Consider the following 55,365-nt stretch of genomic DNA (forward strand, 5'->3'; position numbering starts at 1 on the left):
CCGCCCGCCTCCTGCGCCGCCGCCTCCGCCACCGCCGCCGCCACGGCCTCGGACTGGCGGCGCCACATCTGCGCGTAGAGGCCATCGGCCGCCATCAGCGCCGTGTGGTTGCCGCGCTCGGCGATCTGCCCGTCCTGCAGCACGATGATCTCGTCCGCCTCCACCACGGTGGAGAGGCGGTGGGCGATGACCAGCGTGGTGCGCCCCGCCGAGACGCCGCGCAGCGCCGCCTGGATCTCCTGCTCGGTGCGCGTGTCGAGCGCGCTCGTCGCCTCGTCCAGGATCAGCACGCGCGGGTCCTTCAGGATGGTGCGGGCGATCGCCACGCGCTGCTTCTCGCCGCCCGAGAGCTTCAGGCCGCGCTCGCCCACGCGGGTGTCGTAGCCATCCGGCAGGCGGAGGACGAAGTCATGCACCTGGGCGAGCTTCGCGGCCGCCACCACCTCCTCCTCCGAGGCGCCGGGGCGGCCATAGGCGATGTTGTAGCGGATGGTGTCGTTGAACAGCACCGTGTCCTGCGGCACCACGCCGACGGCGGCGCGCAGGCTCTCCTGCGTCACGCTCCGGATATCCTGGCCATCGAGCAGGATCTCGCCGCTCTGGGCGTCGTAGAAGCGGAACAGCAGGCGCGAGATGGTGGACTTGCCGGCGCCGGTGGGGCCGACGATGGCCAGCGTCCGCCCCGCCGGGACGCTCAGCGAGACGCCCTTGAGGATGGTGCGGTCCGGCCGGTAGCCGAAGCGGATGTCGCGGAACTCCAGCGCGCCGGGGCCGGCGGCGAGCGGCGGCGCGCCGGGGGCGTCGGCCACCTCCTGCTTCTCGCGCATCAGGGTGAACATGGCCTCCATGTCCACCAGCCCCTGCTTCAGCTCGCGATAGACGAAGCCCAGGAAGTTCAGCGGCAGGTAGAGCTGGATCAGGTAGGTGTTCACCAGCACGAAATCGCCCACCGACATGCTGCCATTGGCGACGCCGCGCGCGGCCATCAGCATCACCGCCGTCAGGCCGATGGCGATGATCGCCGCCTGGCCCATGTTCAGGTAGTTCAGCGTCACCTCGGAGCGGGTGTAGGCGGCCTCGTAGCGCGCGAGGGAGGAATCGTAGCGCCGCTCCTCGTGCTTCTCGTTGCCGAAATACTTCACCGTCTCGTAGTTCAGTAGGCTGTCGATGGCCTTGGTGTTGGCCTCCTGGTCCATCTCGTTCATGGCGCGGCGGAAGCGCAGCCGCCAGTCGGTAAAGACCAGGGTGAAGGCGATGTAGAGCCCGATCGTCAGCAGCGTGACGAGGGCGAAGCTGGCGTCGAACAACCCCCACAGGATGCCCGCGACGAGCAGGATCTCGATCAGCGTGGGGATGATGTTGAACAGCATGAAGTCGAGGACGAAGTTGATGCCCCGCGTGCCGCGCTCGATGACGCGGCTCATGCCGCCCGTCTGCCGGTCCAGGTGGAAGCGGAGCGACAGGGCGTGCAGGTGGCGGAACACGTTGAGCGCGATGACCCGCCCCGCCCGCGCCTGCACGCGGGTGAAGACGGCGTCGCGCAGCTCCGCCATCCAGGAGGAGGTGATGCGCAGCAGGCCATAGGCCAGCACGAGGGCCACGGGCACGGTGGCGATGGCGGCGGCGGTGCCGGCCTGCGGCCCCAGCGCGTCCACCGCGCGGGCATAGGCGATCGGCACCACCACGTTGGCGCCCTTGGCGAGCACCATGAGGATCAGCGCGACGACGACGCGGGCGCGCAGCCCCGGCTCGTTGCGGGGCCAGAGATAGGGGGCGAGGGTCAGCAGCGTTTGGAAGTGGCCGCGCGGACGGGCCGGCGCGGCAGGGGAAGCGGGCACGGGGCAATCTCCAGTCGGTCGGGCGTTACATGGCGCCCGCCACCGGCAGCGGCAATGCACCGCGCCGCATCCGGGCGGCGCGCATGCCCCCGGCACATGGCCCGCCCCCCAGCCCGGCTGGCTGGCCCGGCTGGGTGGCCCGGCTGGGCGGAAGGCATTGCCGCCGGCGCGCGGCGGCGGCATGAGGGAGGGCATGCCCATCCCCGCCTCCACGGGCTTCGCCCGCCACATCGCCGCCTGCAACAACCTGGCCTCGCCCGCTGGGCTGATCCCCTTCCGCATCGGCGCCGAGCAGGTCGGCTGGCTGTCGCCGGAGCTGGCCCGCTGGCTGGCCTTCCGCCCGCGCGACTTCCATTTCGATGGCGAGGGCGTCTCGCTGGCTGGCCGGCTGCGGGGCGCGGCCGCGCGCGGCGCGGCCCTGGCCGAGGCGGCGAAGGGGCTGGAGAAGGCCGGCTACCTGCGCGTGCGCGGCGAGCCCTTCGACGTGCGCGCGACGCCCGAAGGGCCGGTGCTGGCCACGCTGGACCGCGGCGCCGTGCCAGCCTTCGGCGTGCTGGCGCAGGGGGTGCACCTGAACGGGCTGGTGCGCCGGGCCGACGGGCTGCATGTCTGGATCGGCAAGCGGGCGCGGGACAAGGCGGTGGCGCCCGGCCAGTGGGACAACCTGGTGGCCGGCGGCACCCCCGCCGGGCTGGATGCCTGGGAGACGCTGGTGAAGGAGGGCGCCGAGGAGGCCGGCCTGCCGCCCGAGCTGGTGGCGGGGGCGCGGCCCACGGGCCGCATCTCCTACATCATGCGCCAGGCCGATGGCGGGCTGCGGCGCGACATCCTGCATGTCTACGACCTGGAGCTGCCCGAGGACTTCACCCCCACCCCGCATGACGACGAGGTGGAGCATTTCGAGCTGTGGCCCATCGCCCGCGTGCTGGAGGTGGTGCGGGACACGGACAGCGTGAAGTTCAACGTCAACCTGGTGCTGATCGACCTGCTGCTGCGCGAGGGGCTGATCGACCCCGCGAGCGCCGAGGGGCACTCGCTGCGCAACGGGCTGCAGGCCGGCGCCTGAGGCGGCGCCGGCCGCCACACCTCAGGCGGCGCGGATCGCGCTGAGGAAGCGCTCCATCTGCCCGCGCAGCGCCTCGGAGCGCTGCGCCAGCTCGCCGGAGGCGGCGCGCACCTCGCCGGCGGCGGTGCCGGTGCGCTCGGCATCGACGCTGACACCCATCGCGTGGCGGGAGGCGGCATCCGTGCCGGTGGCCGCCTCGGCCACGGCGCGGCCGATCTCCTGCGTGGCTTCCGCCTGCTGCCCGGCGGCCTCGGCCACCTGGGCGGTGGCGCGGTTCAGCCCCTCGATGATCCCGGCGATGGCGCCGATCGCCTGCACCGTCCGCTGCGTCTCGGTCTGCATGCCGGCGATCTGCTGGCCGATCTCCTCGGTGGCCTTGGCCGTCTGGCTGGCCAGGTTCTTCACCTCGGACGCCACCACGGCGAAGCCCTTGCCCGCCTCCCCCGCCCGCGCCGCCTCGATCGTGGCGTTCAGCGCCAGCAGGTTGGTCTGGCTGGCGATGTCGGCGATCAGCTTCACCACGTCGCCGATGCGGTCGGCGGCGTCGGAGAGGCCGCGCACGGTCTGCCCGGCGCGCTCGGCGGCGGCCACGGCGGAGCGCGCCTGGCCGGCGCCGTCGCGCACCTGGCGCGCCACCTCGGCGATGCTGGCGGCCAGCTCCTCGGCCGCGGCGGCCACGGTCTGCACATTGGCGCTGGCCTGCCGGGCGGCCTCCGCCACGTCGCCGGCATGGCGGGTGCCGTCCTGGGCGATGCCGGCCATACTGGCGGCGGTGGCGTCCAGCTCGGTGGCGGCGGAGGCGACCACGCGCAGCATGCCCGCCGTCTCCTCCTCGAAGTGGTTGAGCAGCAGGTCGACCCGCTTGGCGCGCTCCAGCTCGGCCTGCTGGGCCTGCTGCTGGGCCTGCTGCATCGCCAGCCGCTGCCGCGAGCCCTCGCGCAGCGTCTCGATGGCGCGCGCCATCTCGCCCAGCTCGTCCGTGCGGGCGTGGCCGGGCACGGCCACCTCCAGGCTGCCCTGGGCGATGCGGGACAGGGTGGCGGTGAGCGCCCGCAGCGGCTGCACCAGGCGGCGCATCAGCAGCAGCAGGCCGCCGAGGACGACGGCCAGGGTCAGGGCCACCAGCCCCAGCGCCATCGCCAGCCGCAGCCGGGCGGAGCCGGTGGCCTCCTCGGTCATCGCCATCGCCTCGTCCAGCGCGGCGTCGCGCAGGTCGAGCAGCCGCAACTGCATGGGCGTGATCTCGCGGCGCAGCGCGTTGCTGTCGGCAGGCCAGGTGCCGGGCGGCGCGACGCGATCCAGATTCGCCGCCGCCAGGTCGCTCAGCTGCCGGATCCGGCCATTCAGCGCCTCGTTCAGGCTGCCGTACCGGCCGGCCGCCTCCTGCAGCCGCGGCCGGTCGCGCAGCACATCGACCAGGTGCAGCGCGCTCTGCTGCGATTGCCGGGCCTCGCCCAACTGGCCCTGCAGGGCATGGAAGGCGGCGCGCTCCACCGGCAGGCCATTCACCCAGCCATAGAGCGCGGTCAGGTTGCGGCCCGTCACGTCGCGCTGCTGCATCACGGCCCGGGCCAGCTCCAGCGGCAGCATCAGCTCCGGCTGGCGCACCGCCAGCAGGCGGACCAGCGTGTCGCCCTGCGCGGTCACGCCATCCATCAGGGTGGCGCGCGCCTGCCGCAGATCGGTGGCCAGGGTGGGGTCGCGCTGCGGCAGGGGGCGCACGAACTCGGCCTCGGCGCGGCGGCGCAGCGTGGCCATGGTCTGGGTGAGCTGCCGCGTCACCGACAGCGCCGCCTCCCCGAGCGAGGAGGCGGGCAGCCTCTCCGCCATCAGCGCAAGCTGCTGGTCCGCCACCGGCACGGCGGCGCGCAGCGTCGGCATGTCCGGCGCGGGGCTGGTGGCGGAGCTGGCATATTGCCCGACCTCGATGGTCAGCGCGGTCTGCGCGCGCTGCAGGGCGCTGAGGGCACGGGTATCGAGCATCGCCTGGTTGGCCTGCCGCCAGTCGCCGAAGGCCTGGCCGGCCAGCACCAGGGAGGCCAGCGCGCCTGGCAGGGCCACAGCGCAGAAGCCGGCCAGGAAGAGAGTACGAATGCGCATATGCCCGAAGCCCACTTCAGCAGAGAGGGCCTAGCTTAGCGCGAAGTCATCAACGGAAAATTACCAGATCGCGGCCGCCAGTGCCGACAAGGCACCGGCGGCGGCCGGATCAGCGCAGGGGCCGGATCAGCGCAGCGGCTCGGCCTGCACGCCGCCACCCTGCTGGTAGGAGGGCGGCGGCTGGTAGCCGGGCTGCTGAAAGCTCTGCGGCTGCTGCTGCTGCTGCTGCTGCTGGTAGGGCTGGGCGGCGGTGGCCGCCGGCGCGCCGCCGAAGCGCATCAGCGTGCCGCGCAGCGGGTCGGCCCCAGGGTTGTGGGCGGCCATGTCCACCACGATCTGCCGCGCGCCGACGCTCTGGCCGTAATAGGCGCGGTTCCAGTCGCTGCGGGTGGAGAGCAGGGAGCCGTCCAGCGCGATGCCGGCATAGAGGCCGCGCGTCTTGGCGAAGGTGACGATGTCCGCCCCCACCGCCGCGGTGGTGGAGCCGGCGATGCCGCCGCCGATCGTCGCCACCGCGATGGAGGCGTCGGCGCCGACCTTGAACTGGCTGTCCATCAGGGCGGAGAGGCCCTTGTCGGTCAGCACCATCATCATGACCATGGCGTCCTGCACGCCGATCTGGAAGCCGAGGCTGCCCGAGCCCAGGCTGTAGAAGGCGGGCGAGGACCAGGAGCCCGCGCCGTCGCGCGCCAGCAGCACGCAGGAGCCGCCCTGCCCGCCCAGGATGAACCCGGCGCGGAAGACGCGCGGGCAGACCATGACGGCGCGCGCCCGGCGCAGCATGGTCACCGCGTCATTGTAGTGGGCGGCATCGGCCGGGCCGGCGGCGCCGAGCATTTCCTGCACGGCGAGGGTGGAGCGGTCCACCAGCGCCTGCTGCTCCACCTGCGCGGCGGCCGGCCGCGCGCCTCCGGCGCACAGGGCCGTCGTCAGCAGCAAGGCCCCGGCAAGGGGGATTGGTGCGAAGATCGAACGCCGCATGAAGGTCCTCCGGCAACCCATTGCCCAGGAATGGCCTTCCGGCTGCGGCGTGGCAAGCCCAACTTGCAGCGAGGCGTGGCTTTGCGCGGCGGTTTCAGGCCGCCGCGCCGGCCGGCGGCTCCTCATTCACCGAGGCCACGCGCCAATGCGCCCCGTGCTTCTCCAGCCGGGTGAGGGAGAGGTTCTTCACCGAGAACTGGAAGGCCTGGTGCGGGTCGAGCCCCATGGCGTGCGCCACCGCGGCGCGGATCGAGCCGCCATGCGCCACGATCACCACGTCCATCCCCTCCAGCCGCTCCGCCATCTCCTCCAGCGCCGGGCCGATGCGGCCGATCACGTCCTGCAGGCTCTCGCCGCCCGGCGGCCGCTCGGCGGCGCCATGCGGCCAGAAGGGGTGCGGCGGCTCGGAGAGCAGCCGGGCCAGCGCCTCATAGGTGATGCCCTGCCATTCGCCGAGATGCTGCTCGGCGAAGCGCGGCTCCACGCTCAGCGCGGCCGTCGGGTAGCCGGCGGCGAAGATCGCCTCGGCCGTGGCGCGGGTGCGCGAGAGCGGGGTGTGGAACCAGCGCGCCCCCTCCGGCAGGCGGCCCGCCAGCCAGGCATAGGCGGCGCTCTCCTGCGCCAGGGCCAGGGAACAGATGGCGACATCCATGTCGCCATACATCACGACACGCGCCGAGGGCTCGACGATGGCGTGGCGGATCAGGAAGAAGCGGGTCGGGGTCACACCCGACCTGTAGCCCCTTTCGGGCGGCGGCGGAATTGCCGGGACGGCATGGCCGGCCCCGGCCGCCGTCACGCGCATTCACCGCCTGTTCACCCTGAAGGCCGGAAGATGGTGGCGGCGCGGCCCTCCGCGCCCTCCCCTCCGGACCGGATGAAGGCGCGCAGGATGCCCCCCGAATCTCCCCCGATCGCCACGGCCGTGCCGGCCTGGGCGCCCCCGCACCCGCTGCTGGCGGAGCATGCGGCGCGGCTGGCCTTCAGCATGCGCCTGCCCGGCTGGCAGGAGGTGCCGCAGACCCAGGCGGCGATGCGGGTGCTGGCACATGCCCTGGCGCTGCGGCTGAGCCTGCGGCCGGATCTCAGCCTGGGGCTCGACACCGACCGGCTGCAGGCCACGGCGCCCGAGTCTTCCGCCGAGGTGGAAGCGGCCCTGGCCCGCGCCAGCCAGGCCGCCGTGCCGGACCGCTTCTGGTTCGGCTGAGGCGGGCGGGGCGGCGGGACGCCCCCGCCCGCAGCCCGCTCACGCGCCGCCCGCTCACTCGCCGATGTTCATCAGCGCGCCGCTACGCCGCGCCGCCTCGAACTGCGCCATGAAGACGCGGCCGAGCAGCGCCAGCCACAGCGCATCCAGCAGGAAGGCGGCGGCGAGGTGCCAGCCATCCACCCGCCCCTCCAGCAGCGCGGCGCGCATCCCCTCGAACACATGCGCGGCGGGAATGGCCTGCGCCACCCATTGCAGCGGCTGCGGCAGCGTCGCCATCGGGTAGAACACGCAGGCGAAGGGCGTGAGGCCGAACAGCACCGACCAGGCGAGCGGCTCCGCCCCCGCCCCGTGCCGCAGGATCATCGCCGTGACGCCGAGCGCCACCGCCCAGCCCATCAGCATCAGCGCGGCGAAGAACAGCACCACCACCGGCCCCAGCCCGAACAGGCCGAAGCCGTAGAGCAGCCAAGCCAGCCCCACCGCCGGCAGCACGCCGATCAGCATCCTGAGCGTGGCCATGGTGATCAGCCCCGCCACCAGCTCCCCCGGCCGCAGGGGGCTGACGAAGATATGGCCGAGGTTGCGGCTCCAGACCTCCTCCAGGAAGGAGAGGGCGAAGCCCATCTGGCTGCGCAGCGCCACCTCCCACAGCAGCACGCCGCCCAGCAGCACGCCCGCCGCCACCGTGGCCGTGTTCTGCTGCACCCCCGCCAGGTAGGCGGTGACGAAGCCCCAGACGAGCATCTGCAGCACCGGCCAGTACATCAGCTCCAGCAGCCGCGGCCAGGAGCGGCGGTAGAGCGCCAGGTGCCGGTAGACCAGGCCCCAGACGCGGCGCGGTGCCCCGTTCATGCTTCCACCCTCCGGTCGCGGGCGATGTCGAGGAAGACATCCTCCAGATTGTCCCGCCCGAAGCGGGCGACGAGATCGGCAGGGCTGCCCGCATCGACCAGCCTGCCGCGCTTCATCATCAGCACATGGCCGCAGAGGCGCTCCACCTCGGCCATGTTGTGGCTGGCCAGGAGTATGGCGCAGCCGCTTTCGGCACGATAATTTTCCAGCCATGTCCGCACCCAGTCGCCGGTGTCCGGGTCGAGGCTGGCGGTGGGCTCGTCCAGCAGCAGCAGCTCGGGGCGGTTCACCAGCGCCTTGGCCAGCGCCACGCGGGTCTTCTGCCCGGCCGAGAGCTGGCCCGCCGGGCGGTGCAGGATCTCCTCCAGTTGCAGGGCCGTGGAAAGTTCGGCGATGCGCGCCTCGGTACCGCGCACCCCGTAGAGATGGGCATAGACCCGGAGGTTCTCCGCCACCGTCAGCCGGTGCGGCAGCGCCACATAGGGGGAGGAGAAGTTCATCCGCGCGAGCGCCGCGAAGCGGTCCCGCGCCATGTCGTGCCCCAGCACGGAGACGCGGCCCGCGCTCGGCACCAGCAGGCCGAGCAGCATGGCGATGGTGGTGGTCTTGCCCGCCCCGTTGCCGCCCAGCAGGCCCCAGGTGGCGCCGCGCGGCAGGGTGAAGCTCAGGGACTCCACGGCGGTGGTCTCGCCGTAGCGCTTGGTCAGGCCCTCGGCCTGGATGGCGGCGGATTGCATGGTCCCGATTAGGGGAAGCCACCGCCGCTTGCCCAGGCCCGCCGCCGTTACAATTTCGCCTGACCTACAGCTCCGCCCGTCCGGAGAGCACCGTCACCACCGCGCCGCCCACCCACACGGTCTCCCCTTCCCGATGCAGGAAGACGCGGCCGGCGCGGCCCAGCACCGTGCCCTGCGCGGCCACGTAGCGCTCCGGCGCCCGGCCGCTGCCGATCAGCCACTGCCCGATGCCGGCATTCAGGCTGCCCGTCACCGGGTCCTCCGGCACGGCGGAGCCGGGGATGAAGGCGCGCAGCTCGAACTGCGCCTCCGTCCCGTCCACCGCCGGGTCCCAGGGCGCCACCACGCCGGGCCACAGCCCCTCCAGCGCCGCGTAATCGGGCTCGATCGCCAGCAGCTCGGCGCGGGAGCGGAGCAGCACCCCCACCCATTCCGGGCCGTTGACGATCCACTCCGCCGCCACGATGGCTTCCGGCGCCAGGCGCAGCCCGCGGGCGAGGCGCGCCAGCACCTCGGGCTCCACCGGCCCGCTGCGGCGCAGCGGCGGGGCGGCGAAAGCCAGTTGCCCGCGCTCCCCCCGCCGGATGCGCACGGGGCCGACGCCGCATTCCTGCACCACCTCCGCCCCCCTGGGCCGCCCGCCCGCCGCCAGCCAGGCATGGCAGCTGCCCAGCGTCGGGTGGCCGGCGAAGGGCAGCTCCCGCTCCGGGGTGAAGATGCGCACCCGGTAATCCGCCTCCGGCAGGGTCGGGCGGAGGAGGAAGGTGGTCTCGCTGAGATTGGTCCAGTTGGCGAAGGCGGCCATCTGCGCGTCGGAAAGGCCGTCCGCGCCCAGCACCACGGCCAGCGGGTTGCCCTTCAGCGGGGTGGCGGAAAAGACATCGACCTGCTGGAAATCGAGGATCGGCATGGCGGCGGCTCCGGCGCGGGAGGAAGGGCGGCGCTGTTCTTCCACCCGGCCCGCCCGCCTGTCCATCCGGCCGGGCGGCGCTCAGTCCTCGAAGGGCAGGCCCACATAGTTCTCCGCCAGCGCCGTGGCGGCGGCGCGGGAACTGCGCAGCAGGTCGAGCCCCGCCTGGTGGATGCGCTGCTCGAAGGGGCTGTCATCCGGGTTGCGGTGCAGCATGGTGGTCATGGACCAGGAGAAGCGCTCGCCCTTCCAGACGCGGCGCAGGCAGGTGGCGCTGTAGGCGTCCAGCCTCTCCGTGCGGTTGTCGCGGTAGCGGGCCTCCAGGGCGCGGGCCAGCACCACCGCGTCGGCCACCGCCAGGTTCAGCCCCTTGGCGCCGGTGGGCGGGACGATGTGCGCGGCATCGCCCGCCAGGAACAGCCGGCCATGCTGCATCGGCTCGCAGACGAAGCTGCGCAGCGGGATGATGCCCTTCTGGAAGATCTCTCCCCGTTGCAGCACCCAGCCATCGTCGGTGGACAGGCGCGCCTCGAGCTGCGCCCAGATGCGGTCGTCGGACCAGCGGGCGATGTCGTCCGCCGGGTCGCACTGGATGTACATGCGCTGGATCTCGGGCGAGCGCGTGGAGAGCAGCGCGAAGCCCTCGCCCTGGTTGGCGTAGATCAGCTCCGGCCAGGAGAGCGGCGCGCGGGCCAGGATGCCGAGCCAGCCGAAGGGATAGACCTTCTGGTACTCGGTGCGGCGGCTGGCCGGGATGGCCTGCCGCCCCGGGCCGTGGAAGCCGTCGGCGCCGACGATGTAGTCGCAATCCAGCCGCTGCTCCGGGCCGTCGCCATCGGCGCGCCAGGTGAGGAAGGGGCGGTCGGTGTCCACCGCGTGGATGGCGGTGGCCGAGACGCCGAAATGGATGGCGCCGCCATCGGCCAGCCGCGCGGCAATCAGGTCCTTTAGCACCTCGTGCTGGGCATAGACCGTCACCTTCCTGCCGCCGGTGAGGTCCTCCATGTCGAGATGCAGGCGCTGGCGGTTCCATTGCAGGGTGATGCCGGTGTGGAAATGCCCCTCGCGCAGCATCCGCGCGCCGAGGCCCATCGCCGTCATCATCTCGACGAGCCAGTGCTCCAGCACGCCGGCGCGGATGGTGCCCTCCACCTCGGCGCGGCTCCGGCTCTCCAGGATGACGGATTCGATGCCGGCGCGGTGCAGGAGGTGGGCCAGGAACAACCCGGCGGGGCCGCAGCCGACGATGCCGACCTGGGTGCGCATGGACTTTTCCTCCGGAGGCTTCTGCTTGGGCGGCACGCTATCCCGCCCCGCCGGCGCGGCTGAATGGACGGAAGGGCGAAATCCTGGCACTTTCCCGCCATGGAGATCGTCCCGCGCTTCTTCCTCTACGGCGAGGCCGGGGATGAGGCGGATTCCCGCTTCCTGCACATCGAGACCATCCCCGCCCGCAGCCTGCCGCATGGCTGGCACATCGCGCCGCACCGCCATCCCGGCCTGCTGCAACTGCTGCTGGCCGAGCAGGGCGGCGGCCGCGCGCAGTTCGACGGGCAGGAGCGGGACTTCGCCGCCCCCGCCCTGCTGCTGCTGCCGCCGGCGGTGATCCACGGCTTCACCTTCCAGCCCGGCACGGATGGCTGGGTGCTGAGCCTGGCCCTGCCCTGGGCGGCGGAGCTGCTGGCGGAGGACACGCTGCCCGAGGCGGCGCTGCTGCTGCCGCTGGAGCCCGCGGCGCTGGTTGCCCACCGCGTGCCGCAGCGCTTCGCCGAGCTGGCGGAGGAATTCGCCGCCCACCGGCCCGGGCGGAGCGCGGCGCTGGCGGCGCAGCTGCGGCTGCTGCTCATCGCTCTGGCGCGGCTGCGCGCCGGGCAGCCGCGGGCGGACGCCGCCGCCAGCGCCGACACGCTGCACTTCGCCCGCTTCCGCGCCCTGGTGGAGCAGTGGTTCCACGAGCCGCGCCCGATCGCCGACTACCAGAAGGCGCTGGGCCTTTCCGAGAAGCGCCTCGCCGCGCTCTGCCGCGCCGCCGCCGGGCGCACGCCGCTGCAAATCCTGAACGAGCGGCGCATCACCGAGGCGCGGCGCAGCCTGCGCTACTCCTCCCTCTCGGTGGCCGAGATCGGCTACGGGCTCGGCTTCCGCGACCCGGCCTATTTCTCGCGCTTCTTCCGCCGCATGACGGGGCTGACCCCCGGCCAGGCGCGCGATGGGTAGCCCGCGCGACCTGCTGGGCGGCCTCTCGCGCGGCCTGGCCGTGATCGAGGCGTTCCACGCCCTGCCGGGGCAGGCCGGCGAGGGCCGCGCCAGCATCGCCGAGATCGCCCGCGCCACGGGCATGACGCGCGCGGCGGCACGGCGCTGCCTGCTCACCCTGGTCTCGCTGGGCTATGCCGAGGCGGATGGGCGCGGCTTCGCCCTCACCCCCCGCGTGCTGCGGCTGGGCGGCGCCTGGCTGGCCAGCGCCACCCTGCCCGAGCAGCTCCAGCCGCAGCTCGACGCCGTGCGCGAGGCGACGGGCGAGAGCTGCTCCGCCGCCATCCTCGACGGGGCGGAGGTGGTCTACATCGCCCGCGCGGCGGCGGCGCGCATCGCCTCCGTGGCGCTGGGGGTGGGCAGCCGGCTGCCGGCGCATTGCACCGCGCTGGGGCGGGCGCTGCTCTCCGCCCAGCCGGAGCCGCTGGTGGACCAGTTCGTGGCGCGCCTCGCCCCCGCCGCGCTCACCGCCCACACCCGCACCACCCGCAGCGCGATCCGCGCCGCCATCCGCGAGGCGCGGGCGCGCGGCTACGCCCTGGTCGACGAGGAGCTGGAGATCGGGCTGCGTTCCGTTGCCGTGCCGGTGCGCGACCAGCGCGGGCGCTGCGTCGCCGCCATCAACATCGGCGTGCGGATGGCGCGCGCGCCGGACGAGGTGCTGCGGGAGCGGCTGCTGCCGGCCCTGCTCCACGCCGCCGCCGAGTTGCGGCGGACCATCCCGGGCTAGGCGCGGCCCTGCCCTTCAGCCGGCCGGTGCGCTCCGGCCGCGACGGGCCGTGGCGCGCGGCGGCTTCGCCGTGTCTTCCCGGGCCGTGTCCTCCCGGATGGACGCCACGGCGGCGCGGCGCTTCGCCCCCGGCAGGGCGGGCGCCCGGCGCGCGGCGGCCTTCGCCTTCTCCGACTGGGCGATCAGCTTCTCCCGCACCGCCACCGTGGCGTGGCGGAAGGCCGCCTTGCGGTGGACCTCGGGGATGCCCTCCAGGGCGGCCAGGATGGCGCTGGTCAGGGCGCGGGTGCCGCGCGGGGCGGGCTTGGCAGGGGTGGGCATGTTTTCGTGTTCCTTGCTGCGGGGAATCAGGGGTGGCGGGCGGCTCAGCGCAGCAGCCAGGACAGGGCGCGCCGCAGCGCCGCGGTGCCGTCCAGCTCGAACCAGGCGCCATGGGCGAAGATCACCCGCTCCGGCTGCCATGCCAGCATCTGCCGGGCGGCTTCGGCGGCATCCCGGCGGCGCAGGCGCAGCAGGGCGCGCAGATAGGCCGGCGTGCCGCCCTCCGGCGCCGTGACGCCGGCCAGCCGCGCCAGGGGGCGCACCAGGGGCGGCAGCTTGCCGGGCTCCAGGTTCTGCACCAGGTCGGTCAGCAGCAGGCTGCGGCTCGGCTGGTGGAAGAAGGCCACCTCGCGGAAGCCGCCGGCCCCGGGCACGACGCGCTGCTCGATCTCCCCGGCCCAGGGCTCCGGCGCGGCGCCGGCAAGGTCGTGGTCCAGCCGCAGGCGGGATTTCCGCACGGCGCGGCGCCGCCGCAACTCCGGTGCCGCCCAGATCCTGGCTTCCGGGCAATGGCGCTGCCAGGCCTGCAGGAAGGACCAGTGCGCGATGTTGGGCGCGACCAAGTGGCGGATTGGGCCGATCTCCTGCAGCGCGCGCTGCAGCGCGGCGGTATGGCGGGTGGGCGAGTGCAGCCAGAGCCCGCCATCCCGCAGGCGGAGCACCGTCATGCGCACCGGCAGGGGAAGGCCCAGGACGCGCAGCGGGCCGCTGTCCACGATCCAGAGCCCCTCCGCCACCGGCTTCGGCTGATCGAGGGGCGGATAGGTGGCGGGATGGGCAGGCTCGGCCATGCGCGTCCTTGCTGTCCGGATGCGCCAGCAGGAAGCGGGCGCAGGGTCGTTCCCGGGGGCTAACGCCCCGGAGGAGGCGGCTGTTGCGGCCGGAGCTTCCAGGATGCCCGTTGTGCGGATAGCGCACGCCGTTGCGGCCCCGCGCATGGCGGACCTAGTCTCGCCCACCGCAAGAAGAACAGGGAACGCCATGACCCAGCAGGGACACCCCGAGGGAACGATCCGATGATCAACAAGACCGTGCGCGACATGGCCGAGGCCATGCAGGGCCTCGCCGACGGCGCCACCGTGCTGGTGGGCGGCTTCGGCTCGGTCGGCCAGCCGGACGCGCTGATTGACGGGCTGATCGAGCAGGGGGCGAAGGACCTCACCATCGTCGCCAACAATGCCGGCGCCGGGCGCGTCGGGCTGGCGCGGCTGATGGAGCTGGGGCGGGTGCGCAAGATCATCTGCTCCTTCCCGCGCAGCGCCGGCTCGGTGGTGTTCGAGGAGCTGTACAAGGCCGGGAAGCTGGAGCTGGAGATCGTGCCGCAGGGCACGCTGGCCGAGCGGATGCGCGCCGCCGGCGCCGGGGTGCCCGCCTTCTACACCCCCACCGGCTACGGCACGCTGCTGACCGAGGGCAAGCCCACCGCCGAGTTCAACGGCCGCCCCTGCGTGCTGGAGCACGCCCTGCCCGGCGACGTGGCGCTGATCCAGGCGCACAAGGCGGACCGCTGGGGCAACCTCACCTACCGGCGCTCGGGCCGCAACTTCAACCCGGTGATGGCCATGGCCGCGAAGCTCACCATCGCGCAGGTGGACATGATCGAGCCGCTCGGCACGCTGGACCCGGAGGAGGTCGTCACCCCCGGCATCTTCGTCGACCGCGTCCTGCTGCACCCTGTCGCCTGACCCTTGGGCCTGAGAGGATCCTCCCCATGAGCGAGACAAGCTTCACGCCCCTCTCCCGCAAGCAGATGGCCGCACGGGTGGCGCAGGACATCCCGGAGGGCTGGTACGTCAACCTCGGCATCGGCATCCCGACGCTGGTGGCCGATTTCGTCCCCGCCGAGCGCGAGGTGGTGTTCCACTCCGAGAACGGCGTGCTGGGCATGGGCCCCGCCCCCGCCCCGGACGACGCCGACCCCTGGCTGATCAACGCCGGCAAGCAGCAGGTGACGCTGCTGCGCGGCGGCGCCTATGTGCACCACGCCGACAGCTTCGCCATGATCCGCGGCGGGCATCTCGACCTCTGCGTGCTCGGCGCCTTCGAGGTGGCGGAGAATGGCGACGTCGCCAACTGGGCGACCTCGGCCAACGACACCGCCCCTGCCGTGGGCGGCGCCATGGACCTCGCCGCCGGCGCCAAGCGGCTGTGGGTGGTGATGGAGCACACCACCAAGGAGGGCCGCTCCAAGCTGGTGCACCGCTGCGGCTATCCGCTGACGGCCATGCGCGCCGTGCGCCGCGTCTACACCAACCTCGCCGTGCTGGACGTGACGGAGCAGGGCTTCGCGGTGGTGGACATGGCCCCCGGCCTCAGCTTCGACGACCTCCAGGCGCGCACCGACGCGCCGCTGCGCAAGGCCTGACACACCGCGATGCGTGACGCCTTCATCTGCGACGCCGCCCGCACGCCCATCGGCCGCCATGCCGGCGCGCTGGCGGCGGTGCGCGCCGATGACCTCGCCGCCGTGCCGATCAAGGCGCTGATGGCCCGCCACCGCGGGCTCGACTGGGGCGCGCTGGACGACATCGTCCTCGGCTGCGCCAACCAGGCGGGGGAGGACAACCGCAACGTGGCGCGCATGGCCGGGCTGCTGGCCGGCCTGCCCGATGGCGTGCCGGGCAGCACCGTCAACCGGCTCTGCGGCTCGGGGCTGGACGCCACCGGCATCGCCGCCCGCGCCATCAAGTCCGGCGAGGCGGAGCTGATGCTGGCCGGCGGCGTGGAGAGCATGACGCGCGCGCCTTTCGTCATGGGCAAGAACGCCGAGCCCTTCGGCCGGCAGGCGGAGATGTACGACACCACCATCGGCTGGCGCTTCGTCAACCCGCTGATGCGGGCGCAGTACGGCGCCGAATCCATGCCGGAGACGGCGGAGAACGTCGCGGCCGATTTCCAGATCGGCCGCGCCGACCAGGACGCCTTCGCCTTCCGCAGCCAGCAGCGGGCCAGGCGCGCCATGGAGATCGGCCGCTTCGCCGAGGAGATCGTCCCCGTCGAGATCCGCCGCCGCAAGGGCGGGCCGGTGATCGTGCGGCAGGACGAGCACCCCCGCCCGGACACCACGCCGGAGATGCTGGCGCGCCTGCCCGCCCCCTTCCGCCGCGAGGGCGGCACGGTGACGGCGGGCAACGCCTCGGGCGTGAATGACGGCGCCTGCGCCATCCTGCTGGCCAGCGAGGCGGCGGCGGCCACGCACGGCCTGGTGCCGCGCGCCCGCGTGGTGGCCTGCGCCACCGCCGGCGTGCCGCCGCGCATCATGGGCTTCGGCCCGGCGCCCGCCACCCGCAAGGTGCTGGACAGGGCCGGCCTCGACCTCTCCGACATCGACGTGATCGAGCTGAACGAGGCCTTCGCCGCCCAGGCCCTCGCCGTGACGCGCGACCTCGGCCTGCCGGACGACGCCGAGCATGTGAACCCGAATGGCGGCGCCATCGCGCTCGGCCATCCACTCGGCATGTCCGGCGCGCGGCTGGTGCAGACGGCGGTGGCCGAGCTGCACCACCGCGAGGCGCGCTACGCGCTGGTGACGATGTGCATCGGCGTCGGCCAGGGCATCGCCATGGTGCTGGAGCGGGTGTGAGCCCTCCGGGGCCGCTCCCCCGCTTCCAGCCCCTACGCCGTCAGGGCTGGCGGAGATTCTCGCAGGATGTCCACCACTCGGTCGGCACCGCCGCGCTGGTGATGGCGCCAACGATACCCTGGCTCTCGCCGAAATTCATGACGCAGACCGGGCCGGCGGGGGAATCGACGCGGGTGACGGTCACGGTGCGGCAGCCATCGGGGTTGAGATTGCCGCCGCTCTGGAGGATCTGCTCCGTCTTCTCGCGGGAGGGGCAGGCGGTCATCCGGAGAGGCTCGGCGCTCCGGGCCGGCGACAGGGACGCCAGGGGCGCGGCCGCGAGGATGCCGGCAGCGATGATCAGGCAGGGGCGCATCATCCGCTTCCTTCGTCTTGGGGGCGAACAGATCTACGCGGCAGGGCGGGTTGAAGTTTCGGCCGCGGCAGGGGCAATGGCATCAACGCTGCGGGCGCGGTCCCGCGGCCCGGAACGCCTGCCTTCCTGTCGCCTCAGCGGCGGAAGGCCAAGCTGTCTTCCGCCGGCGCCTCCAGCGCGGCCAGCAGGGCGGCGCGGTGCGGCGAGAGGGCGCAGGCCGGGTCGGCCTGGGTGGCGTCGCCGGTCAGGGCAAGCGCCTGGCAGCGGCAGCCGCCCCAATCCACCTCCCGCCGGTCGCAGGAGCGGCAGGGCTCCGGCATCCAGGCGGTGCCGCGGAAGCGGTTGAAGGCCTCCGCGCCATACCAGATCTCGGCCAGCGACTGTTCCGTCACGCGCGGGAAGCTGAGGCCGGGGATGGTCTCGGCGGCGTGGCAGGGCAGCACGGCGCCGCTCGGCGTCACGTTCAGGAACTGCCGGCCCCAGCCGCCCATGCAGGCCTTGGGGCGGCTGGCATGGTAGTCCGGCGCCACGAAGTCGATCGCCATGCGGCCCTGCAGCCGCTCCCGCGCCGCCAGCACGGTGGCGCGCGATTCCGCCACCTGCGCGGCGCTCGGCATCAGCGCCGCGCGGTTGCGCAGCGCCCAGCCATGGTACTGGGTGTGCGCGATCTCCAGCCGCCCGGCGCCGAGCCTTTCCGCCAGCGCGATCATCGCCTCCACCGAATCCAGGTTGCCCCGGTGCAGCACCACGTTGATGGTCAGCGCCAGCCCGGCGGCGTGGATGCCCTCAACCAGCGCCAGCTTGCGGGCATGGCCGCCGCGGAAATTGCCGATGCGGTCGGCCGCCGCCGCCTCGGCGTGCTGCAGACTGAGCTGCACATGCGCCAGCCCGGCATCGGCCAGGGCGCGCAGCCGGGCACCGTTCAGCAGCACGCCGGAGGTGATGAGGTTGGTGTAGAGCCCCGCCTCGGCGGCGGTGGCGGTGATGGCCTCCAGGTCCGGCCGCGCCGCCGGCTCGCCGCCCGAGAGATGCAGTTGCAGCACGCCGAGCGCGGCCGCCTCGCGCATCACCCGCTGCCAGGTGGCGGTGTCCAGCTCGGCGCCGCGCTTCTCGAGATCGGTGGGGTTGGAGCAGTAGGGGCAGCCCAGCGGGCAGCGATGCGTCAGCTCCGCCAGCAGCCCGATCGGCGGCGGGATGCTCCCGCTCACGGCCGCACCAGCCCCTGCGCGCGGAGATCGTCCAGCACCGCCGCCACGTCGGCGGCGATCTCCTCCGCCGGCGCATCGTATTCGGCGGCGAGCTGCGCGGCGATGGCGGCGACGTCCCGCGTGCCGTCCAGCAGGGCCAGGATGGCGTGGGAGGTCTCGTCCAGCACCAGCACGCGCTCGGGCGCCAGCAGCACCCACTGGCCGCGTGCCGCATCGTGCCGCAGCCGGGCGTGCGGCGAGAGGCGGGGGGCCTCGCTCATCGGGGCCGGAAGCCGCCGGGCGGGACCAGCCCGGGCGTGACATAGGCGTGGTGCAGCGCGTCGAGCTGCGCCCAGAGCACGTCGCACTTGAAGCGCAGCGCCTCCAGCACCTGCTCCTGCTGCTCCGGCGTGCGCGCCTCGCGCTTGACGAAATCCAGCGCGAAGTCGGAATCGCGCGGCGCCTGCGTCATGCGGTGGCCGAAATAGCGCAGCGTGTCCTCGCTGATGAAGTCGTAGTGCCGCAGCATGCCCGAGACGCGCTCGGAGATGATGGTGGGCGAGAACAGCTCGGTCAGCGAGGAAGCCACCGCCTCCAGCAGCGACTTGTCGCGCACGTAGCGCACATAGGCATCCACCGCGAAGCGCGTGGCGGGCAGGATGCCGCGCCCGGCCTCGACATCGGCGCGGTCCAGCCCCAGCCCGTCGGTCAGCGCCAGCCAGCGGTTGATGCCGCCATCCGTGCCGTCCGTGCCGTCATGGTCCTCGATGCGGCGGCGCCATTCGCGGCGCAGCGCCGGGTCCTCGGCGCGGGAGAGGAAGGCGGCGTCCTTCAGCGGGATGCGGCTCTGGTAGTAGTAGCGGTTCAGCGCCCAGGCCTGCACCTGCCCCTTGTCCAGCCGCCCCTCATGCAGCAGGCGGTGGAAGGGGTGCAGGTTGTGGTAGCGCTCGGCGCCGATCCGCCGCAGCGCGGCCTCGAGTTCGTCGGGCGTCATCGGCCGCGTCACCATGCCAGCTCCATGCCGTCCTCCGCCACCGCCCAGCCCAGCGCGGCGGCCTGGGCGCGCTCCGCCGAATCGGACCGCAGCAGCGGGTTGGTGTTGTTGATGTGCACGAGCACACGCCGGCCGATCGCCAGCCCGGCCAGCGCCGCCAGCGAGCCATCCTCGCCCGAGAGCGGCTGGTGGCCCATGCGGCGGCCGGTCTTCTCGCCGACGCCGGCGCGGCGCAACTCGTCATCGGTCCAGACCGTGCCGTCGAACAGCAGCAGCGCGGCGCCATCGAGGCGCGCGCGCAGCTCCGGGGTCACGGCATGGCAGCCGGGGATGTAGTAGGCGCGCCGGCCATCGGGCGCGGTGAGCTCCACCGCCACCGTGTCCTCCGCATCCGCAGTAGTGCCCGCCTCCAGGTAGAGGGGCGGCTTGCCCGGCACGGCGAAGAGCCGCAGCGTCAGCCCCGGCAGTTCCCACGCCTCGCCCAGGGCCAGCGGCGCGCGCCGCACATGCCCGGGGCTCAGCGCCTCGAAGATGCTGTTGTCGCGCAGGATGCCGAGCACGCGCGGGGTGGCGCGCAGCCCGTAGCCCTGCCGCTCCCGCAGCGAGAGCAGCCCGGCGATGTGGTCGATCTCGCCGCTGGTCAGCAGCACCTGCGCGATGGGGCTGTGCCGCGGCGCCGCCCCCGGCTGGAGGGCCGGGGTGGCGGCGATCTGCCGCAGCACATCCGGCGAGGCGTTCACCAGCAGCCAGGTGCCATCGGCCAGCGCCACCGCCAGGGCGGACTGGGTGCGGGGGGAGAGGCGGGGATCGCCCGCCCAGGCCAGCCGGCAATTCTCGCAGGCGCAGTTCCATTGCGGAAAGCCGCCACCCGCCGCCGAGCCCAGGATGATGAGCCGCATCTCCCGCCCGGGATTACTCGGCGGTGGCGTAGGAGTTGATCTCCATGCCGGTGCAGAGGGTGACGATGCGGGGCTTGGTCCAACGCTTCATGAGGGCCTCCTGGCGGTCGGGACGGGACGCTGCGGGCCCGCACCGGAGGGGTGCGGCCACACCGGCCCAACGTGGCGGCGCGGCGGGGGGTTTCACACCCTCCCCGCTTGGTCACGGCGGCGCGAGGCGCTCCAACCGGGCCATGGCGGCGTCGTTGCACTGGCATCGCCGACCCTTCGCAGGAGATCCTCCCCGATGGCCGCACCCTCCCGCCGCCTTCTGCTGGGCTCCGCCCTGGGCCTCTCCCTCGGCGCCTGGGCCGGCCGCGCCCCGGCGGCGACGGGCCCCGACCCCCACCTGCCGCCGCCCGACCTGAGCCACGCGGTGCAGAACTACTCCCGCCAGCTGGGCTGGCCGGACGGGGTGACGCCCCGCGCGCCGGAGGGCTTCACCGTCAATGCCTTCGCCACCGGGCTGGACAGCCCGCGCTGGATGCACCGCCTGCCGAATGGCGACATCCTGGTGGCCGAGGCGCGCACCGTGCCCAAGCCGCCGGAGAATGCCGAGGACCGCGAGAAGCTGGAGAAGCAGCGCGCCGCCGGCACCATCGCCGGCGAAAGCGCCAACCGCGTCACCCTGCTGCGCGACGCCGATGGCGACGGCGTGGCGGAGACGCGGCAGGTGCTGCTCACCGGGCTGAACCAGCCCTTCGGGATGCTGTGGCAGAATGGCTGGCTCTACATCGCCAACACCGACGCGCTGATGCGCTACCGCTACACGCCGGGCGGCGACCGCATCGACCCCGCCACCGCCCAGCGCCTGCTGGACCTGCCCGCCGGCGGCTACAACAACCACTGGACGCGCAACGTCGTCGCCGCGCCGGACGGGCGGAAGCTCTATGTCACGGTGGGCTCCGCCAGCAACAATGGCGAGTTCGGCATGGAGCGCGAGGCGCGCCGCGCCGCCATCCTCGAGATCGACCCGGAGGGCGGCAGCCAGCGCATCTTCGCCCACGGCCTGCGCAACCCGAACGGGCTGGACTGGGAGCCGCAGACCGGCGCCCTCTGGACCGCCGTGAACGAGCGCGACAACATCGGCGACGACCTGGTGCCGGACTACATCACCAGCGTGCGGGAAGGCGGCTTCTATGGCTGGCCCTATGCCTATTGGGGCCGCAACCCGGACCCGCGCATGGCCCAGGAGCGGCCCGACCTGGTGGCGCAGAGCCTCAAGCCGGACTACGCGGTGGGCAGCCACACCGCCTCGATCGGCCTCGCCTTCCTGCGCCAGGGGGATGGCTTCCCCGCCCGCTACCGGGGCGGCGCCTTCGTGGCGCAGCGCGGCTCCTGGAACCGGGTGCCCTTCTCCGGCTACCAGCTCGCCTTCATCCCCTTCGCCGATGGCCGGCCGAGCGGGCCGCTGGAGCCCTTCCTCACCGGCTTCATGCCCGACAGCGGAACGGGCGAGACCTATGGCCGGCCGGTCGGCGTCATCGAGGACGGCCGCGGCGCCCTGCTGGTGACGGACGACGCGGGCAACCGCATCTGGCGGGTCGCCCCCGCCCGCTGAGCCGGGGGGCTGCCCCTGCCCCTGTCCCTGCCCCTGCCACTGTCCCTGGCCTCGCGCGCTGCGCCGCAGCGCGTGATGACGGGTGCCGACAACGGAACGGCCGGCCGATGGTTATAGTGGCGTCCCGCCTCGCGCATGGCGCGTGCAGGCTTCGCTTGTCCGGTGTGTTCCTTCATGTCCATTCCGGCGCCCGGCCGGTTACCCCCCGGCCTCAGGGTCTACGCCATCGGTGATGTGCATGGCTGCGCCACGAAGCTGGCCAGGCTGCACGCGATGGTGGCGGAGGATTGGGCCCGCCGCCCGGCCGAGCGCTGCGCCCTGGTGCATCTCGGCGACTATGTGGACCGCGGCCCGGACAGCGCCGCGGTGCTCGACCGGCTCTGCGGCGAAAGCCCCGTGCCCGGCGCCGAGCGTGTCCATCTGCGTGGCAACCACGAGGCGATGATGCTGGATTCGCTCGCCGCCGGCCCCGGCACGGTGGCCGAGGATGTCTGGCTGTGGAATGGCGGCGACGCCACTCTCTCCAGCTATGGCGTCTGCCAGGGGCCGCCGGTGCTGCCGCTGCGGCACCGGGCGCTGCTGGCCACCATGCCGCTGCGATGGGAGGCGGGGGATTATCTTTTTGTCCATGCCGGCATCGATCCGCGCCGGCCGCTGGCGGCGCAGCGCAACCAGGACCTGCTGTGGATCCGCGAGCCCTTCCTCTCCTGGCCCCGCCCGCTGCCCAAGGTGGTGGTGCACGGGCACACCCCCTGCCGCGCGCCGGAGCTGCGCCCGAACCGCATCGGCATCGACACCGGGGCGGTCGCCGGCGGACCGCTGACCTGCCTGGTGCTGGAAGCCGCGCAACTTCGTTTCCTCTCCGTATGAGAGGGCGCCTTGCGCGTGGCCGCAGGGCTGCGCTAGGCAGCTTGCCAATGCAAGGCCCCGTGCCCCCCTCTGCCCCTCCGGGCGCCCTCCCCGGCGCCCTCCCGGCCTCCCCGCAGGACGGCGCCGCCGCCTCGCCGGTGGAATCTCCGCCGGAGACCGGAACCCCCGTGGACGCCGCCGACCTCGCCGAGGCCGTGCGGCAGCTCAAGCGCGCCTCCGTCCTGGTGGTGGGCGACGCCATGCTGGACCGCTACGTCTATGGCCGCGTCACGCGCATCAGCCCGGAGGCGCCGGTCCCGGTGCTGGGGGTGGAGCGCGAGGTGGCCATGCCCGGCGGCGCCGGCAACGTGGTGCGCAACCTCACCGCGCTGGGCGCGGCGGTGGCCTTCCTCTCCGTGGTGGGCGACGACCAGGCGGGCAGCGACCTGACCGGGCTGATCGGCGGCCAGCCGCGCGTCGAGCCCTGGCTGCTGGTTCAGGGCGGCCGCGCCACCACCACCAAGACCCGCTTCATCGCCAACGGGCAGCAGATGCTGCGGGCCGACCACGAGATCGCCCGCGCCGTGCATCCGCGCCTCGCGGACCGGCTGGTGCGCATCGCCACCGACACGGTGGCCGCCACCTCGGTGATGGTGCTCTCCGACTACCGCAAGGGCGTGCTGGCGGGCGACGTGCCGGAGCGGCTGATCGCCGCCGCCAAGGCCGCCGGCCGCCGCATCGTGGTGGACCCGAAGGGCGAGGATTTCTCCCGCTACGCGGGGGCCGACGTGATCACCCCCAACCGCGCCGAGCTGGCGCTGGCCACCGGCATGCCGGTGGACACGGAGGAGGAGATCGTCGCCGCCGCGCGGGCGCTGCAACGGCACCATGGCTTCCCCGCCGTGCTCGTCACCCGCTCCGAGGATGGCATGACGCTGCTGGAGGGCGACGTGGTGCACCACTTGCCGGCCGAGGCGCCGGAGGTGCACGACGTCTCCGGCGCGGGCGACACGGTGGTGGCGGTGCTGGCCGCCGGCTACGCGGCCGGGCTGCCGCTGCCGCTGGCGGCGCGCATCGCCAACATCGCCGGCGGGCTGGTGGTGGGCAAGGTGGGCACCGCCGTGGCGCGCGAGGCCGACCTGCTGGAGGCCCTCACTCCCGAGCGCGGCGCGCTGCGCAAGGTGCTGCGCCGCGCCGCCGCGGCCGAGCAGGTGGAGCGCTGGCGCCAGCGCGGCTGGCGCGTGGGCTTCACCAATGGCTGCTTCGACCTGCTGCACCCCGGGCATGTGCACCTGCTGGAGCAGGCCCGCTCCTGGTGCGACCGGCTGGTGGTGGGCGTCAACGCCGATTCCAGCGTCAAGCGGCTGAAGGGCCCGGCGCGCCCGATCCAGCCCGAGGCGGCGCGCGCCGCCGTGCTGGCCTCGCTGGCCACCGTCGACCTGGTGACGGTCTTCGAGGAGGACACGCCGGTGGAGCTGATCGAGCTGCTGCGCCCGGACGTGCTGGTGAAGGGCGCCGACTACACGGTGGACCAGGTGGTGGGTGGCGAGCTGGTGCAGGAATGGGGGGGCGTGGTGAAGCTGGCGGCGCTGCTGCCGGGCAATTCCACCACCGCCACCGTGGCGCGGATGCGGGGCTGAACCGCCCCATGCGCTGGGAAACGCTGTTCGAGAGGCGCCGCTTCCTCTCGGACGCGGCCCGGCCGGCCCCCAACCGCAACGCCTTCCAGATCGACCAGGACCGCATCGTCTTCAGCCGCCCCTTCCGGCGGCTGCAGCAGAAGACCCAGGTCCACCCCCTGCCTTTCAACGCGCATGTGCGCAACCGCCTGCTGCACACGCTGGAGGTGGCCTCGGTGGGCCGCTCGCTGGGCTTCGCCGTGGGCTCCCGGCTGGCGGGCGAGCTGCGCGCGGCCGGCCACACGCCGGACGACCTGGGCTATCTCGTGCAGGCCGTCTGCCTGGCGCACGACATCGGCAACCCGCCCTTCGGCCATGCCGGGGAGGAGGTGATCGCCACCTTCATGGCGCGCTGGATGGAGGCCGAGGGCCGCCCCAGCGGGCTGGGGCTGGACGAGGACCTGCGCTTCTTCGACGGCAACGCCCAGGGCTTCCGCATCCTGACACGGGCCGATGGCTACCGCGAGCGCGGCGGGCTGAAGCTGACCTCCGCCAGCCTCGGCGCCTTCCTGAAATATCCCTGGGATGCCCTGGACCCCCGCGCCGCGCGGCAGGGCCGGGCGGGCGTGAAGTTCAACCATTTCGCCACCGAGCGCGAGGCCTTCGCCGCCGTCACCGCCGCCTGCGGCCTGGGCGGCGCCCATGCCCGCCACCCGGCCGTCTGGCTGATGGAGGCGGCGGACGACATCACCTACGGCCTCGCCGACCTCGAGGACGCGGTGGAGCTGCAGATCGTCCCCTACGCCACCTACGAGGCCCTGGTGGCGCCCCTGGCACGGGTCGAGGCCGGCCGGCTGGCGGATGAGGACACCGAGGCGCAGAAGGTGGCGCTGCTGCGCTCCGGCGCCATCGGCCGGCTGATCGGCGCCGTCACGGAAGCCTATTGCGAACACCACCCGCGCTTCATGGCCGGCGCGATGCCGGCGGGCGAGTCGCTGATCGGGCTGTGCGAGGCGGAGCTGCGCGGGCTGTTCCGCGCCGTGCAGGACACCAACCGCGACACGCTCTACTTCCACCCGCGCAAGGCCGAGTTCGAGATCGGCGCCTGGGACGTGCTGGAGAAGACGCTGGCGGTGTTCCTGGAAGCCTGCCTGGCGGTGGCGCGGCACGGCTTCGACGACATTCCCTCGCGCCCCCGGCAGGCGCTCTCGCTGATGCAGGACTACCACCCGAAGCCGGGCTTCTCCCCGAGCGAGACGATCCGCTGCGCGATCGACTTCGTGGCGGGCATGACCGACAACTACGCCGCCCATCTCGCCGCCCGGCTGCGTGGGCTGTGAGAGGGGAGCCAGCGGCTCCCCTCCCTTGCACCCGTCCTGGCAGCCGGCCCGGCGGACGCGCTCAGTTGGCGCTTGAAGGCCGCTGCTGCTGCGTGGGGTTGCTGCCCGGCGGCCCCACCTCCCGGGTCTCCAGCGACGGTGCGCCGGTGGTGTGCTGCGACGGCGCGCCGCCGGGCTGCTGCGGGCCGGCGCCACGCTCGGGCCGGCTGGCGGCGTTGCCCGGCGTCGGCGTGGTGGGGCCGCTGGGCGCGGCGCCGCTGTTGTTGCCGGTGCCGCTCTTGGCCTCCGGCCCGCTCAGCGTGGCGCCGTTCTCCAGCCCCGGGCGCGGGCCGAGCGGGTTCTGCGCCAGCAGGAAGCGCGGCGCGGCCTCGCTACGGCGGTCCGGGCGGGACGGGGCCGCGTCCTCCGTCCGGGGCGTGGTGTCCAGCTCGCGCTCCGCCGCGGTGCCGGGCGGGTTGCCGGGCTTGCCGTCCGACTGGCCGGGATAGGCGCCGGAGGTGTTGGTGCCGGCGGCGCGGTCCAGCGCGCGGGTGGCCTCCGTGCCCGGCGGGTTGCCGGGCGTGCCGTCCGACTGGCTGGGGTAGGCGCCGGAGGTGTTGGTGCCGGCGGCGCGGTCCAGCGCGCGGGTGGCGCTGTTGTTCTGCAGGGTCTGCCTGTCCGACTCGCCGGGCGCCGGCCCCGGCGTGGCAGCAGGAGGGGCGGAGCGGGTGTCCTGGGCCAGGGCCGGGCCGGCCACCAGGGCGGCGGCGGCGGCCAGGGCCAGCAGGTAGGGGCGCGCGTTGGCGGTCATCTCTTCCTCCGTCATGGGCGCGGGGCGCGCCGTCATGGAGGAAAACCACCCCGCCGGGGCGGGGTTGCGCGGGTTCAGGCCGGCGGCTCGCGCGCCACCAGGATGTTCATCAGCCCGCCCGGCTGGTTGGCCAGCTTGCCCCAACTGACCGCCTCCAGCTTCCCGGTGCCGCCGATCAGCCAGGCGGAAAGCCCCAGCCCCTGGAACTGCGCCGCCACCTCGGAGGCGCCGACGCCCGAGCGGGCCATCAGCGCCGGGGCGAACTCCATCATGATGCGCACATCGGGCGAGCGCTCCAGCAGCTGCGCCATGCCGCGCAGCGCCCGGCCTTCATAGCCTTCCACATCCATCTTGATGACATCGACGGTATAGGAAGGGTCGGGGAACATCTCGTCCAGCACCACGACATCCACCGTGACGCTCTCGGCCTTGCTGCGGGCCGGGTTCATCTGGATGTTGCCGCCGCCGGACATGCTGGGGTTGAAGGTGAGCACCGCCTGCCCCTTCGCGTCGCCCACCGCGACGGCGTGCAGCCTGGCCCATTTGTAGCCGTTGGCGCGCAGCGAGGCGGCGGACAGCTCGGCCAGCCGGGGGTTGGGCTCGAAAGCCTCGACCTGCCCTGTGGCGCCGGTCAGCTTCGCCGCGTGCAGGGCGTAGAAGGCATGGTTGGCGCCGATGTCGAACACGATGTGCCCCGGCTTCACCAGCCGGCGGAACAGATCCAGGTAGTTGCTCTCCCACCGGCCGACGGTGAGGAGGTGCACGCCGATGTCCTGGCTGCGGGTATCGACATAGATCCGCTGCCCCGTCTCCAGGAAGGTCAGCGCCGTGTGGTCGCCCAGGTAGAGCGACTGGGCGTTCATCATGCGGCTGGTGCGGGTGGCGAAGAACGAGGTGATCTCCTCCAGCCGCTTGCCGATGTGGTCGAGCTTGGCGCCAAGGCGCTGCTCGACCTGATCCATACGGCTTTCCAGCGCGGCAATACGGGCCGAAAGCTCCTGCTCGCTCATCGCGATCTCCTCATGCGGGGCCGGATGTTAGAGAGGCGGGATTCAGCCCGCAATCGGGCCGCCCTGGCCGCTCACCGCGGCCGCAGGTAGCTCTTGCGGTCCAGATACCCCTTGCGCCAGCGGGTGATGGCCATGCGCTCGAACAGCCCCGCCTTGGTGAAGGGATCGGCGTTGATGAAGGCCTCCGCCTCGGCGCGGGTCTCGACATCGACGATGTAGAAGCCGCCGCCGGCGTCGCTGCCGTCGTCCTTCAGCTTGGCGCCGCAGGCCAGCAGCCGGTCGACCTGCGATTCGAGGTAGTCGATGTGCTCCTCGCGCGTGGCCTGGCGCAGCGCCTGGCTGTCGGGCTTGTCGAAGGTCTCGATGATGTAGGGCATGAAGAGGGCTTCCTCCGTCTTGTCTTGGACGGTGGCAGCCTAGCGCCTGCGGCGCCCCGCGCCAGCCCTCCCCTTGCCGGATCCGGCCAGCGGAGGGCGCGGCGAAGGAAGGGGGCGCGGACCGGGGTTGCACGCCCTGCCCGCGTGCAAAATCAATCACCGGCGGTGTCCCCCTTCAGGTACCGCGCGGCTGGATCAGGCGGTTCGCATAGTGCGCCCGATCCCCCCGGCCCGCTTCCGGTCTCCGGCCCCCCCTGCGGGCCGGAAACCGATTCCCGCTGCGGCATCGGGGCTGACGGAACCCGGGGGGAGAGTGCGGGATCCGGTGACGCGGTGGGACGGTAGTAACCGCTTTCCGCCAGCCTCGCTGCAACTGCGAGTTATTCGCAAATAAGCCCATGGGCGGGGCGGCGTCAAGCATCATTTGCGAGCGGCTCGCAAAAAGAAAGGGCGGGCCATCCGCATGGCCCGCCCCCCTATCTTTCCGGCCCCGCCAGGCGGGGAGGATGGATCAGATCATCAGCTCGATCAGGAACGGCGCCTGCTGGGCGCAGGACTGCGCCAGCAGGTCGGCGCATTGCTCCAGCGTGGTGGCGCGGGCCGCCTCCACACCCATGCCGCCGGCCAGGCGCAGCCAGTCGATGTCCGGGTTGCTGAGGTCGAGCATGCTCATCGCCGTCGGACCCGGATTGGCGCCGACATTCTGGTACTCGCCGATCAGGATCTGGTACTTGCGGTTCGACAGGATGATGGTGGTGACAGGCAGCCGCTCCCGCGCCTGGGTCCACAGCGCCTGCAGCGTGTACATGGCCGAGCCGTCGGCCTGCAGGTTGATGACGCGGCGCTGCCCGCCGGCGCCGATCGCGGCCCCCGTGGCCAGCGGCATGCCGCAGCCGATGGCGCCGCCGGTGATGTGCAGCCAGTCATGCGGCGGCGCGGCGTGCGTCTCCTTGTAGAAGCCGCGGCCGAAGGAGACGCTCTCATCGGCGACGATGCCGCCCTCCGGCATCAGCGCGGCGAGCGTGCGGGCCAGGCCCTCCGGCGTCGGCGCGCCCTTGGCCGGCTCGGGGCGCGGGCCGGGGTCGGGGATGGCGGCCTCCGGCGCGCCCAGCTCATCGACCAGCGCCTGCAGCGCGGCGAGACCGTCCTCCTCGTAGCGCGAGAGGACATGCACGCCGGCCGTCTCCGGGTAGTGCAGGCTCGGCTTGCCCGGATAGGCGAAGAAGCCGACCGGCGCCTTCGCGTTCACCAGGATCAGGTGCTCGACCCACTTCAGCGCGTCGATCGCCATGTCCGCCGGATAAGGCACGCGCTCCAGCTGCATCCGGCCACGGCCGCGCTGCACCCGGGCGTTGGACATCTCGGCCAGAACGCGCTGGCCGGTGGCCTGGGCGGCGCGCCAGGCCAGCGCCTGCCCCTCGGCCCGCAGCGCGACGCCGCCGAGCAGGATCAGCACATTCTTCTTCTCGCGCAGGATGCGGGCGGCGTTCTTCACCGCATGCGGGTCCGGCGCGGGCGCGGGCGGCACGGGCAGCGCCTCGGCCGGCTCGGCGCCCTCGTTCCAGGCGGTGTCGGCGGGCAGGATCAGCGTGGCGATCTGCCCCGGTGCGGTGCGCGCGGCCTGCACGGCCACGGCGGCATCGGCGCCGACGCGCTTGGCGTCCATCGCCGTCCGCACCCAGCCGGAGACGGGGCGCGCCCAGCCCTCGGTGTCGGCGGTGAGCTGGGCATCCAGCGGGCGATGATAGGTCGCCTGGTCACCCACGATGTTGACGATGCCGCTGCGGGCGCGGCGGGCGTTGTGCAGGTTGGCCAGGCCGTTGGCCAGGCCGGGGCCGCAATGCAGCAGGGTGGCCGCCGGCTTCTCGGCCATGCGCCAGTAGCCATCGGCCATGCCGGTGACGATGTTCTCCTGCAGCCCCAGCACGCAGCGCATGCCGGGAATCCGGTCCAGCGCGGCGACGAAATGCATCTCGCTGGTGCCCGGGTTGGCGAAACAGGTGTCCACCCCGCTCTTCAGCAGCGTGTGGACAAGGCTCTCGGCTCCGTTCACCGGCGTCTCTCCCTCGGCGGTCATGTCGCGGAGGGTGCAGCCAAAGCGGCGCGGGGCCAAGAGCGGCTGTATCGGAAGGCGCTACCCGAGCAAAAAAGACCGGCAGCCGGGCCGCTTCCGGCCGCCGCTCAGCCCAGCCAGGCGGGAACCGGCAGGCCCTTCTCCCGCAGGAAGGCCGGGTTGAAGAGCTTGGACTGGTAGCGCGCGCCGCCATCGCAGAGGACCGTCACCACGGTGTGGCCGGGGCCGAGCGCGCGCGCCACGCGGATGGCCGCCGCCACGTTCAGCCCGGCGCTGCCGCCGACGCAGAGCCCCTCCTCCGCCAGCAGGGCATAGACCTGCGCCAGCGCCTCGGCGTCGGGGATGGTCTCGGCGCCGTCGATCGGGGCGCCCTCCAGGTTGCCCGGCACGCGCGCGGCCTGGCCGATTCCCTCGGTGATGGAACCGCCCGGGGTGGCCTTCACCGTGCCGCTGTTCACCCAGGGGGCAAGCGCGCTGCCCTCCGGGTCGGCCAGCACGATGCGGATGCCGGGGTTGCGCGCCTTCAGCGCCCGCGCCGTGCCGGCGAGCGTGCCGCCGGTGCCGCAGGCGCAGGTGAAGGCATCCACCCGGCCGCCCGTCTGCTCCCAGATCTCGGGGCCGGTGGTGCGCTCATGCGCCAGCGCGTTGTCCGTGTTGTCGAACTGGTTGGCCCAGACGGCACCCAGCTCCTCCGCCAGGCGGCGGGAGACATGCACGTAGTTGCCGGGGTCGCTGAAGGGCTTCGCCGGCACCAGCCGCAGATCGGCGCCGATCATGCGGAGGAAGTCCAGCTTCTCGCGGCTCTGCGTCTCGGGCACCACGATGACGCTCCGCCAGCCCCGCGCCTGCGCGGCGAGGGCGAGGCCGATGCCGGTGTTGCCGGCCGTGCCCTCCACCACCGTGCCGGGCTGGCCCGGGGTGAGCAGCCCGCGCTCCACCGCGCCCTGCAGGATGCCGAGCGCCGCACGGTCCTTCACCGAACCGCCGGGATTCATGAACTCGGCCTTGCCCAGGATCTCGCACCCCGTCTCCTCGGAGGCGCGGCGCAGCCGGATCAGCGGGGTGTTGCCGACGGCGCCCCAGAAGCCGCCGGCGATGCGGGGGGTGCCGGCCGTGGTCTCGGCCGTGGAATCCGGAGCAGTCTGACCCAACTGGATGCTCATGCGGCGGCGCCCTCCTGAAGGATGGAGGAAATCACGCCCTGCGATCGCATGTCAACGGAACCGCACCCGGAAAGCCCGAAACGAAATCGGGGTTTAGAAGTCCCGCGGCGCCGGAGCGGCTTTCAGTCGCCCGGCTCGGGGTGACGCAGCAGCCAGAGCCTCTCATGCGCCGCGACCAGGCTTTCCATGTTCTTGCGCCGGTTGTGGTCAGGCGCCGTGGGGCGGCGGGTCAGCATCGTCTCCAGGATACGGAGCAGCTCTTCCGCCACCTCGAAATCGCCCTGATCGCAAGCCTGGTGGAAGGCGATGAGGATTTTGTCGGACAGGCGGCGCGTATGGCGCGGGGCAGCCTGGCCGCTGCGCGCCGACTCGCGATCCGCCCGGCCCTCTGACAACTCATCCGCCATGATGACGCTGCTCCTCGATCTACAGCCCCGCCATTCAATTATTAATCCGCAAATAAAACGTATTTGTGGAGGGGCGGGAACTGCCTCTTAGCAGGTCTTGCAGCGGCCTGCCTACCGATGACACAGCTGCGTGAGAAAGCGGAGGCACAGGTTTTTTTGGAGTGTTACATTCCCGCCAACTGCCCGCGGATGGCGGCGGCAATATCTTCCGGCGGGGTCTGCGGGCGCAGCAGGCTGCGCACCCGGCCATCCGGCCCGATCAGGTAGATGAAGGAGGAGTGGTCCATCAGGTACTCGCTCATCTCCGGACGGTTGACCTTGGCATAATAGACGCGGAAGCGGCGGGCGGTTTCCGCCACCTGCTCGGGCGTTCCGGTCAGACCCACCATGCGGGGGTGGAAATTGGCCACATAGGGCTTCAGCGCCGCCGGGGTGTCCCGCTCGGGGTCGATGGTGAACAGCACCGGCGTCACCCGCTCCGCCTGGGCGGGCGGCAGCAGGTCCATGGCGGCGCTGATGGCGCCGAGCTCGGTGGGGCAGACATCGGGGCAGAAGGTGAAGCCGAAATAGGCCACCAGCAGCCCGCCCCCGAAATCGGCCTGGGTCACGGTGCGGCCATCCTGGTTCACCAGGCTGAAGGGGCCGCCCAGGCTCATTCCCTGCGGCAGCTGCACACCCCCCGCGGAGGGCAGCGGCGCCTCCTGCCCGGTGAGGGCGGCGACCTGCCGCATGAAGGCGTCGCCCAGCGGCTCCCCCGGCTGCCGGCCGAACCAGGCCACGCCCCAGAGCGCGCCGAGGCCGAGGATCAGGACAAGGACGAGGATGCGGAGGAGGCGTTGCATGCCCCCCTCATTAGCCGATCGCCCCCCGCTTGATGAGGGCGAAAAGCCGGGCGGCGGAGGCTCCCCTCCCCCGCCCGGCGCTTCACCCGGGCCTTACCAGGGCGTTACTGGGGCAGGATCTGCCCTTCCGGCTGCTTGTCGGCGAACACGCCGTCGGCGAAGGCCTCCTCCCAGGAACCCTGGGTGCTGGCCTTGGAGTATTCCGTGGCGCGGCCCTCGAAGAAGTTCATGTGCTCCACGGCGTTCAGGATCTCGTCCAGCCAGGGCAGCGGGTTCTTCTCGATGCCGTAATGCGCGTCGAGGCCGAGCTGCTGCAGGCGGCGGTCGGCGATGAAGCGGATGTAGAGCTTGATGTCCTCGGGCGTCATGCCCTGCACGCCGCCCAGCTCGAAGGCGAGGTCGATGAAGGCGTCCTCGTGCTCGACGATGGTGGTGCAGATGGTGGTCAGCTCCTGGCGGAACTGCTCCGTCCAGATCTCCGGGTTCTCCTGGATGAAGGTCCGGAACAGGCGGATGACGGAGAGGCAGTGCAGCGTCTCGTCGCGCACCGACCACGTCACGATCTGCCCCATGCCCTTCATCTTGTTGAAGCGCGGGAAGTTCAGCAAGATGGCGAAGGAGGCGAAGAGCTGCAGGCCTTCCGTGAAGGCGCCGAACGCGGCCAGCGTCTTGGCGATCTCGGTCTTGTTGTCGACCGAGAAGGTCTGCATGTAGTCGTACTTGTCCTTCATCTCCTTGTACTTGAGGAAGGCCTGGTACTCGATCTCCGGCATGCCGATGGTGTCGAGCAGGTGCGAGTAGGCGGCGATGTGCACCGTCTCGATGTTGGAGAAGGCTGAGAGCATCATCAGCACCTCGGTGGGCTTAAACACCTGGCTGTAGTGCTTCATGTAGGCCGAGTTCACCTCGACATCCGCCTGGGTGAAGAAGCGGAAGATCTGGGTGACGAGGTTGCGCTCGGTCTCCGTCAGATTCTTCTGCCAGTCCTTCACGTCGTCCGCCATCGGCACCTCTTCCGGCAGCCAGTGGACGCGCTGCTGGGTCTGCCAGGCATCGAAGGCCCAAGGGTAGCGGAAGGGCTTGTAGACCGGGTTGGCGGTCAGCAGGTCCATCTTCTCGGGCGCGGCGTGTTCGGACATGGGGTCTCTCCGGTGGCTCGGTCATGGCGCGCCGCACGGCGTTCCTGCGCCGCGCGTCGTCTGGTGTCTGGCAGAAAGGTTCCGGGTCAAGCGCGGGCGGCTTGCGGCCGCAGGGGCGGGAGGCGCGGCGCCCTGCATCCGCCGCCGTGAAGCTCAGGAAAGGGCTGCTGCGGACGGCAGGAACTTTCCCTGCTGCGATGTCCTGGCATGCCCTTCCATTCACACACTCCGGCGGGTTTCTCGGTCCGCAGCATATGGGGCGAGGCAGCGCAGCGCAAGGCGACCGCCAGGCGATTCGGCAGCCAGCACACCACATCTGGTGTCCCTTCTGGCACACAGGCACGAACTGTGGACATTTCGGCCTGAAACCATCCTCCCCGCTCCCTGCGCCAGGATGCGGCGCGCTGCGCCTCGCCTGCGGCAAGGGCTCCCGCGACGCCCCTGGCCGGAGACTCCACCGCAGCCTGCGGGCCAGCACGGCGCGGTACCGACGGGAGGAGCCGTGCACCCCGGCGCGTGGCAGGCCGGGCCCCCAAGACCGGAGGAGGAGAATGCAACTCCGGGTAGAAAACAGCCACGAACAATAGACATTGATATGCGCAAGTACCGGCTGGCCGCGTGCCAGGTCCAGACTGGAGCTTGGCTGGAGCAGCCATTTCTTTTCCGTGGCTTAGCGACGGAAGAGAGATCAGGGCACACCAAGTATTGCGACATTTTTGCCGCGTCACCGCGGAATCACTTTTCAGCGGGATGCAGTCACTTCTGCGGCATTTATTGACAGTTGTATAAGGTCCTGACCTGCCCGGAACGATTGCGGAAAGGGCCAGGCCACACTTCCGCCTTCCTCTTCTCCATCACGCCGGCCAGTCCAGACCTGAGCCAACCGGCCGCTTCCTGCGGCGTGGTTCCGGCTGAGGCGCGGCCCGCCTTCTTCCAGCTTCGGCCTCCCGCAAAAGCGGATCTGACAGTTCATAAAGAGAGAGAAAAAATGGCCAGTTCGCCTTCTCCCTATGTCCTCAACGTCGACGAGGCCTACTACTTCACGTTCAATCCCGACGTGGCCGCCTCCGGCATGAGCGCCGCCATGCACTTCTCCCTGTTCGGGAAGGCGGAAGGCCGCAGCCCCAACGCCCTGTTCGACCGGGACTACTATCTCGCCGCCAACCCGGACGTGGCCGCCGCCGGCACCGACCCCTTCGAGCACTTCCTCGATTTCGGCCTGCGTGAGGGCCGCAGCACCACGCCGCTGTTCGATGCCACCTTCTACCTGGCGCAGAACCCCGATGTCCGCGCCGCGGTCGAGGCCGGCACCATGACGGCGGCCGAGCATTTCTTCCGCTTTGGCCAGTCCGAGGGCCGCTCGCCCAACGCCGCGCTGGACCTCACCGCCTATCTCGCCGCCAATGACGATGTGCGCGCCGCCGTCGAGGCCGGCACCTTCGATGCGCTGACCCACCTGCTGACCTACGGCTTCGCCGAGGGCCGCGATCTCGGCAATGGCGTGAGGCTCACCGACTTCGCCGCCGACAGCGCCTTCACGGACGCCGTGGCCGCGCAGGACGCCCACGCCGCACTGGCCCGCATGGCCGCCGTGGCGCCCTTCTTCCCGGATTTTCAGGCGCCCGCCGGCTGGCAGCCCGCCACGGACACGCCGATCCCGACCGACTTCACCCCGGTTGACGGCGCCGTGCTGCGCGTCCCCGCCGGCGTCGAGATCCCCGAGGGCATGACCCTCTCGCGGGACGTCTTCCTGCCCTACCTCACCGTCACGGTGGAGGAGGAGGTGCTCCGCTTCGGCGGCAATGCCGAGGGCGAGATCACGCTGCAGCGCGTGGACGGCACCCTGGTCTTCACGCGCGAGGGCGAGAGCGTCACCGCCGCCGGGCCGGCGGCCGAGATCGCGCTGGGCGATGCCAGCCTCGCGGCCCCCGCAGGGGCGCTGGACGGCCTGGCCGTCACCGGCACCGGCACGGTCATCCTCTCCGGCCTGGAGGCCGGGACCGACCTCTCCGGCCTGGCCGCCAGCCTCGACGTGACGGCCCTGGTCGTCGGCGACCTGGACATCACGGGCAATGCTGCGCTCGGCACGGTCGACACCTTCCGCGTCGCGGAGGGCGCGACCCTCACCCTCTCCGCCGGCCAGGCCGGCGCGGCGGAGCTGGAAGGCCGCCATGTGGTGCAGGATGCTGCCGCCGCCTTCTTCGACGGCGCGGCGCCGCGGCCCTTCCTGGCCGGCGCCGCCGGCGTGACCGTCACCGACATGGCGAGCCTGGCGCAGCTGGCCGCGCTGCGCGGGGCCTTCGAGGGCGAGCTGGCCTATGACAGCCTCTCGGGCGACCGCGCCGCGCTGCTGGCCGACATGGCGAGCCAGGACGGCGGCGGCACCTTCGTGAAGCTCGGCAAGGCCGTGCTGGTGACCGACGCGGCCAGCCTGGCCGAGCTGGACGCCATCGACGCGGCGAACGGCAATGCCGGCGTCAGCGTCACCGCCGTGGCCGACACCGCGGCGAACCTGATGAATGACGGCACGCCCTTCGCGCGCGTCACGGAAGGCGTGGCCGTCACCGTCACGGATGCGGCCACCCTCGCCCAGCTTGCCACGATCGATGCGGCCAATGGCGGCGGCGCGCTGAGCTACTCGGCCGTCACCGACGCGGCCTCGGCCCTGGTGACGAACAGCGACGGCTATGTGCGCGCCGGCACCAACGTCACCGTGACGGGCGCCGCCACCCTCGCCCAGTTCGCCAGCATCGACGCCGGCAACGGCAATGGCGCGCTGGTCTACACAGCCATCACCGACACGGCGGCGGCCCTGGCGGCGAATGCGGCGGGCTATGTGAAGGACGGCACCGACGTCACCGTGACGGGCGCCGCCACCCTCGCCCAGCTCGCCGGCATCGACGCCGCCAACGGCGACGGCGCGCTGGTCTACACGGCCATCACCGACACGGCGGCGGCCCTGGCGACGAATGCGGCGGGCTATGTGAAGGACGGCACCGACGTCACCGTCACGGATGCCGCCACCCTCGCCCAGCTCGCCGGCATCGACGCCGACAACGGCGACGGCGCGCTGAGCTACACGGCCATCACCGACACGGCGGCGGCCCTGGCGACGAATGCGGCGGGCTATGTGAAGGACGGCACCGACGTCACCGTGACGGATGCCGCCACCCTCGCCCAGCTCGCCGGCATCGACGCCGCCAACGGCAATGGCGCGCTCAGCTACGGCAGCGTCACCGACACCGCAGCCAACCTGGCGGCGAACAGCGACGGCTATGTCCGCGCCGGCACCGACGTCACCGTGACCGATGCCGCCACCCTCGCCCAGCTCGCCGGCATCGACGCCGCCAACGGCAATGGCGCGCTGGGCTACGGCAGCGTCACCGACACCGCGGCCAACCTGGCGGCGAACAGCGACGGCTATGTCCGCGCCGGCACCGACGTCACCGTGGCCGATGCCGCCACCCTCGCCCAGCTCGCCGGCATCGATGCCGCCAACGGCAATGGCGCGCTCAGCTACGGCAGCGTCACCGACACCGCGGCCAGCCTGGCGGCGAACAGCGACGGCTATGTCCGCGCCGGCACCGGCGTCACCGTGACCGATGCCGCCACCCTCGCCCAGCTCGCCGGCATCGACGCCGCCAACGGCAACGGCGCGCTGGGCTACACGGCCATCACCGACGCGGCGGCCGCCCTGGCGGCGAACGCGGCGGGCTATGTGAAGGACGGCATCGACGTCACCGTCACCGATGCCGCAACCATCGCCCAGTTGGTGGCCATCGACGGCGCCAATGGCAATGGCGCGCTGGAGCACGCGCTGATCACCGACAGCTGGCAGGCGCTGCTGGCCGGTGATGCGGCCGCCTATCTGCCGGGCGCCACCACCATCACGCTCACCAGCTACAATCTGGGTCAGGTGGCGGTCTCCGACGTGCAGCGGCTGCTGGCGATCTCCAACCTGGTGGATGGCGGCGGCGACCGCATCGAGCTGGCCGACCTGGCCTACACGCTGAACGACCTGCCGGCCGACCTGGCCCAGGGCAATGCGGCGGCCATCGTCATCCATGCCGATACGGTGACGGCCTCGGCGCCGGCCACGGTGGCGCAGGCCGTGGTCATCTACGACCGGGATGCGACGGCGAGCTACGCGATCACCGACTCCGCCGCCGCCCTCGCGCGCAGCGACAGCGAGGCCGATGCGGCGATCCGCCACGCCGGCGACCTGAACGCCAGCACCGCGGCCACCGCCGCCCAGGCCACGGTCATCCATGACCGCGATGGCGCCGGCGCCGTGCACTACGACGTCTACGACCATTTCCAGAACCTGTCGGGGCTGGCCTCGGCGGTGCGGAACACGGCGCACGACATCACGGTCAACGGCTACTACTACGGCAACGTGCTGAGCACGGCGGACGCGGCCACCGCCGCCGCCTGGGGCAACACGGGCGCGACGAACATCTACAACATCCGGGGCACGGCCTCGGAGGTGAGCGCCTTCGTCACCGCCCACCAGGAGACGGGCGGCGAAACCGCGCTGCGCTACACCTTCAGCGTCCTGGATTCGCCGGCCGGCGTGCTCGACCGGATCAACGCCAATGATCTCGCCTTCGTCGCCGGCAACGCTGCCACCGAACTGACGGACGACAACAAGGCCTCCTATGTCACGGTCAACGGCAGCTTCACGGTGGATCAGGCGCAGACCTTCTGGAACGCGGTCCAGCCGGTGCTGGGCTCCGACCAAGCCACCGAGCAGCGCACCTACTACGGCGTGATCGACTCGGTGGTGAACTACACGAACGAGGAGGTGGCGACCGCCGGCATCCGCGGCACGGACTACCTGCGCGTCGTCGACAACGCCGCCAACGTGCACGCCGCGCAGAACGGCTTCGACAACGCCCACGCGGATATCTTCTGGCTGCTCGACTCCCGCAACAGCGGCTCGGATTCGATCTCCGTCACCGGCAGCGCGGGGGACCAGTACATCAGGGGCACCGCGGGCAGCGACTACATCGCCGGCGGCGCCGGTGCCGACTACATCAGCGCCGGAGCCGGCAAGGACACGCTCCATGCCGGTGACAGCGGGGCCGACACGGTGTGGAACACCGCCATCTACAACAGCTCCAACACCATCATCGGCGGCCGCGACGGCGACAACATGTTCGGCAGCGCCGACTTCGACAACTACATCTACCAGGGCTATGACCGGACGCAGCTGATCGCCGAGTCCGGCACCACCCAGTGGACGCGCGACTACATCAGCAACTTCAGCCTGGGCGACCGCATCTACTTCCAGGGCGCGGACAGCGTGCAGTTCCTCAGCAACGGCCTGGCCAGCGCCAGCACCGTGAGCTCGGACAGCCTGGGCCTGGCCATCCGCTACGAGAAGAACGTGCAGGTGCTGAACTACTCCGGCAATGGCGTGGTCGAGGCCACCCGCGTTCTGCTGGATGTCAGCGACAATGCCGGCCGGTTCGACGACGTTGCGGACATGCACATCATCCTGGTCGGGTCGAACATCGACGTGAACTGGGACAATGGCGCGCTGATCTTCGGCGGCTGACCCCCGGCCGGAGGGTACTCCGGATCACGCGCCGGGGCGGCGATCCCGCCCCGGCGCCCCTCAGGCAGCTCCCACTCGAGCTGGCTGCGCAGACACAGAAAAGGCCGGAGCGGGATCGCCGCTCCGGCCTTGCTGATTCAGGGAAGAACTGGCGCCGCCTACTGGCAGGCCAGGCACTCCTCATAATCGGTGCCGTTCTCGCCGGCCACCGCGCGGGTGGTGCGCGGCGGCGGCACGGGCAGCACGGCCTCCAGGCTGTTGGCCGCCGCGAAGCCCAGCGCCGGCTGCACCGCCACCTTCTCGCTGATGGTATCGGCGCGCTGGATGGAGAGGCTGCGGCAGTAGTAGAGCGACTTCACGCCCTTCTTCCAGGCCTGGTAGTGGATCTGGTGCAGGTCGCGCTTGTGCACGTCGGCCGGCAGGAACACGTTCACCGACTGGCTCTGGCAGATATAGGGCGTGCGGTCGGCGGCGTGCTCCACCACCCAGCGCTGGTCCAGCTCGAAGGCGGTCTTGAAGATCGCCTTCTCCTGCTCGTCCAGGAAGTCGAGGTGCTGGACGCTGCCCTTGGTGACGGTGATGTTGGTCCAGGTCTCGTCGTCGTCGCGGCCATGCTTGGCCAGCAGCTTCTTCAGGTACGGGTTGCGCACGATGAAGGAGCCGGAAAGCGTCTTGTGGTTGTACACATTGGCCGCGATCGGCTCGATGCCGGGCGAGGCGCCGCCACAGATGATCGAGATGGAGGCCGTTGGCGCGATCGCCATCTTGTTCGAGAAGCGCTCCATGAAGCCGTATTCGGCGGCATCCGGGCAGGGCCCGCGCTCCTCGGCCAGCTGGCGGCTGGCGGCATCGGCCTGGGTGCGGATGTGCTTGAACATCCGCTTGTTCCACACCTTCGCGATGACGCTCTCGAAGGGCACGTTCTGCTGCTGCAGGAACGAATGGAAGCCCATCACGCCGAGGCCCACGCTGCGCTCGCGCATCGCGCTGTACTTCGCGCGCGCCATGGAATCGGGCGCGGTGTCGATGAAGTTCTGCAACACGTTGTCGAGGAAGCGCATCACGTCGGGGATGAAGCGCGGGTCGTCCTTCCACTCCATCCAGGTCTCGAGGTTCAGCGAGGAGAGGCAGCACACGGCGGTGCGCTCGCGCCCGTGCTGGTCGCGCCCGGTCGGCAGAGTAATCTCGGAGCAGAGGTTGGAGGTCTTGACCTCCAGCCCGGCCAGCTTCTGGTGCTCCGGCCGCGCGTTGTTCACGGCGTCCGAGTAGATGATGTAGGGCTCGCCCTGCTCGATGCGCGCCATCAGGATGCGGATCCACAGGCCGCGGGCCGAGATCTTGCGCACCACGGCGCCGTCCTTGGGCGAGGTCAGCGCCCACTCCTCGTCGGCCTCCACCGCGCGCATGAAGGCGTCGGGGATCAGCACGCCGTGGTGCAGGTTCAGGGCCTTGCGGTTCGGGTCGCCGCCGGTGGGGCGGCGGAGGTCGATGAACTCCTCGATCTCCGGGTGGGAGACGGGGAGGTAGACCGCCGCCGAGCCGCGCCGCAGCGAGCCCTGGCTGATCGCCAGCGTCAGGCTGTCCATCACCCGGATGAAGGGGATGATGCCGCTGGTCTTGCCGTTCTGCCCGACCTTCTCGCCGATCGAGCGCAGATTGCCCCAGTAGGAGCCGATGCCGCCGCCCTTGGAGGCCAGCCAGACATTCTCGTTCCAGAGGTCGACGATGCCGTTCAGGCTGTCATTCGCCTCGTTGAGGAAGCAGGAGATGGGCAGGCCGCGCGTGGTGCCGCCGTTGGAGAGCACCGGCGTGGCGGGCATGAACCACAGCCTCGAGATATAGTCGTAGATGCGCTGGGCGTGCGCCGCGTCGTCGCCATAGGCGCTGGCCACGCGGGCGAACAGGTCCTGGTAGGATTCGCCCGGCATCAGGTAGCGGTCGTCGAGGGTGGCCTTGCCGAAATCGGTCAGCAACGCATCGCGGGAACGGTCCACGCGCACCTGACCATGCCCCGCGAGCTGAATATCATCGGCAAGCTGAATGGCATCGAACACGACGGGAATCCCTGATGGCTGGGGTACTGAGGCGGGCACATTTGCACCGCCCTGACCGCGCCATCAACCCATATCTGGTGGGTCGGATGCGGCGCCTACCCCCACAATTTGCTTGCGTGACCTTTCGCCCACAGGGTGCCCCGGCGGCGAATCCCCGAAAAATCTGGCAATGCCAAGGTTATCCACCGGCCGGCTCAGAACGGGTGGGAGCGGTAAAAATTATCTGACGCCCGCCCCCTGCCCCCCGCCCCCTGCTCCACGATCAGGCGCCGGCGCGGCGCGCCACTTCCGCCCGCAGCTTCTCCACCGTGCCCAGCACACGCTGCGCCGCGCCATCGGTGTCCTCCAGGCTCAGCGGCATGGAAAGCGGGGTGATGCCCTCGCGCACGGCGCGCTCCGCATCCTCGTACAGCGCGTCCCCGCGCAGTTCGCGCGGCACCCGGCGCACGGCGCCGTGCACGCGCTGGGCCGCGGCCTTCATGTCCATCCGCGCCGGTGTCATGGCCTTCTGCTGGTTCGAGGCGGGCTCGCTCCCGCTGCGCTGGATGGCCTGGCGGAGCTGGTCCTCCGCCTCCTGCAGGATCCGCGCATAGTCCCGCAGGTCCGTGGCGGCGGGCTGCGGCGAGGCAGGAGGGCTGGCATCGGCCTGGGGCCGGCCGGGCTGTGGCGGGGTTGCCTGGGTCTGGCCGGGGCTGCTCTGCGCCAGGGCCGCGCCGCCGAGCCCCGCCAGCAGGGCCAGGGCCAGAATGGGCTTCACAGGTCGCATGTTCGGCTCTCCTTGCTTCGCCGGGTCCGCCCCGGCTTCAGCGGGGGGAAACCGGGGCGGAGGGCCATGGTTCGCCCCCTCGCCGCGCACGGCCAGGCGGAGGCCGGGCCAGGGGCACGCCAGGAGGGGCAGGCACCGGCAGCGCGGGCACAAAAAAAGGAGCCCGGGAAAATCCCGTGCTCCTGCACTTTGTTCGGTAACTGGCGCGCCCGAAAGGATTCGAACCTCTGACCCCCAGATTCGTAGTCTGGTGCTCTATCCAGCTGAGCTACGGGCGCTTGCCAGTGGCCGGGGAATACCCAACCGGCGGCCGGCGCGCAACATGGGGCGGCACGGTTTTGGCAGTTTTTTTGCACCTTTCCTCCATCAAAACGAGCCATGCCCCCTTCCCGGCCCCACCGCCCGGCCGCCTGCCCCTTGGTCTTTCCCGCGCCCCGCGCGAGGCTCTGCCCCGGGGCCACGCGCTGCGCCCCGCACGGAAGCCCAGGGGCGGCAGGCCCCGGACCGGGAGGACATCCAGAGCATGAACGACACACCCAGCCCCTTCTCGCTCGCCGGGCAGACCATCCTGATCACCGGCGCGGCGGGCGGCATCGGCGCCGCCACGGCGCGGCTCTGCGCCGCCCAGGGCGCGACGCTGATCCTGGCCGACCTGCTGGAGCCCGGGGAGATCGCCGCCCGCATCGGCCCCGCCGCCCATGGCGCCGCCTGCCACCGGCTCGACATCAGCCAGCGCGCCGCGGTGGAGGCGCTGGCGGCGGGAGCCGGCCCGGTCGACGCGCTGATCGACATGGCCGCCATCTGCCCCTTCGACGACTGGATGGCGGAAGGCTGGGACGAATCCCTGGAGCGCGTGCTGGCGGTGAACATCCGCGGCCCGATCAACCTCACCCGCGCCTTCCTGCCCGGCATGGCGGCGCGCCGGCGGGGGCGGATCGTGCTCTGCGGCTCGGTCGCGGGCTGGATGGGCGGCGTGGCCTCGGGGCCGCACTACGCCTTCAGCAAGGGCGGGCTGCACGCCTTCACCCGCTGGCTGGCGCGGCGGGGGGCGCCGGACGGGGTGCTGGTCAATGCCATCGCCCCCGGCCCGGTGGAGACGCCGATGACCGCCGGCCAGGCCTACCGGCCGGGGCAGTTCCCGCTCGGCCGCATGGCGGCGCCGGAGGAGATCGCCGCCGCCGCCGCCTTCCTGGTCAGCCCCGGCGCCGGCTATGTCTCCGGCGCCGTGCTCGACGTGAACGGGGCGGTGCACTACCGCTGAGGCAGGGCCCCGCTCAGCGGGCGGCGCGCGGGCCGCCATAGGTGGTCAGGTGCCCCGCCGCCAGCCACCCGGCATCCACCGGCAGGTCGATGCCGGTAATGGCCGAGGCGTCGTCGGAGAGCAGGAAGGCCACGGCGGTGCCGATCTCGGCCGGCTTCACCATGCGGCCCAGCGCCGCCGCCTCGGCCAGCAGGCGCGGGTCGCGCAGGCCGCGCTCGATGGCGGCGCGCAGCGGCGGCGTGGCCACGTAGCCTGGCGAGACGGCGTTCACCCGCACGCCGGAGCGGCCCCATTCGGCGGCCAGGCAGGCGGCCATGTGCACCACCGCCGCCTTGGCCGGCGCATAGGCGTGCAGCGGCGCGGTGCGCGAGGCGGTGACCGAGCCGGTGACGACGATGCCGCCCCGCCCGCGCGGCGCCATCCGCCGCCCGGCGGCCACACAGGAGATATAGACCCCGCGCAGGTTGACGGCGATGATCCGGTCGAACTCCGCCAGCGGCAGCGCCTCGGGCGTGGCGCCGGGCTGGATCAGCCCGGCATTGGCCATCAGCGCCTCCACCGGGCCGAGCCGGGCCTCGATCTCGTCGAAGGCGGCCTCGGTGGCGGCCTCGTCGGTGACGTCGAGGGCGATGGCCTCGGCGCCGAGGCGGGCGGCGGCCGCGCGCGCGGCCTCCAGGTTGACGTCGGCCAGCACGGCACGCCAGCCGCGCGCGGCCAGCACCTCCGCCGTGGCCAGGCCGATGCCGCTGGCGGCGCCCGTCACCAGCGCGACGCGGCCGCGCCCTTCATCCCGTGTCATGCAGGCTTTCTCCCAGAGCGTTGTTCTGCCGAGCATCTTCACGCGATCAGGCGAAGCGGCCTGATCGCGATCCGCTCTAGACGGCCAGGTAGCGTTGCAGGATGGCGTCGTTGCCGCGCAGCTCGTCGATGCCGGCGCTGTAGACCACCTGCCCCTTGTCGATGACCGTCGCATGGGTGGCGACGCCGAGGCAGAAATGCATGTTCTGCTCGGCGATCAGGATGGTCACACCCATCCCCCGCAGGGTGCGGATGAGGTCGCCGATGGCGCGCACGATGATCGGCGCCAGCCCCTCGCTCGGCTCGTCGAGCAGCAGGATGTCCGGGTTGCCCATCAGCGTGCGGGCGATGGTCAGCATCTGCTGCTCGCCGCCCGAGAGGCGGCCGGCCATGCGGTGGCGCATGCCGGCCAGCAGCGGGAACACCTCGTAGATGCGCTCGGCGGTCCAGTGCCGATCGCCGCGCGGCCCGGCCTTGGCGCCGACGATGAGGTTGTCCTCCACCGTGTGCTCGGGGAAGACCTGCCGGTCCTCCGGCACGTAGCCGATGCCGGCGCGGGCGACGAGATAGGGCGCCTTGCCCGAGACGGCGGCCCCCGAGAGCAGCACCTGCCCCCGGCGCGGCGGCGCGATGCCGGCGATGGCCTTGAAGGTGGTGCTCTTGCCCGCGCCGTTGCGGCCGAGCAGGGCCATGGTCTGCCCCCGCGCCACGGCGAGGTCGATGCCGAACAGGATCTGGCTGGCGCCGTAGAAGACGTCCGTGCCTTTTACTTCCAGGATGGGCACCTCTGGGTTGGGCGGCGCGCTCATGCCGCGCTCTCCGCCAGATGGTGGTCGGTGCCGAGATAGGCGTCGATCACGTCCTGATTGCGGCGGATCTCGGCCGGCGTGCCCTGGGCGAGCACCGCGCCGTATTTCAGCACATGCACCGCCTGGGCGTATTTGAAGACGATGTCCATGTCGTGCTCGATGAAGATCATGGTCAGGCTCTTCGCCTGCCAGAGATGGTGCACCTTCTCGATCATCCGCCAGCGCTCGTCGGGGCCCATGCCGGCGGTGGGCTCGTCGAGCAGCAGCACCTTGGGGTCCATGGCGAGGGCCAGGCCGATGTCGAGCAGCTTCTGGTCGCCATGCGAGAGGCTGCTGGAGACCAGCTCCGCCTTGGCGCCGAGGCCGAGCAGCTCCAGCAGTTCCTCCACCCGGGCGCGGCTCTGCCCCAGCGGGAAGCGGGCGAGCAGCGACCAGGAGCGGCGCTGATGCGCGGTGACGGCGGCGGTGAGCGCCTCCCGCACCGTCAGGCTGGGGAAGAGCGAGGCCACCTGGAAGGCGCGCGCCATGCCGCGGCGGACCATCTCCAGACTGGAGCGCCCCACCACATCCTCCCCGTCGAACACGACGCGCCCGGCATCGGGGCGGATCTGGCCGGAGATGAGGTTGAAGAAGGTGGTCTTGCCGGCGCCGTTGGGCCCGATGATGGCGGTGAGCGAGCCGGCGGGGAAGGCCAGCGAGACGTCCCGCGTGGCCTGCACGCCGCCGAAGGACTTTTGCAGGTTCTCGACCGTCAGCATCAGCCGGCCGCCTTGGTTTCGGCCGGGGCGGCGGCCTTGGCGGGGGTGGCGGGCGGGGCGGCGGCGGCGCGACGGTCGGCCAGCCAGGCCATCGCGTAATCCGCCACGCCGCGCCGCAGCCCCAGCACGATGGCCAGGATGACGATGCCCAGCACCAGCCCGTGATGGTGCGTCCAGATCGTCACGTAGTGGTTCAGCAATTGCAGCAGGAAGGCGCCGATGACGGGGCCCAGGAAGACCTGCGTGCCGCCCAGCATGATCATGAAGATCGCCTCGCCCGAGGTGGTCCAGAAGCCGAACTCCGGGAAGGCGCCGGAGACGAACAGCGCCATGATGATGCCCGCCACGCTGGCCATGGTGCCGGCCAGCACGAAGACGCCGAGCTTCATCCGCACCACGTCCACGCCGAGGAAGTTGGCGCGGGCCGGGTTGTCGCGGATCATCCGCAGCGTGTAGCCGAAGGGCGATTGCCAGACCTGCCGCATCACCAGCAGACAGGCCACGAAGACCACGGCGCAGAAGGCATAGAGCGTGCCCGCGTCGCCGAGGTCGATGCCGAGGAAGGGTGGGCGCGGGATGCCGCCGCGCAGCCCCTGGTCGCCGCCCGTCAAATCCACCCAGGTGAGGATGATGCTGTGGATGAACATCTGGAAGGCCAGCGTGATGAAGGAGAAGTAGATCTCCTTCAGCCGCACGCAGATGGCGCCGATGACCAGCGCCAGCAGCGCCGTGCCGCCCACCGCCGCCAGCATGGCCACGGGGATGGAGACCGCGCCGCCCTGCATCAGCAGCCCGAACACATAGGCGCCCGAGGCGAAGTAGGCGGCATGGCCGAAGGAGACCAGCCCGGTGAGGCCCACCAGCAGGTTCAGCGACATCGCCAGCAGCCCGTAGGCGATGACGTAGATCAGGAAATCCCGCAGCGAGGGGTGCGGGAAGAGCGCGGGCAGCGCCAGCAGCAGCACCAGCCCGATCAGGCCGAGGCCCAGATCCCGCATCAGCCCGGCACGCATCACGCCGTCCTCGCGCCAAGCAGGCCGGAGGGGCGCAGGATCAGCACCAACCCCATCAGCGCGAACATCAGCCCGTCGGTGAAGAGCGGGAAGCCGATGGCGCCGAAGGCCCGCGTCAGCCCGATCAGGATCGCCGCCACCAGCGCGCCGGGGATCGAGCCCATGCCGCCGATGACGGTGACGATGAAGCTCTCGATCAGCACCGAGAGGCCCATGCCCGGCGTCAGCGTGCGGACCGGCGCGGCGAGCGCCCCCGCCGTGCCGGCCAGCACGCAGCCCATGCCGAAGACGCCGGCGTAGAGCAGCCGCGTGTTGATGCCGAGCGCGCCGACCATCTGCGGGTTGATCGCCAGCGCCCGGATGATCTTGCCCAGCCGCGTGCGGTTGATGCCAAGCCACAGCACCGCGCCGATGCCGAGCGCCATGCCCACCATGAAGATGTAGTAGCCGGGGATGAAGCCGCCCAGCACCTCCACCGGCGCGGTGGCGAAGGCTTCCGGCATGCCCATCAGCTTGTAGTCGGCGCCGAAGACGATCTTCACCAGGTCGTCGCAGATCAGGATGGCGGCGTAGCAGACGAGGAGCTGCATCAGCAGGTCCTTGCCATAGACGCGGCTCATGAAGAACCGCTCGAAGACGATGCCGACGATTCCTGCCCCGGCGGCGCCGGCCAGCAGCGCCAGGATGAAGCTGCCGGTCGCCTCATAGGCGGCGAAGGCGAAGTAGGCGCCCAGCATGTAGAACACGCCATGGGCGAAGTTGACCACGCCCAGCACGCCGAAGATCAGCGACAGCCCGGAGGCGACGAGGAACAGCAGCATGCCGACGATCAGCCCCGTCGACACCTGGGTGACGAAGCAGGAGGCGGTGGCGACGCAGCCGGCGAGAACATCGAGATTCATGGCGTGTCTCCCGTGGCGGGGCGCGGCTCAGGCGTAGCCCTTCTGCTTCTTCCACTGCGTCTCCATCTCCAGGATCTGCGACCAGGGGATGGGCGCGAAATCCTCGACGAAGGGCGCCTTCGGCACGGTGCGGCCCCAGGCGGTGGGGTAGCCGATCAGCGTGTGGTCGGTGTCGCGCAGCGTCAGCGTCTCCTCCACCGCGAGGCCGGAGGAGATCTGCATGCCCTTCAGCTCCGCCGCCAGCGCCGCGCCCTCGGTGCGGCCATTGGTGCGCTTCAGCGCCTCGGCGATGAACTGGGCGGCGACGTAGTTCTGCCAGGCCCAGTTGGTGGGCTCGTGCTTCGCCAGCGCCGTGAAGCCGTCGGCGAAGGCGGTGTTGGCCGGCTTCTCGGGGTAGTTGCGGTTGTAGCGGTAGGCGGTGTGCAGCCCGGCCGGCAGCTGCTTGATGGCGGTCAGCACCGGCGGGTCGCCCAGCGAGGAGGAGAACAGCGCCACGTTCGGGAACAGCCGGTAGAGGTTGCTCTGCTCGATGAAGCTGACGAGGTCGCCGCCCCACAGGGCCGAGTACATCGCCTGCGGCTTCACCTGCAGCGCCTTGGTGATGTTCTCGGTGTAATCCGGCGCGAAGAGGCGCGGCCACACCTGGTCGACCACCTCGATGGCCGGATCGTACATCTTCGCGAATTCGAGAAACTCGGCGGTGTTGTCGCGGCCATAGGCATAGTCGGGCGAGCAGGTCATCCAGCGCTTCAGCCCGCGCTGCTTCGAGATGCCCGAGGCATAGACGCCACCCGCCACCGCGTCGTGGATGCCCTGGCGGGCGCAGCGGAAGGCGGTCTTGACGTGCAGCTTCGGGTCCGCCGTCAGCGACGAGGTCTCGGAATTGGTATGGATGCACAGCACCGGCAGGTCGCGCACCACCTCATGCACCGCGAAGCCGCCCGAGGAGGCCTCGCCGTCGATGATGATCTCGCAGCCATCGTTGTTGATGAGGTCGCGCGTCACCTTGGCGGCCTCGTCGGGGCGGCCCTTGGAATCACGCTCCACCAGTTGCAGCGTGCGGCCGCCAAGCCCGCCTGCCTCGTTGATGCGGCCGAAGGCGTACTGCACCGCCGCCCGGCTCGACGTGCCGAGGATGGCGACGCGCCCGGACAAAATCGTCGGCATGCCGACGCGGATCACCTTGGCCTGGGCGCCGGCAATGCGCGGCATGGCCAGCATGGCCGCACCCGCGGCGGCACCGCCGAGCAGCACGCGCCGCCCGGTGACATTCGCACCGTTGGACATTTCTCTCTCCCTTCATGCCGCCGGTGCCCATGGCACCTGTACGGCTTTCCATCTTTCCGATGGATTTCGTTCATGTTGGGCAGCGCAAACTCAGACCGTCAACAGTTTTTCCCTGTCAGGCAAAGGAACTTTTGCATGGATAATCCGGGCACGGCTCCGCCGCCGCGCCGGTTTCCCCGCCACGGCCCCGCGCCTTTTCCGCCCCCTCACCAATGGCGGCGCAGCACCCCGGCCGCGAAGGCCACCAGCTCGGCCACCGGGCCGATCGCCTTGTCCATGGTGAGGATGCCGTGCATCTGGTCGCTCGCATGCAGGGCGGTGACGCGCACGCCCTCCCGCTCCAGCCGCGCGGCGTAGAGCTGGCCCTCGCTGCACAGCGGGTCGTGCCCGCAGGTCAGCACCAGGGCGGGCGCCACGCCGGCGAGGGATTGCGCCCGTGCGGGCGAGAAGCGCCACGCCGTCCGGTCCATCGGGGGCGGCAGGTAGTGGTCGATGAACCAGCGCATCGTCGCCGCCGTCAGCGGCAGCCCCTCGCGGAAGCGCTCATAGCTCTCGCCCGTCATGGCCAGGTCGAGGGCAGGGTAGAGCAGCATCTGGAACACCACGGGCGGCACCGTGCCGTCGCGCGCCATCAGCGCCAGCACGGCGGCGAGGGTGCCGCCGGCGCTGTCGCCGCCCACCGCCAGCCGCGCCGGGTCGATGCCGAGCGACGGCGCCTCGGCCGCCAGCCAGCGCAGCGCGGCGATGCTGTCCTCCAGCGCGGCCGGCGCGGGGTGCTCCGGCGCCAGCCGGTATTCCACCGCCAGCACGCAGGCGCCGAGGGCCTGCGCCAGGCGGCGGCAGAGGCCGTCATGCGTCTCCAGGCTGCCCAGCACCCAGCCGCCGCCATGCAGGTAGAGCAGGCAGGGCAGCGGCGGGCCGCCCGGCGCGGCCTCGGCGGCACAATAGAGGCGCACCGGCACCGGTGGCCCCTCCCCCGCCTGCGCCGCCATGTCCCGCACCCAGGGCAGCGCCGGCCCGGGCGATTGCAGGGCGCGGGCGCGCGCCGCATGGGCCGCGCGCGCCGCCTCGGGCGTCTGCGTCTCGAAGGGCTGGCTGCCGGCCTCGCGCGCCTGCCGCAGCAGCGCGAGGACGTCCGGGTGAAGCGCGGGCATCCGGCTTTCCCTCAGCGGCCGAGCACGAAGCCCTGGTAGTCCTTCGCCGCCACCTCGGCGCAGAGCCGCGCGTAGTTGGCCATGCCACCGGCATAGGGCATGAAGACGCGCGGCTTGCCCGGCACGTTGGCGCCCAGATACCAGGAGCTGTTGGCCAGCGGCAGCAGCGTGGCGTTGGCGGCCTCGTTCACATGCGCCACCCAGCGCTCCGCCGCCTCCGGCTCCGGCTCGATGCGCTGCAGCCCGTGCTGGCGCATATGGTCGATGCAGCCGGTGATCCAGTCCACATGCTGCTCGATGGCGACCGGCATGTTGGTCAGCACCGAGGGGCTGCCCGGCCCGGTGATGGTGAACAGATTGGGGAAGCCCGCCACCTGCAGCCCGAGATAGCTGCGCGGCCCCGCCGCCCAGGCATCCCGCAGCGCCACCCCGTCCCGCCCGCGGATGTCCATGGCCAGCAGCGGCCCCGTCATCGCGTCGAAGCCGGTGGCGAAGACGATGATGTCGAGCGGGATCTCGCCGGCCGTGGTGCGGATGCCGGCCGGCGTGATCTCGACGATCGGCGTCGCCTTGATGTCCACCAGCGTGACGTTGTCGCGGTTGAAGGTCTCGAAATAGTGGCTGTCGATGGGCGGGCGCTTGGTGGCGAAGGGGTGGTCCTTCGGCGTCAGCATCTCCGCCACCTTCGGGTCCCGCACGATGCCGCGGATCTTGGCGCGGATGAACTCCGAGGCGGTGTCGTTGGCGGCCTTGCTGGTCAGCAGGTCGCGGAAGGCGGCGCGGAAGCGCAGGCCGCCCGTCTCCCACGCCTTCTCGTAGCGCGCCAGCCGCTCCTCCTCCGCCACATCCAGCGCGGATTCGGGCGCGATGTCGAAGGGATGGCCGTTGATCGTGGCGCGCGCCTTCTCGCGGATGGCGGCGTAGTTGGCCTTGATCTCGCGCAGCTCCTCCGCGCCCACCGGGCCGTTGCGGGCGGGGATGCTGTAGTTGGCCGTGCGCTGGAACACGGTGAGGTGCGCGGCCTTCTCCGCGATCACCGGCGTCGCCTGGATGCCGGTCGAGCCGGTGCCGATCAGACCGACGCGCTTGCCGGTGAAGTCCACATCCTCCTGCGGCCAGCGGCCGGTGTGGTACCACTGCCCCGCGAAGCTCTCGAGGCCGGCGATCTTCGGGATGTTGGCCGAGGAGAGGCAGCCCACGGCGGTGATGAGGTAGCGCGCCGAGAAGCTCTCGCCCGCCTCGGTGCGCACGCGCCAGAGATTGGCGGCGGCATCGTATTCGGCGCTGCTGACGCGGGTGCCGAACTGGATGTCGCGCTTCAGGTCGAACTTCGCGGCGACGTGATCGAGGTAGCGGCGGATCTCGCCATGCTCGGGGTAGCGCTCGCTCCAGCTCCACTCCTGCTGCAGCTCCTCGGAGAAGGAGTAGGAGTAGTAGTAGCTCTCCGAGTCACAGCGCGCGCCGGGGTAGCGGTTCCAGTACCAGGTGCCGCCGACGCCGTCGCCGGCTTCCAGCACCCGCGCCTTCAGCCCCAGCCTGTCGCGCAGCGTGTGCAGTTGATAGAGCCCGGCGAAGCCCGCGCCGATGATCAGGGCATCGAGTTCCGCCGCCGGAGACGCCGCTCCATTGGTCTGGTTGCGCGCCGTGGACGACATGCCGCACCGCTCCCTTCCTGTGTTTCCGCCTTGGACATTCTTGGCCTGGGCCGCCGCCTCAAGGGCAACGGCCGGCATGCCGGGAGGCTAGGGGCTTGCGCCCCACCCTTCAATTTCCAAAACTGCCAAACTGATGTGAACAACCGTCACAGGTGGCGCCATGGACCGGCTGGGAGAGATGCTCGTCTTCGTCCGCGCCGTGGAGGATGGCGGCTTCTCCGCCGCCGGGCGCAGCCTCTCGCTCAGTCCCTCCGCCATCAGCAAGATGATCGCGCGGCTGGAGAACCGGCTGGGCGTGGTGCTGTTCAACCGCTCGTTGCGCAGCCTGACGCTGACGCCGGAGGGCGAGGCCTTCTACCCCGCGGCGCGGCAGGCGATCGAGGCGGTGGAGGAGGCGGAGGCGGTGGCCTTCACCGGCGTCACCCCGCGCGACGTGCTGCGCATCCGCTCCATGCCGACCTTCGCCATCCACCAGCTGGCGCCGCTGGTGCCCGCCTTCCGGCGGCAGCATCCCGGGCTGCGGCTGGAATTCGTGCTGGGCAACGAGGCCGGCAACCTGCTGGAGGGCGGCGTGGATGTGGCGCTCTACATCGGCGAGTTGCCGGATTCCTCGCTGGTGGCGCGGCGCATCGTCAACATGCGCTGGGTGATCTGCGCCGCGCCCGCCTACCTCGCCGAGCACGGCATGCCGGCGACGCCGGAGGAGCTGGCGCGGCATGAATGCCTCAACTTCAACAAGCGCATGCCCTGGAGCACCTGGACCTTCCGCGACAGCGAGCACTCGCTGCGCCGCATCCGCGCCAGCGGCAGCGTGACGGCGAACCAGGGGCAGATGCTGCTGGCACTCGCCCTGGCCGGCGTCGGCATCGCGCGGCTGGCGGAGTTCCAGGTGGCGGAGGATCTGGCCAGCGGCCGCCTCGTCCGCCTCTTCCCGGCCGAGGCGGCGCGGATGGAGGAGAGCATCTATGCCGTGCACCACAGCAAGCGGCATGTCAGCCAGCGCATCCGCGTCTTCCTCGACTTCCTGGAGGCGGCCTTCCCGCGCGGCGGCGCCTGACGGGAAGGCCCCGCCCCGGGCGCGGAGAAGGGAGACCGGGCCGGCCGCTCAAGGCCGGCGGAGCAGCGCCTCCAGGCGGCTGGCCAGGTCACGCATGGTGAAGGGCTTGGTCAGCACCTGCATGCCCTCCTCGAGATGCCGGTCGCCGATCGCGGCGCTTTCGGCATAGCCGGTGATGAAGAGGATCCGCAGCTCCGGGCGCAGCGTGCGGGCCGCGTCCGCGAGCTGCCGGCCATTCATGCCGCCCGGCAGGCCGACATCCGTGACCAGGAGGTCGATGCGCCGCCCCGAGCGGAGGAGTTTCAGCCCCGCCGCGCCGTCGCCGGCCTGCAGGGCGGCATAGCCCAGATCCTCGAGGACCTCGACGATCAGCAGGCGGATGGTCGCTTCGTCATCGACCACCAGCACCGTCTCGCCCTCCGCCGGGCGGAGCGGATCCCCGGCGCCACCCTCGGCGGCGGGCCCCTCGAGCGGGCCGGTGTGGCGCGGGAGGTAGAGGGTCATGGTCGCGCCGCGGCCGGCCTCCGAGCGGATACGGACCTGCCCGCCGGACTGCCGGACGAAGCCATAGATCATCGAGAGGCCGAGGCCCGTGCCCTGGCCCAGCGGCTTGGTGGTGAAGAACGGGTCGAAGGCCCGCGCGATCACCTCGGGCTCCATGCCGGTTCCGGTGTCGGAGACATGCAGGGCGACATAGGGGCCGGCCTCGAGATCCAGCCCGGCCGCCTCCTCCGCGCCGAGGAGGCGGTTCTCCGTGGCGATCGTCAGCGCGCCGCCCCCGGGCATCGCGTCGCGCGCGTTGATGCACAGGTTCAGCAGGGCGTTCTCAAGCTGGTTGGGGTCGACCAGCGTCGGCCAGAGATCGTCGGCGCCCGAGGAGGTGACGGCGATCGCCGGCCCGACCGTGCGGTTGATCAGGTCCTGCATGCCCATGACCAGCGCGTTCACGTCGGTGGGCCTGGCCTCGAGCGTCTGCCGGCGGGAGAAGGCCAGGAGGCGGTGCGTCAGCGCCGCCGCCCGCGACGCCGCTTCCTGCGCCGAGGCGACATACCGCTCCAGCTCGGCGGTCCGGCCCTGGGCCACGCGGATCTGCAGCAGCTCGAGGCTGCCGATGATGCCGGCCAGGAGATTGTTGAAATCGTGCGCCAGCCCGCCGGTGAGCTGCCCCACCGCCTCCATCTTCTGGGCCTGCCGCAGCTGCTCCTCCGTGCGCTTCCTCTGCTCCACCTCGGCCAGCACCGTCTCGTGCGCCCGCAGGAGCTCGGCCGTCCGGGCCGCCACGCGTTCCTCGAGCGTCTCGTTCAGGCGGCGGAGATCGTCCTCGGCCTTCTTGCGGGCCGTGATGTCGGAGGAGACGCCCACCATGCGGCGGCCGCCGGACCGGCCGGTCACCACGCGGGCCCGGATCTCGGCCCAGTGCACGCTGCCATCCGGCCACAGCGTGCGATACTCGATGGCGTAGTCGGCCCCGGTGGCGGCGCTTTCCCGCACCGCGGCCTGCGTGCGGTCACGGTCGCCGGGATGGATGCCCGCCAGCAGGTCCGCATAGGTGAACTCGTCCTCCGCGGCGCGGCCGAACACGGCCTTGCAGGTCGCGGAAGCCGTCAGCACGCCGTGTTCCAGGTCGAGCTCCCACGACCCCAGCCGGCCCGCCAGCAGCGCGATCGAGAGCCGGCGCTCGCCCTCGTCCAGCGCCTCGATCCGCGCGCGCGCCTCGAACTGCCGGCCGCGGGCCTTCAGCGCCGCCCGCGCGACGCTGACGAAGGTGGAGGGATGGAAGGGGCGCTCCAGGAAGGTCGCGTTGCCGAAAGCCGCCGAGAGCCTGGCGGCGCCCGGGTTCTGCTCCGGGCCGCCGCCGCTGTGGGTGAGGACGATGAAGGGCAGGTCGGACCAGGCGGGCTGCCGCGCCATCCTGGCGGAGATCCCGGCCAGGTCGACATGCCGCAGGGCCTCCTCCGTGACCACGGCGAAGCAGGCATCGTCGCCGATCGCGGCTTCGAAGCTGGCGAAATCGCCGCACACCGCCGCGGTGGCGCCGGCCTCGCGCAGCAGCGCGGCGGCGATCGTCGCGTCACGGCCATAGGGCGTGTACAGCGGCACCGTCAGCGCGTGCGCGGGAGCGTTGCCCATCACTTTGCGGGAAAGCTGTCCAGCAGCGGCGCCGTGTCGCCGGTGAATGTCGGCACGCCGCGCAGCACGCCCTGGAAATCCCGCAGCGGCTCGCCGAGGCCGATGCCGCCACGGCTGATCTGGTACTCGCGGATGGTGTTCTCGTGCGCGCCGGTCCGCTTCTTGATCACGGAGATGGCGCGCCGGACATTGCCGACGGCCTCGAAGTAGCGGAGCAGGATCACCGTGTCGGCGAGGTAGGTCACGTCGACCGGCGACCGCATGTCGCCCACCAGCCCATGCTGCGCCACCGTCAGGAAGGTCGTGGCGCCCTGGCGGTTCAGGTACTGGAGCAGCTCGTGGATGTGGAGGATGAGCGCGTTCTCGTCCGGCATCGCCGCCTGGTAGCCGTTGAGGCTGTCGATGACGACCGTCTTCGCCTGCGCCTTGTCGACATGCTCGCGCACCCGGTGGGCGAACTCGCCCGGAGACAGCTCGGCGGCATCGACCTGCTCGATGAGCAGGGCGCCGCGCCTCCGCATCCCTTCCAGATCGAAGCCGATCTCCGCCGCCCGGCGCAGCAGCAGGCCCATCTCCTCGTCGAAGACGAAGATGGCGGCCTTCTCGCCGCGCCGTATGGCGGCGGTGACGAATTGCAGCGACAGGATGCTCTTGCCCGTGCCGGAGGGGCCGAGGAGCAGCGTGCTGGAGCCCTGCTCGATGCCGCCCCCCAGCAGCGCGTCCAGCGCGGGAATGTCGCTGGTCCTGCGCGCGCGCTCATAGCCGCTGCGGTGCTCGGCCGCGATCAGCCGCGGAAAGACATGCACGCCGCCCCTCTGGATGGTGAAGTCGTGGAAGCCGCCCCGGAACGCCTGGCCGCGATACTTCGAGATGCGGAGGCGCCGGCGCTCGGCGCCATAGCTGGGCGACAGCGCCTCCAGCCGGATCACGCC

Annotated in this window: 50 protein-coding genes and 1 tRNA gene (1 of these 51 only partly in view); 14 read left to right on the forward strand and 37 right to left on the reverse strand. The window is 71.7% G+C overall.

The window, feature by feature from the left end; translation table 11 throughout:
* Window positions 1-1,838, reverse strand: a 1,838-nt coding sequence (locus ACFOY6_RS09505) for an ABCB family ABC transporter ATP-binding protein/permease (protein ID WP_379650352.1), incomplete at its 3' end; no start/stop codon positions are given.
* Window positions 1,839-2,031: 193 nt separating this feature from the next.
* Here ACFOY6_RS09505 and ACFOY6_RS09510 point away from each other — a divergent pair.
* Window positions 2,032-2,904, forward strand: a complete 873-nt coding sequence (locus ACFOY6_RS09510; RefSeq protein ID WP_109516424.1) for an NUDIX hydrolase — start codon at window positions 2,032-2,034, stop codon at window positions 2,902-2,904.
* A 21-nt stretch (window positions 2,905-2,925) separates the two neighbouring features.
* Here ACFOY6_RS09510 and ACFOY6_RS09515 read toward each other — a convergent pair whose 3' ends face one another.
* The 3 genes from ACFOY6_RS09515 to ACFOY6_RS09525 all read right to left on the reverse strand — a co-directional run bounded on the left by ACFOY6_RS09515 (window position 2,926) and on the right by ACFOY6_RS09525 (window position 6,712).
* The gene (locus ACFOY6_RS09515) at window positions 2,926-5,004 is read right to left on the reverse strand and encodes a methyl-accepting chemotaxis protein (protein WP_379650355.1); all 2,079 of its coding nucleotides are present in this window, start codon (window positions 5,002-5,004) and stop codon (window positions 2,926-2,928) included.
* 126 nt (window positions 5,005-5,130) lie between these two features.
* Window positions 5,131-5,985 (reverse strand): lipid-binding SYLF domain-containing protein, encoded by an 855-nt coding sequence (locus ACFOY6_RS09520; RefSeq protein WP_379650357.1) that lies wholly within the window; start codon window positions 5,983-5,985, stop codon window positions 5,131-5,133.
* A gap of 94 nt (window positions 5,986-6,079) precedes the next feature.
* Complete coding sequence (locus tag ACFOY6_RS09525) at window positions 6,080-6,712, reverse strand: histidine phosphatase family protein (protein WP_379650359.1); 633 nt, start codon at window positions 6,710-6,712, stop codon at window positions 6,080-6,082.
* Between the two features lie 165 nt (window positions 6,713-6,877).
* Between ACFOY6_RS09525 and ACFOY6_RS09530 the strand changes: the two genes are divergently transcribed.
* Window positions 6,878-7,192: a hypothetical protein gene (locus ACFOY6_RS09530; RefSeq protein WP_146201850.1), complete on the forward strand. Its 315-nt coding sequence runs from the start codon at window positions 6,878-6,880 to the stop codon at window positions 7,190-7,192.
* A 54-nt stretch (window positions 7,193-7,246) separates the two neighbouring features.
* On the opposite strand, the gene ACFOY6_RS09535 is transcribed toward ACFOY6_RS09530, so the two are convergent.
* The 4 genes from ACFOY6_RS09535 to ACFOY6_RS09550 form a co-directional block, all read right to left on the reverse strand.
* The gene (locus ACFOY6_RS09535; RefSeq protein ID WP_109516357.1) at window positions 7,247-8,047 is read right to left on the reverse strand and encodes an ABC transporter permease; all 801 of its coding nucleotides are present in this window, start codon (window positions 8,045-8,047) and stop codon (window positions 7,247-7,249) included.
* Window positions 8,044-8,784, reverse strand: a complete 741-nt coding sequence (locus ACFOY6_RS09540; protein ID WP_379650362.1) for an ABC transporter ATP-binding protein — start codon at window positions 8,782-8,784, stop codon at window positions 8,044-8,046. The genes ACFOY6_RS09535 and ACFOY6_RS09540 overlap by 4 nt, the downstream gene beginning before the upstream one ends.
* 64 nt (window positions 8,785-8,848) lie before the next feature.
* Window positions 8,849-9,694, reverse strand: coding sequence for a PhzF family phenazine biosynthesis protein (locus ACFOY6_RS09545; protein WP_379650364.1), 846 nt, complete (start codon window positions 9,692-9,694; stop codon window positions 8,849-8,851).
* Between the two features lie 81 nt (window positions 9,695-9,775).
* Window positions 9,776-10,960, reverse strand: a complete 1,185-nt coding sequence (locus ACFOY6_RS09550) for a 4-hydroxybenzoate 3-monooxygenase (RefSeq protein WP_379650366.1) — start codon at window positions 10,958-10,960, stop codon at window positions 9,776-9,778.
* A gap of 99 nt (window positions 10,961-11,059) precedes the next feature.
* On the opposite strand from ACFOY6_RS09550, the gene ACFOY6_RS09555 reads away from it, so the two are divergent.
* The gene (locus tag ACFOY6_RS09555) at window positions 11,060-11,911 is read left to right on the forward strand and encodes a helix-turn-helix domain-containing protein (RefSeq protein WP_379650368.1); all 852 of its coding nucleotides are present in this window, start codon (window positions 11,060-11,062) and stop codon (window positions 11,909-11,911) included.
* The gene (locus ACFOY6_RS09560; RefSeq protein WP_379650370.1) at window positions 11,904-12,680 is read left to right on the forward strand and encodes an IclR family transcriptional regulator domain-containing protein; all 777 of its coding nucleotides are present in this window, start codon (window positions 11,904-11,906) and stop codon (window positions 12,678-12,680) included. The genes ACFOY6_RS09555 and ACFOY6_RS09560 overlap by 8 nt, the downstream gene beginning before the upstream one ends.
* A 15-nt stretch (window positions 12,681-12,695) precedes the next feature.
* Here the strand turns inward: ACFOY6_RS09560 and ACFOY6_RS09565 are convergent, their stop codons facing one another.
* Entirely contained in the window at window positions 12,696-13,001 is a 306-nt protein-coding gene (locus tag ACFOY6_RS09565) for a hypothetical protein (protein ID WP_379632976.1), read from the reverse strand.
* A gap of 44 nt (window positions 13,002-13,045) precedes the next feature.
* Window positions 13,046-13,792 (reverse strand): DUF4336 domain-containing protein, encoded by a 747-nt coding sequence (locus ACFOY6_RS09570; RefSeq protein WP_379650372.1) that lies wholly within the window; start codon window positions 13,790-13,792, stop codon window positions 13,046-13,048.
* A 225-nt stretch (window positions 13,793-14,017) separates the two neighbouring features.
* On the opposite strand from ACFOY6_RS09570, the gene ACFOY6_RS09575 reads away from it, so the two are divergent.
* Genes ACFOY6_RS09575 through pcaF form a run of 3 tightly spaced genes read left to right on the forward strand, consistent with a single transcriptional unit; the run spans window position 14,018 to window position 16,584 of the window.
* Window positions 14,018-14,686, forward strand: a complete 669-nt coding sequence (locus ACFOY6_RS09575; protein ID WP_379632972.1) for a 3-oxoacid CoA-transferase subunit A — start codon at window positions 14,018-14,020, stop codon at window positions 14,684-14,686.
* Window positions 14,687-14,712: 26 nt separating this feature from the next.
* On the forward strand, window positions 14,713-15,366 hold the full coding sequence (locus ACFOY6_RS09580) for a 3-oxoacid CoA-transferase subunit B (protein WP_109516365.1): 654 nt from the start codon (window positions 14,713-14,715) through the stop codon (window positions 15,364-15,366).
* Between the two features lie 9 nt (window positions 15,367-15,375).
* Window positions 15,376-16,584, forward strand: a complete 1,209-nt coding sequence (gene pcaF, locus ACFOY6_RS09585; protein ID WP_379650374.1) for a 3-oxoadipyl-CoA thiolase — start codon at window positions 15,376-15,378, stop codon at window positions 16,582-16,584.
* Between the two features lie 40 nt (window positions 16,585-16,624).
* Here the strand turns inward: pcaF and ACFOY6_RS09590 are convergent, their stop codons facing one another.
* From ACFOY6_RS09590 to pqqA, 6 genes are all read right to left on the reverse strand, one after another.
* Window positions 16,625-16,939 (reverse strand): hypothetical protein, encoded by a 315-nt coding sequence (locus ACFOY6_RS09590; protein ID WP_146201851.1) that lies wholly within the window; start codon window positions 16,937-16,939, stop codon window positions 16,625-16,627.
* Window positions 16,940-17,073: 134 nt separating this feature from the next.
* On the reverse strand, window positions 17,074-18,147 hold the full coding sequence (gene pqqE / locus ACFOY6_RS09595; RefSeq protein ID WP_379650376.1) for a pyrroloquinoline quinone biosynthesis protein PqqE: 1,074 nt from the start codon (window positions 18,145-18,147) through the stop codon (window positions 17,074-17,076).
* Entirely contained in the window at window positions 18,144-18,407 is a 264-nt protein-coding gene (gene pqqD / locus ACFOY6_RS09600) for a pyrroloquinoline quinone biosynthesis peptide chaperone PqqD (protein ID WP_109516369.1), read from the reverse strand. The genes pqqE and pqqD overlap by 4 nt, the downstream gene beginning before the upstream one ends.
* The gene (gene pqqC / locus ACFOY6_RS09605) at window positions 18,404-19,135 is read right to left on the reverse strand and encodes a pyrroloquinoline-quinone synthase PqqC (protein WP_379632966.1); all 732 of its coding nucleotides are present in this window, start codon (window positions 19,133-19,135) and stop codon (window positions 18,404-18,406) included. The genes pqqD and pqqC overlap by 4 nt, the downstream gene beginning before the upstream one ends.
* On the reverse strand, window positions 19,129-20,019 hold the full coding sequence (pqqB, locus tag ACFOY6_RS09610; protein WP_109516371.1) for a pyrroloquinoline quinone biosynthesis protein PqqB: 891 nt from the start codon (window positions 20,017-20,019) through the stop codon (window positions 19,129-19,131). The genes pqqC and pqqB overlap by 7 nt, the downstream gene beginning before the upstream one ends.
* A gap of 13 nt (window positions 20,020-20,032) precedes the next feature.
* Entirely contained in the window at window positions 20,033-20,110 is a 78-nt protein-coding gene (gene pqqA / locus ACFOY6_RS09615; RefSeq protein WP_379650412.1) for a pyrroloquinoline quinone precursor peptide PqqA, read from the reverse strand.
* Window positions 20,111-20,305: 195 nt separating this feature from the next.
* Here pqqA and ACFOY6_RS09620 point away from each other — a divergent pair, with 195 nt between their 5' ends.
* The 4 genes from ACFOY6_RS09620 (at window position 20,306) to dgt (ending at window position 25,427) form a co-directional block, all read left to right on the forward strand.
* A complete protein-coding gene (locus ACFOY6_RS09620) occupies window positions 20,306-21,619 on the forward strand; it encodes a PQQ-dependent sugar dehydrogenase (protein ID WP_379632962.1) in 1,314 nt (437 codons plus the stop codon).
* A 174-nt stretch (window positions 21,620-21,793) separates the two neighbouring features.
* On the forward strand, window positions 21,794-22,489 hold the full coding sequence (locus tag ACFOY6_RS09625) for a metallophosphoesterase family protein (RefSeq protein ID WP_109516374.1): 696 nt from the start codon (window positions 21,794-21,796) through the stop codon (window positions 22,487-22,489).
* 47 nt (window positions 22,490-22,536) lie between these two features.
* The gene (rfaE1, locus tag ACFOY6_RS09630) at window positions 22,537-24,108 is read left to right on the forward strand and encodes a D-glycero-beta-D-manno-heptose-7-phosphate kinase (RefSeq protein ID WP_245906217.1); all 1,572 of its coding nucleotides are present in this window, start codon (window positions 22,537-22,539) and stop codon (window positions 24,106-24,108) included.
* Between the two features lie 8 nt (window positions 24,109-24,116).
* A complete protein-coding gene (gene dgt / locus ACFOY6_RS09635; protein WP_109516376.1) occupies window positions 24,117-25,427 on the forward strand; it encodes a dGTP triphosphohydrolase in 1,311 nt (436 codons plus the stop codon).
* Between the two features lie 61 nt (window positions 25,428-25,488).
* On the opposite strand, the gene ACFOY6_RS09640 is transcribed toward dgt, so the two are convergent.
* The 8 genes from ACFOY6_RS09640 to ACFOY6_RS09675 all read right to left on the reverse strand — a co-directional run bounded on the left by ACFOY6_RS09640 (window position 25,489) and on the right by ACFOY6_RS09675 (window position 33,229).
* Complete coding sequence (locus tag ACFOY6_RS09640) at window positions 25,489-26,217, reverse strand: hypothetical protein (RefSeq protein WP_379650380.1); 729 nt, start codon at window positions 26,215-26,217, stop codon at window positions 25,489-25,491.
* Window positions 26,218-26,291: 74 nt separating this feature from the next.
* Complete coding sequence (locus ACFOY6_RS09645) at window positions 26,292-27,227, reverse strand: FkbM family methyltransferase (RefSeq protein WP_379650382.1); 936 nt, start codon at window positions 27,225-27,227, stop codon at window positions 26,292-26,294.
* A gap of 71 nt (window positions 27,228-27,298) precedes the next feature.
* Entirely contained in the window at window positions 27,299-27,604 is a 306-nt protein-coding gene (locus ACFOY6_RS09650) for a YciI family protein (RefSeq protein WP_109516378.1), read from the reverse strand.
* Window positions 27,605-28,115: 511 nt separating this feature from the next.
* The gene (locus ACFOY6_RS09655; RefSeq protein ID WP_109516426.1) at window positions 28,116-29,657 is read right to left on the reverse strand and encodes an acetolactate synthase large subunit; all 1,542 of its coding nucleotides are present in this window, start codon (window positions 29,655-29,657) and stop codon (window positions 28,116-28,118) included.
* A 128-nt stretch (window positions 29,658-29,785) separates the two neighbouring features.
* Window positions 29,786-30,841 (reverse strand): cysteine synthase A, encoded by a 1,056-nt coding sequence (locus ACFOY6_RS09660; RefSeq protein WP_109516379.1) that lies wholly within the window; start codon window positions 30,839-30,841, stop codon window positions 29,786-29,788.
* 122 nt (window positions 30,842-30,963) lie between these two features.
* A complete protein-coding gene (locus tag ACFOY6_RS09665; protein WP_109516380.1) occupies window positions 30,964-31,248 on the reverse strand; it encodes a hypothetical protein in 285 nt (94 codons plus the stop codon).
* A gap of 164 nt (window positions 31,249-31,412) precedes the next feature.
* The gene (locus ACFOY6_RS09670) at window positions 31,413-32,090 is read right to left on the reverse strand and encodes an SCO family protein (RefSeq protein ID WP_109516381.1); all 678 of its coding nucleotides are present in this window, start codon (window positions 32,088-32,090) and stop codon (window positions 31,413-31,415) included.
* A 104-nt stretch (window positions 32,091-32,194) separates the two neighbouring features.
* Window positions 32,195-33,229, reverse strand: coding sequence for a ribonucleotide-diphosphate reductase subunit beta (locus ACFOY6_RS09675; RefSeq protein WP_109516382.1), 1,035 nt, complete (start codon window positions 33,227-33,229; stop codon window positions 32,195-32,197).
* A gap of 988 nt (window positions 33,230-34,217) precedes the next feature.
* On the opposite strand from ACFOY6_RS09675, the gene ACFOY6_RS09680 reads away from it, so the two are divergent.
* Window positions 34,218-38,789: a beta strand repeat-containing protein gene (locus ACFOY6_RS09680; RefSeq protein ID WP_379650387.1), complete on the forward strand. Its 4,572-nt coding sequence runs from the start codon at window positions 34,218-34,220 to the stop codon at window positions 38,787-38,789.
* Between the two features lie 158 nt (window positions 38,790-38,947).
* Here ACFOY6_RS09680 and ACFOY6_RS09685 read toward each other — a convergent pair whose 3' ends face one another.
* From ACFOY6_RS09685 to ACFOY6_RS09695, 3 genes are all read right to left on the reverse strand, one after another.
* Window positions 38,948-40,843: a ribonucleoside-diphosphate reductase subunit alpha gene (locus tag ACFOY6_RS09685; RefSeq protein WP_109516972.1), complete on the reverse strand. Its 1,896-nt coding sequence runs from the start codon at window positions 40,841-40,843 to the stop codon at window positions 38,948-38,950.
* A gap of 262 nt (window positions 40,844-41,105) precedes the next feature.
* Window positions 41,106-41,609 carry a hypothetical protein gene (locus tag ACFOY6_RS09690; protein WP_146201874.1) on the reverse strand — a complete coding sequence of 168 codons (504 nt, stop codon included), beginning with the start codon at window positions 41,607-41,609 and terminating at the stop codon, window positions 41,106-41,108.
* Window positions 41,610-41,810: 201 nt separating this feature from the next.
* Window positions 41,811-41,887, reverse strand: a tRNA-Arg gene (locus ACFOY6_RS09695).
* A gap of 245 nt (window positions 41,888-42,132) precedes the next feature.
* Here ACFOY6_RS09695 and ACFOY6_RS09700 point away from each other — a divergent pair.
* Window positions 42,133-42,870: an SDR family NAD(P)-dependent oxidoreductase gene (locus tag ACFOY6_RS09700; RefSeq protein WP_379632933.1), complete on the forward strand. Its 738-nt coding sequence runs from the start codon at window positions 42,133-42,135 to the stop codon at window positions 42,868-42,870.
* 13 nt (window positions 42,871-42,883) lie between these two features.
* Here ACFOY6_RS09700 and ACFOY6_RS09705 read toward each other — a convergent pair whose 3' ends face one another.
* From ACFOY6_RS09705 to ACFOY6_RS09740, 8 genes are all read right to left on the reverse strand, one after another.
* The gene (locus tag ACFOY6_RS09705) at window positions 42,884-43,669 is read right to left on the reverse strand and encodes an SDR family NAD(P)-dependent oxidoreductase (RefSeq protein WP_109516969.1); all 786 of its coding nucleotides are present in this window, start codon (window positions 43,667-43,669) and stop codon (window positions 42,884-42,886) included.
* A gap of 76 nt (window positions 43,670-43,745) precedes the next feature.
* Complete coding sequence (locus tag ACFOY6_RS09710; RefSeq protein ID WP_379650390.1) at window positions 43,746-44,477, reverse strand: ABC transporter ATP-binding protein; 732 nt, start codon at window positions 44,475-44,477, stop codon at window positions 43,746-43,748.
* Window positions 44,474-45,235 (reverse strand): ABC transporter ATP-binding protein, encoded by a 762-nt coding sequence (locus ACFOY6_RS09715; RefSeq protein ID WP_379632930.1) that lies wholly within the window; start codon window positions 45,233-45,235, stop codon window positions 44,474-44,476. The genes ACFOY6_RS09710 and ACFOY6_RS09715 overlap by 4 nt, the downstream gene beginning before the upstream one ends.
* Window positions 45,235-46,248 (reverse strand): branched-chain amino acid ABC transporter permease, encoded by a 1,014-nt coding sequence (locus tag ACFOY6_RS09720; protein WP_109516966.1) that lies wholly within the window; start codon window positions 46,246-46,248, stop codon window positions 45,235-45,237. The genes ACFOY6_RS09715 and ACFOY6_RS09720 overlap by 1 nt, the downstream gene beginning before the upstream one ends.
* Complete coding sequence (locus ACFOY6_RS09725) at window positions 46,248-47,150, reverse strand: branched-chain amino acid ABC transporter permease (RefSeq protein WP_379632928.1); 903 nt, start codon at window positions 47,148-47,150, stop codon at window positions 46,248-46,250. The genes ACFOY6_RS09720 and ACFOY6_RS09725 overlap by 1 nt, the downstream gene beginning before the upstream one ends.
* 27 nt (window positions 47,151-47,177) lie before the next feature.
* Complete coding sequence (locus ACFOY6_RS09730) at window positions 47,178-48,437, reverse strand: ABC transporter substrate-binding protein (RefSeq protein ID WP_379632926.1); 1,260 nt, start codon at window positions 48,435-48,437, stop codon at window positions 47,178-47,180.
* Window positions 48,438-48,643: 206 nt separating this feature from the next.
* On the reverse strand, window positions 48,644-49,591 hold the full coding sequence (locus ACFOY6_RS09735) for an alpha/beta hydrolase (RefSeq protein WP_379650393.1): 948 nt from the start codon (window positions 49,589-49,591) through the stop codon (window positions 48,644-48,646).
* An 11-nt stretch (window positions 49,592-49,602) separates the two neighbouring features.
* A complete protein-coding gene (locus ACFOY6_RS09740) occupies window positions 49,603-51,246 on the reverse strand; it encodes a flavin-containing monooxygenase (protein WP_379650395.1) in 1,644 nt (547 codons plus the stop codon).
* Window positions 51,247-51,406: 160 nt separating this feature from the next.
* Between ACFOY6_RS09740 and ACFOY6_RS09745 the strand changes: the two genes are divergently transcribed.
* Window positions 51,407-52,303 (forward strand): LysR family transcriptional regulator, encoded by an 897-nt coding sequence (locus tag ACFOY6_RS09745; RefSeq protein WP_109516961.1) that lies wholly within the window; start codon window positions 51,407-51,409, stop codon window positions 52,301-52,303.
* A gap of 48 nt (window positions 52,304-52,351) precedes the next feature.
* Here ACFOY6_RS09745 and ACFOY6_RS09750 read toward each other — a convergent pair whose 3' ends face one another.
* Both ACFOY6_RS09750 and ACFOY6_RS09755 read right to left on the reverse strand, forming a co-directional pair.
* A complete protein-coding gene (locus tag ACFOY6_RS09750) occupies window positions 52,352-54,433 on the reverse strand; it encodes an ATP-binding protein (RefSeq protein ID WP_379650397.1) in 2,082 nt (693 codons plus the stop codon).
* Window positions 54,433-55,365: the 3' portion of an ATPase domain-containing protein gene (locus tag ACFOY6_RS09755; RefSeq protein WP_379650399.1), read on the reverse strand. The gene runs 573 nt beyond the window's last position; only the last 933 of its 1,506 coding nucleotides appear in the window; its start codon lies beyond the right edge, outside the window; it ends in the stop codon at window positions 54,433-54,435. The genes ACFOY6_RS09750 and ACFOY6_RS09755 overlap by 1 nt, the downstream gene beginning before the upstream one ends.

Origin of the sequence: Teichococcus aestuarii (genome assembly GCF_042651065.1) — a bacterium.
Classification (GTDB): domain Bacteria; phylum Pseudomonadota; class Alphaproteobacteria; order Acetobacterales; family Acetobacteraceae; genus Pseudoroseomonas; species Pseudoroseomonas aestuarii.

Bases quoted from the DNA above. Each gene is read 5' to 3' on its own strand.
- ACFOY6_RS09510 (WP_109516424.1), top strand. From the start codon at position 2,032: ATGCCCATCCCCGCCTCCACGGGCTTCGCCCGCCACATCGCCGCCTGC.
- ACFOY6_RS09515 (WP_379650355.1), bottom strand. From the start codon at position 5,004: ATGCGCATTCGTACTCTCTTCCTGGCCGGCTTCTGCGCTGTGGCCCTG.
- ACFOY6_RS09520 (WP_379650357.1), bottom strand. From the start codon at position 5,985: ATGCGGCGTTCGATCTTCGCACCAATCCCCCTTGCCGGGGCCTTGCTG.
- ACFOY6_RS09530 (WP_146201850.1), top strand. From the start codon at position 6,878: ATGCCCCCCGAATCTCCCCCGATCGCCACGGCCGTGCCGGCCTGGGCG.
- ACFOY6_RS09535 (WP_109516357.1), bottom strand. From the start codon at position 8,047: ATGAACGGGGCACCGCGCCGCGTCTGGGGCCTGGTCTACCGGCACCTG.
- ACFOY6_RS09540 (WP_379650362.1), bottom strand. From the start codon at position 8,784: ATGCAATCCGCCGCCATCCAGGCCGAGGGCCTGACCAAGCGCTACGGC.
- ACFOY6_RS09545 (WP_379650364.1), bottom strand. From the start codon at position 9,694: ATGCCGATCCTCGATTTCCAGCAGGTCGATGTCTTTTCCGCCACCCCG.
- ACFOY6_RS09550 (WP_379650366.1), bottom strand. From the start codon at position 10,960: ATGCGCACCCAGGTCGGCATCGTCGGCTGCGGCCCCGCCGGGTTGTTC.
- ACFOY6_RS09555 (WP_379650368.1), top strand. From the start codon at position 11,060: ATGGAGATCGTCCCGCGCTTCTTCCTCTACGGCGAGGCCGGGGATGAG.
- ACFOY6_RS09560 (WP_379650370.1), top strand. From the start codon at position 11,904: ATGGGTAGCCCGCGCGACCTGCTGGGCGGCCTCTCGCGCGGCCTGGCC.
- ACFOY6_RS09565 (WP_379632976.1), bottom strand. From the start codon at position 13,001: ATGCCCACCCCTGCCAAGCCCGCCCCGCGCGGCACCCGCGCCCTGACC.
- ACFOY6_RS09570 (WP_379650372.1), bottom strand. From the start codon at position 13,792: ATGGCCGAGCCTGCCCATCCCGCCACCTATCCGCCCCTCGATCAGCCG.
- ACFOY6_RS09575 (WP_379632972.1), top strand. From the start codon at position 14,018: ATGATCAACAAGACCGTGCGCGACATGGCCGAGGCCATGCAGGGCCTC.
- ACFOY6_RS09580 (WP_109516365.1), top strand. From the start codon at position 14,713: ATGAGCGAGACAAGCTTCACGCCCCTCTCCCGCAAGCAGATGGCCGCA.
- pcaF (WP_379650374.1), top strand. From the start codon at position 15,376: ATGCGTGACGCCTTCATCTGCGACGCCGCCCGCACGCCCATCGGCCGC.
- ACFOY6_RS09590 (WP_146201851.1), bottom strand. From the start codon at position 16,939: ATGCGCCCCTGCCTGATCATCGCTGCCGGCATCCTCGCGGCCGCGCCC.
- pqqD (WP_109516369.1), bottom strand. From the start codon at position 18,407: ATGAGCGAGGCCCCCCGCCTCTCGCCGCACGCCCGGCTGCGGCACGAT.
- pqqC (WP_379632966.1), bottom strand. From the start codon at position 19,135: ATGGTGACGCGGCCGATGACGCCCGACGAACTCGAGGCCGCGCTGCGG.
- pqqB (WP_109516371.1), bottom strand. From the start codon at position 20,019: ATGCGGCTCATCATCCTGGGCTCGGCGGCGGGTGGCGGCTTTCCGCAA.
- pqqA (WP_379650412.1), bottom strand. From the start codon at position 20,110: ATGAAGCGTTGGACCAAGCCCCGCATCGTCACCCTCTGCACCGGCATG.
- ACFOY6_RS09620 (WP_379632962.1), top strand. From the start codon at position 20,306: ATGGCCGCACCCTCCCGCCGCCTTCTGCTGGGCTCCGCCCTGGGCCTC.
- ACFOY6_RS09625 (WP_109516374.1), top strand. From the start codon at position 21,794: ATGTCCATTCCGGCGCCCGGCCGGTTACCCCCCGGCCTCAGGGTCTAC.
- rfaE1 (WP_245906217.1), top strand. From the start codon at position 22,537: ATGCAAGGCCCCGTGCCCCCCTCTGCCCCTCCGGGCGCCCTCCCCGGC.
- dgt (WP_109516376.1), top strand. From the start codon at position 24,117: ATGCGCTGGGAAACGCTGTTCGAGAGGCGCCGCTTCCTCTCGGACGCG.
- ACFOY6_RS09640 (WP_379650380.1), bottom strand. From the start codon at position 26,217: ATGACCGCCAACGCGCGCCCCTACCTGCTGGCCCTGGCCGCCGCCGCC.
- ACFOY6_RS09645 (WP_379650382.1), bottom strand. From the start codon at position 27,227: ATGAGCGAGCAGGAGCTTTCGGCCCGTATTGCCGCGCTGGAAAGCCGT.
- ACFOY6_RS09650 (WP_109516378.1), bottom strand. From the start codon at position 27,604: ATGCCCTACATCATCGAGACCTTCGACAAGCCCGACAGCCAGGCGCTG.
- ACFOY6_RS09660 (WP_109516379.1), bottom strand. From the start codon at position 30,841: ATGAGCATCCAGTTGGGTCAGACTGCTCCGGATTCCACGGCCGAGACC.
- ACFOY6_RS09665 (WP_109516380.1), bottom strand. From the start codon at position 31,248: ATGGCGGATGAGTTGTCAGAGGGCCGGGCGGATCGCGAGTCGGCGCGC.
- ACFOY6_RS09670 (WP_109516381.1), bottom strand. From the start codon at position 32,090: ATGCAACGCCTCCTCCGCATCCTCGTCCTTGTCCTGATCCTCGGCCTC.
- ACFOY6_RS09675 (WP_109516382.1), bottom strand. From the start codon at position 33,229: ATGTCCGAACACGCCGCGCCCGAGAAGATGGACCTGCTGACCGCCAAC.
- ACFOY6_RS09680 (WP_379650387.1), top strand. From the start codon at position 34,218: ATGGCCAGTTCGCCTTCTCCCTATGTCCTCAACGTCGACGAGGCCTAC.
- ACFOY6_RS09690 (WP_146201874.1), bottom strand. From the start codon at position 41,609: ATGCGACCTGTGAAGCCCATTCTGGCCCTGGCCCTGCTGGCGGGGCTC.
- ACFOY6_RS09700 (WP_379632933.1), top strand. From the start codon at position 42,133: ATGAACGACACACCCAGCCCCTTCTCGCTCGCCGGGCAGACCATCCTG.
- ACFOY6_RS09705 (WP_109516969.1), bottom strand. From the start codon at position 43,669: ATGACACGGGATGAAGGGCGCGGCCGCGTCGCGCTGGTGACGGGCGCC.
- ACFOY6_RS09710 (WP_379650390.1), bottom strand. From the start codon at position 44,477: ATGAGCGCGCCGCCCAACCCAGAGGTGCCCATCCTGGAAGTAAAAGGC.
- ACFOY6_RS09715 (WP_379632930.1), bottom strand. From the start codon at position 45,235: ATGCTGACGGTCGAGAACCTGCAAAAGTCCTTCGGCGGCGTGCAGGCC.
- ACFOY6_RS09720 (WP_109516966.1), bottom strand. From the start codon at position 46,248: ATGCGTGCCGGGCTGATGCGGGATCTGGGCCTCGGCCTGATCGGGCTG.
- ACFOY6_RS09725 (WP_379632928.1), bottom strand. From the start codon at position 47,150: ATGAATCTCGATGTTCTCGCCGGCTGCGTCGCCACCGCCTCCTGCTTC.
- ACFOY6_RS09730 (WP_379632926.1), bottom strand. From the start codon at position 48,437: ATGTCCAACGGTGCGAATGTCACCGGGCGGCGCGTGCTGCTCGGCGGT.
- ACFOY6_RS09735 (WP_379650393.1), bottom strand. From the start codon at position 49,591: ATGCCCGCGCTTCACCCGGACGTCCTCGCGCTGCTGCGGCAGGCGCGC.
- ACFOY6_RS09740 (WP_379650395.1), bottom strand. From the start codon at position 51,246: ATGTCGTCCACGGCGCGCAACCAGACCAATGGAGCGGCGTCTCCGGCG.
- ACFOY6_RS09745 (WP_109516961.1), top strand. From the start codon at position 51,407: ATGGACCGGCTGGGAGAGATGCTCGTCTTCGTCCGCGCCGTGGAGGAT.
- ACFOY6_RS09750 (WP_379650397.1), bottom strand. From the start codon at position 54,433: ATGGGCAACGCTCCCGCGCACGCGCTGACGGTGCCGCTGTACACGCCC.